This window comes from Microbacterium halophytorum, from assembly GCF_002970975.1.
In the GTDB taxonomy this organism is placed as follows: domain Bacteria; phylum Actinomycetota; class Actinomycetes; order Actinomycetales; family Microbacteriaceae; genus Microbacterium; species Microbacterium halophytorum.
Genome location: NZ_KZ672984.1, coordinates 1 through 55,351, shown reverse-complemented (window position 1 = coordinate 55,351; position 55,351 = coordinate 1). Strand labels below are relative to the sequence as shown.

Here is a 55,351-nt window from a genome sequence, read left to right as displayed (position 1 = left end):
TTCCAGCTCCTTCGCCTCCTGGTTGAGGATGGCCGCGAACTCCCACGCGAGCTCCTCGCGGCTGCCGTAGTGCTTGTCGGCGAGCGTGTCGATCATCGTCATGGGGCCCGGCAGCGCCCACTTGATGGGGGCGTCGGTGTGCGCGCGGAGCGTCTTCGCGTCGTCGGCGAACACCGGTCGCTCGCGGCCGACGGTGCCGACGACCGTCGGGACGCTCGCGTCGTAGCGATCCCGGATGCGCACCGTCTCGCGGTTCTCGAAGTCGACGCCGCTGAGGTGCTCGATGAACGTCGTGACGAAGTGCTGCCGCGTCTGCTCGCCGTCGCTGACGATGTCGAGCCCGGCGGCGCGCTGTTCGCCCGCCGCCAGGAGCAGGGCGTCGCGCTTGCCCTCGGTCAGCTCCGCGCCCTCGAGCTTCCAGGGCGACCAGAGCTTTTCGGGCTCCGAGAGCCAGGCCGGCTTGGGCAGGCTGCCGACGGTCGAGGTGGGCAGGAGCGCGCTCATCGACGGCTCCCCGCTTCCGCGCCGGCCAGGGCGAGCGGGCGGGTCGCGGCCCACTCGTCGAGGACTTCCCGATACGGCGTGATGAAGTGCTCGTCGGTGAACCGGCCCTGCGTCTTGCCCAGCTGGGCGCGCTCCTCGCGGTCGTAGGCGATGTCGAGCACCGTGTAGTCGGCGTTCTCCAGCGTCGGCCGGTACACCTCGCCGGCGGGCTCGTTCGCGTTGTAGATCTCCGGGCGGTAGATCTTCTGAAACGCCTCCATCGTGGCGATCGTGCCGGCGAGAGCCAGGTCGGAGTAGTCGCCCTCCAGGTCGCCTCGGTGGTAGAACGCGAGCGGCGCAACCGATCCATCCGGCATGAAGTACCGCACCTGTAGGCCCATCTTGCCGAAGTACTCGTCCGTCAGCGAGTCGGCGTCGTGCCCGTACTCGACACCGAGAACCGGATGCCGGTTGCCCAGCCGCTGGTAGGTACGGCTCGTCGAGACGCTGATGCAGATCACGGGCGACAGCGCGAAGCGCTCGCGGTAGGCGTCGGACGCGAGGAAGTGCTGGAAGAGCTTGCCGTGCAGCTCGCCGAAGTCGCCGGGCAGCCCCGGCTCTACCGCCTTGTGCTGCGGCAGGCGGACGCTGAAGTCGTAGTCGCGCACGTAGGAGGAGAAGTTGTTGCCCGAGATGCCCTTGATGCGCTCGCCCGTCGCCCGGTCGAGGATCGTGACATCGAGGATCTCGATCAGGGGGAAGCCCGGGGTGGTGCCGCCGCTGGCGCCGTCCGTCAGGTGGAGGTCGACCGACACGATCTCGAGCTCGACGTGATACCTGTCGCGATTCGGGTTCTCGGCCGCTGCCAGCTCGTTGAAGCGGCCGTCGATCATCGCCAGGACGCCCCGCAGGTTCCGCCGGCGATCGTCTCCGCGGGCCAGGTTCGCGAAGTTCGTGGTGGCGCGGGAATCGGCCGCAGGGGAGTAGTCCTCATCGAAGGGGGTCGTGCGGATGCTGAACGTGAACTCGGTCGCCATGGTGGTCTGGTGCCTCATCGTGTCGCGTGCGGAGCGCGGGTGGGTCCCCGCGTCGTGGACGCCAGTGTAGGCACGAGGCGCAGCTATAGCCCCATTGAGATCCTGATGGGGTAGGCATAGGCGCAGGCTATGTGAGCAGTTCGACGCCGAAATCGGTGACGACGTCGCGCATCTCGGCGACGAAGCGCTCCGCCTGCCCCGTCATCCGCACGGAGCTGTGCCCGATCCAGCCGATCTCGATGCGCTCGTCCACGTCGAGCGGCACGGCGACGATGGACGGGTCCAAGTCGTCCGAGACGATGCCGGTCGAGATCGTGTAGCCGTCGAGGCCGATCATGAGGTTGAAGATCGTCGCCCGGTCGCTGACCCGGATGTCCTGCTTCGACGAGCGGGTCGACAGGATCTCCTCGGCGAAGTAGAAGGAGTTGTTCGCGCCCTGGTCGAAGGTGAGCCGCGGCACGTTCTCGAGGTCGTCGAGGGTGACCCGCTCGCGCCCGGCGAGCGGGTTCGTCCGCGCGATGAAGATGTGCGGGGTCGCGAGGAAGAGGGGTGTGAAGACGAGCCCCGACTCGCGCAGGAGCTTGTCGATGACGTTCCGGTTGAAGTCGTTGCGATAGAGCACGCCGATCTCGCTGCGGAGCGTGCGGACGTCTTCGATGATGTCCCACGTGCGGGTCTCGCGGAGCGTGAACGCGTACTCGGCGGCATCCGTCGCCTTCACCATCCGGACGAACGCGTCGACGACGAAGGAGTAGTGCTGGGCCGAGACGGCGAGGAGGCGGCGCGACGGCGGGCGGCCCAGGTAGCGCTGCTCGAGGAGCTCGGCCTGCTCGACGACCTGGCGGGCGTAGCCGAGGAACTCGGTGCCGTCTTCCGTGAGGGTCACGCCGCGCGACGAGCGCATGAAGAGCGCCTGCCCGACCCGGCGCTCGAGATCCTTCATGGCGGCGGACATCGTCGGCTGCGAGACGTAGAGCAGGTCGGCCGCCGCGGAGATGGAACCTTCGGCGGCGACCTCCGCGAAGTACCGCAGCTGCTGCAGGGTGATGCCGTTCGCCGTGCCGATCGCGTCGCGTGCCATAGGCACAAGCTATCGGAGTCGTCCAGCCGGTGGTGTGGTTCGATGGCGAGGCGCGGCGCATCCGGCACGCGGCGGCCGCCGTGCATCCGGCACCGTCCCCGGCTCACGCATCGCCTGTGGTCGCCCGGCGGGTCGCGCCGGCGGCGTGGTCCAGGAAGTCGGCGATGACGCCGACCTCGTCTGCGCTCAAGCGGTCGAGCATCGCCGAGAGCTCTTCGCCGAGCGGCGCGAGATGGCCGAAGAGCTCGGGCAGGCGATCCGGGAGCACCCGGACCGACACCGTGCGGCGGTCGGCGCCGTCGCGGTCGCGGGTGACCCAGCCCTGCGCGGAGAGGCGGTCGACGATGCCCGTCGTCGTCGCCGGTCGCAGTTCGAGCAAGCGGGCGAGCTCGCCGATGGTCACCTGCTCGTGCCGGTGCACCAGGTTGAAGCACTGCAGATCGACCGGGCGCATGCCGATCTTGGCGCTGAGGTGGTGCCCGAAGATCGCCAGCTGCAGTTCCAGCTCGCGGTATCGATCCAGCACCCGCCAGGCGTCGGAGTCGCCATGGTTGATGTCGGGGACGGGTTCGTCGGGCAAATCCACTTCCTCACGGGTGAAACAGATCGTCTCTCGATCAGATGTTTCGGTTTTCGTATCTTTCAGTTACCGTTATAACATGAACGACGAGTTCGACCGCAGTGCGGCGGTCACACGATCGATGTTGGGCTGGGGAGTGGTCGCCGGCCCGTTCTACCTTGTCTTTGCGCTCGCCCTCGCGTTCACCCGCGAGGGCTTCGACCTGTCGCGGCACGCGCTCAGCCTGCTCACCCTCGGTGAGGGCGACTGGCTCCAGATCACCAACTTCGCGCTCACCGGCCTCATGGTCGTCGTTGCGGGGTGGGGGATGCTCAGGGCCGTTCGCGGGCGGGGTCGCGGCGCGGGTGCTGCCGTGATCGTCGCCGGTGCGGCGATCGTTCTGGCGGGCGTGTTCCGCCCGGATCCCGCGGGCGGCTTCCCCGCCGGTGCGGCGGAGGCCGCGACGGCGAGCGGGATCCTCCACCTGGCGGCGGGCGCCGTGGAGTTCGTCGCGCTCGCTGTGGCGGCCTTCCTTGTCGCCGGGTTCTTCGTCGCGCGCGGAGAGCGCAGTCGGGCGATCTGGTGTCGGGTCGCGGGCGCGGTTATCGTCGTGGCGTTCATCGCCGGGGCCGCGCTCTCCTCGGGTCCACTCGGAGTGGCGCTGCTCTGGGTCGCGGTCGTCGCGGGGTTCGCCTGGCTGCTGGCGGCGTCGATCTGGGTCTACCGCGCCGTGCCCCACCCGGACGCCGCGCGCCGCGCGTGACGGTCGCAGCGGTCGGCGCTGATTCTGCCTGCGCCGGTAGCGGGAGCGGCTCGACGTGCCCGGCGCGGTCACCATCACGGTCGCGCCGGTGGCGCTCGTGTTCGGCATCGACAGCGCGGGGGCACCACGGATGGGCGCACCTCGGCACCTGGCTGCCGATCGCGGCCGCGCTCGTCGCCCTCGGCGCGCCCGTGATGTCGGCGCCGGCCACGGGAGTCGTCGCCGCCACGCTGCTGCCAGGGCAGAAGTTCGCCATCGGCGTGAGCGCGGCGATCGCGCTCGCCGCGGCCATCCTGATCGCGGCATTCCTGCGCCTGCCGTCGGCGGCCGCGGAATCGCGCGGAGCAGCGCCGCGGGAGGCCTGCCCCGAAGGACGGGGTCGGCCTCCCGCGGGCGGTCGTTCCTGATTGAACAGGGGCGCGACCCGTGTGGCGAGCGCGCCGGCGCGGTCGAACTGACCGTAGGGTTGCGGAATACCGCGCGCCGGCGCACGATGTATTACATGTCACACACGATGACGCTGCGGCTCCCGGATGAGCTGAGCGACCGCCTGAACCGGCTCGCCGAAGCGACGAGCAGGCCCAAGTCGTTCTATGTGCGCAGCCTCCTCGAGGAGCATCTCGCAGAGTTCGAATACGTCGCCGGTCTTGACGCGCAGGTCGAAGCGATCCGGCGCGGCGCGATCGAGGCTCGCCCGATCGATGAGTTGGTCGACGAACTCGGGTTCGACGCCGATGAGCTTCGCGCCGAAGCGCGAGTCGCCGCGGCCGAGTAGCCGAGGATTCAGACCCACCGATGACCGGCTACGAGCTCGTTCGGACGAGCGCGTTCGACAAGGGCATCCGCAGGCTCGACCGCCGGATGCAGAGGCGAGTGCTGGTCGCGCTGTTCGGGCTCGTCGAACTGCCCGACCCTACGGTCAGGCTCAAGCCACTGCGCCACTCGAAGGCCGGTCTCTGGCGGCTCCGCGTCGGTGACTATCGGGTAATCGTCGGCGTCAGGAGAACGGAACTGGTCGTCGTCGCTCTCGACGTCGGCCATCGCGGCCGCATCTACGACGAGCCCGCCTGAGGCTTGAGGGCTTCAGCCTCCTCAGAGATCGAGGCGGTGGGGGATGGCCCCGTCCGATTCCTCCCGGTACGGCACGAAGCCCATCGCCGCGTAGTACGCGAGGCCGCCGGCGTTGCCGGAGCCGATCGTCGCGTCGATGTGGCGCAGCCCCGCGACCACCGCGGCGGCTCGGGACACCGCGAACAGGCGGCGGCCGATGCCGCTGCGCCCCGCTGTCGGGTCGATGTGCGTGCCGATGATGCCCCATCCGGGCGTCACGTCGTACGGGTTGCCCGGCCACGCGAGCTTGAGTGACTGGAAGCCGACGATCCTGCCGTCCTGCTCCGCGATGGTGCAGGCGATCGTGTGCTCGACGCCGAGGTACCGCTCCTGAATCAGGGCGACGTCGACGGGGCTCGCGCGGAGCCCGGCACGGTGGATCGCGTTCTGCACATCGGCCATGGCCTCGGCGTCCGCGGGGATGGCGTCTCGGAGTTCGATCACGTGGTCATCCTGCCCTTCGACAACCGTGCCGTGCGCGTAGCGACGCGGCTGGTACGGAAGAACCCGGCATCCGTGGATGCCGGGTTCCGGTGGTGGAGCATAGGGGATTCGAACCCCTGACCTTCTCATTGCGAACGAGACGCGCTACCAACTGCGCCAATGCCCCTCGATCAACCTCATACACATTACCAGAACTCGCGCGGGCGCCCGACCGCCCGCGGCACCCGGGCGCGTCGGGCTCAGGCCGCGCCGGCGTAGCCGTTCTGGCGCCAGGCCTCGTAGGCCGCGACAGCCGCCGAGTTAGAGAGATTGAGCGAGCGATTGCCCGGCGCCATCGGGATGCGCACCAGGGCGGTCACGCGCGGGTCGGCGAGCACCTCATCCGGGAGCCCGTCCGGTTCGCGGCCGAAGAGCAGGGCGTCGCCCGGCTCATAGGCGACGTCGCCGAACGAGCGCTCGGCGCGCCCCGTGAAGGCGTACACCCGACCGGTGCCGTGCTCGGCGAGATGAGCGAGTGCGGCGTCGAAGCCCGCGTGCACCCGCACGTGAGTGAGGTCGTGGTAGTCGAGGCCCGCTCGGCGCAGCTTCGCGTGCGAGAGGTCGAAGCCGAGCGGCTCGATCAGGTGCAGCTCGCCGCCGATGTTCGCCGACATCCGGATGGCGTTGCCGGTGTTCGGCGGGATCTGCGGCTCGTAGAAGACGATGTGGAACACGAGCGCAACGCTACGCCCGCGACATGAGCGGGCGCCGCGCCCCATTACCCTGAGCAGGTGGAACACGGGAACCTGCTGGTCGAGAACCTGGCGTCGGTCTGGTGGATCGCCCTCGCGGCGGCGGTCGCGCCGATGCTGGCGATCCTCACGCGCAAGTACGTGCCCGATGTCGTGTGGCTGCTCGTGTTCGGCGTGGTCCTCGGCCCCTACGCTCTCGACATCGCGCACCAGACGGAGGCCGTCGAGTTCCTCCGCGAGCTCGGGCTGGGCTTCCTGTTCCTGCTCGCCGGCTTCGAGGTGCAGACCCGCGACATGCGTGAGAAGCAGGGCAAGCAGGCGGCGATCACGTGGCTGATCTGCGCCGCGCTCGGCATCGGGTCCGCACTGTTCCTCGTGCGCGGCGACTGGCTCGAGGCCGTGACGCTGGGCATCGCGTCGACCTCGACGGCGCTCGGCACGCTCCTGCCCATCCTGAAGGACTCCGGCCGGATGGGCAGCCCCCTCGGCAAGGCCGTCATGGTGCACGGCGCCTACGGCGAGCTGCTGCCGATCGTCGCGATGTCGCTGCTGCTGTCGACGCGGGGCACGTGGGTCTCCGCCGGGCTGCTCGTGCTGTTCGCCGTGCTCGCGGCGCTCTCCGTCGCGCTGCCGGGGCGCTTCTTCCGGCGCGTGCCGCTGCTGACGAAGGCGCTCTCTCTGGCGTCGAACACGACGATGCAGACGATGATGCGATTCACCGTGCTGCTGCTCGTCACGCTGATGCTCATCACGGCGGTGTTCCAGCTCGACGTCGCGCTCGGTGCCTTCGCCGCAGGCATCCTGGCGAGCGCCGTGCTCGAGGCGATCGACCCGAAGCACGCCACCGAGATCGCCCACAAGGTCGAGATCGTCGGTTTCGGCTTCCTGATCCCCGTCTTCTTCGTCACGAGCGGCATGGGCATCGACGTGCGCGCCGTCATCGCCGAGTGGCCGATGCTGTTGGGCTTCGTCGCGGCGATCGCTCTCGTCCGCGGGCTGCCCATCTTCCTCCGCGAGCGCTTCGGCAGCACCGACAGCGGCATCCGGGGCTGGCGGGAGCAGCTCGCGCTCGGGTTCTACGGCGCGGTCGGCCTGCCGATCATCGTCGCCGTGACGCAGGTCGCCGTGAGCAGCGAGATCATCTCGACCACGACGGCCTCGGTCATGGTCACAGGAGGCGCCGTCACGGTGCTCGTGTTCCCCCTGATAGCCCACCTGCTGCTGGCCGCACAGGCGAAGTCAGGCGCCCCGGCACCGCGTCCCTGAGCCCGCGCGCGGCGTCGAGCCCGGCGCGAAGCCCGCCGACGGACCGGGCGGCGCCTCCAGAGCGGGTACGATTTCACAGATCGCGTCCGCACACCTGTCACAAGGAAGTCACATGTCTCTGCACCGCTCCCGCGGCACCGCCGCCCTCGGCCTCGGGGCCGCAGCGCTCCTCGCCCTCACCGCCTGCTCATCCGGTGGCGAAGGTGGATCCGGCGACGGCGGTGACGCCGCCGAGCAGGTGAAGATCGGCGTCTCGCAGTTCGTGCAGCACCCGGCGCTCGACGCGGCCACCGAGGGCTTCAAGCAGGCGATCGCCGACGCCGGCATCGAGGCCGAGTACGACGACCAGAACGCGCAGGGCGACGTCGCCAACACGAACACGATCGCGACGACCTTCGCGGGCGACGCCGACCTCGACCTCGTGCTCGCGAACGCGACGCCGGCGGCGCAGGCCGTCGCGCAGCAGATCGTCGACATCCCCGTGCTGTTCACGTCCGTGACCGACGCCGTCGAGGCCGGGCTCGTCGACTCGAACGATGCGCCTGGTTCGAACATCACGGGCACGAGCGACCTGAACCCGGTGGCCGACCAGCTCGAGCTGCTCACCGAGATCGCCCCCGACGCCGAGACGGTCGGCATCGTGTACAGCTCGGGCGAGGTCAACTCCGAGGTGCAGGTCGAACTCGCGAAGGAGGCCGCCGGCGAGCTCGGCCTCGAGATCGAGGAGGCCACCGTCTCGAACTCGGCCGAGGTGCAGCAGGCCGCCCAGTCGCTCGACGGCGTCGACGCGTTCTACGTTCCGACCGACAACATCGTCGTCTCCGGTATCGCCGCGCTGGTGCAGGTCGCCGAGCAGAACCAGATCCCCGTCGTCGCCGGCGACTCCGGCCCCGTCGAGGGCGGCGCCATCGCGACGCTCGGCATCGACTACTCGAAGCTCGGCTACCAGACCGGCGAGATGGCCGTGCGCATCCTGCAGGACGGCGAAGACCCGGCAGAGATGCCCGTCGAGACGTCGAGCGACGTCGAGCTGATCATCAACCCGGCCGCCGCCGAGCGCATGGGCGTTGACCTGCCCGCGTCGATCACCGACCGCGCCGACCAGGTCATCGAGTAGTCCCATGATCGGAGCTGTCGAGCTCGGCCTCATCTACGGGGTCATGGCGTTGGGCGTCTACCTGACGTTCCGCGTGCTGAACTTTCCCGATCTGACGGTCGACGGCAGCTTCACGACGGGCGCCGCCGTCGCGGCCGCCATGATCACGGCGGGCGTCAACCCGGTGCTGGCGACCCTCGCGGCCGCCGGCGCCGGCATCGTGGCGGGGATCGTCACGGGCCTCCTCCATACGAAGGGCCGCATCGACGGGCTGCTGGCGGGCATCCTGACCATGATCGCCCTGTGGTCGGTGAACCTGCGCATCATGGGCGGTGCCAACGTGCCGCTGCTGCGCGAGGACACCCTGATGACGCCGCTGCGCGAGGCCGGCCTGCTGGGCAAGACGTGGATCGCCGCGCTGATCTTCTTCGTCGGCGTCTTCATCCTGAAGCTGCTGGTCGACTGGTTCCTCTCGACCGACCTCGGCCTCGCCGTGCAGGCGACGGGCAACAACAAGCAGATGATCCGGAGCCTCGGCGTCGACACCGACGGCACGACGATCCTGACGCTCGGCCTGTCGAACGGCTTCGTGGGCCTGTGCGGAGCGCTCGTCGCCCAGTACCAGGGCTTCGCCGACATCAGCATGGGCATCGGCCTCATCCTCGTCGGCCTCGCCTCGGTCATCCTGGGCCAGGCGCTGCTCGGCCAGCGCGTCATCTTCCTCGCGACGCTCGCCGTCATCGTGGGTGCCGTGCTCTACCGGATCATCATCTTCGCGGCGCTGGCGATCGGCCTGAACCCGGATGACATGAAGTTCGTGACGGCCGCGCTCGTGGTGCTCGCGCTGCTCCTGCCGCGCTGGGGCTTCCTGAAGCGCGTGCCATCGTGGCGCGACCTGTCGGCGGGCCGCAGGGCCGCGCCGCGCGAGCCCGAGAAGGCAGGTGTCTGACGTGCTCACCATCAGCGGCATCAGCAAGACGTTCTTCGCCGGCACGGTGAACGAGCGCCGCGCGCTGCGCGACCTCAGCCTGCGCCTCGAGGAGGGCGACTTCGTCACGGTGATCGGGTCGAACGGTGCGGGCAAGTCGACGCTCCTCAACGCGATCGCGGGCCGGATGCCCGTCGACTCCGGGGACATCTCGATCGACGACACCCGCGTGAACCGGATGAAGGAGCACCGGCGGGCGAAATACGTCGGCCGGGTGTTCCAGGACCCGATGGCGGGAACGGCCCCCGACCTGACGATCGAGCAGAACCTCTCCCTCGCGCTCAGGCGAGGGGAGCGGCGCGGCCTCGGCCGCGGCGTCACCCGCGCGCGCAGGGAGCGCTTCGTCGAGGAGCTCGCGACGCTCGAGCTCGGCCTCGAGAGCCGGCTGAAGGCCAAGGTGGGGCTGCTCTCCGGCGGCCAGCGCCAGGCGCTGTCGCTGCTCATGGCCGGGTTCACGCATCCGCGCATCCTGCTGCTCGACGAGCACACGGCAGCGCTCGACCCGCAGCGCGCCGAGCTCGTGACGAACCTCACCGGTCGCATCGTCGAGCAGGGCGGCCTCACGACGCTGATGGTCACGCACAACATGCAGCAGGCGCTCGCGCTCGGCAATCGGCTCATCATGATGCACGAGGGCCGGATCGTGTTCTCCGCCGACGAGAAGCGCAAGAAGACGCTCACGGTCGACGCACTGCTGGCGGAGTTCGGGAAGATCAAGGGCGCATCGTTCGACGACCGCGCCATGCTCGGCTGAGGGCCGCGCGGGCGTCATCTGGTCGTCGCCGCGCCCGGGAAGCTGAGACAATGGCGGGGAGCGCGCGAGCGCGGCACGACACGACCCGAGGAGCAACCCCCGTGAAGTACATCTCGACCCGCGGCGGCATGGAGCCGACCGAGTTCTGCGAGACGCTGCTCGAGGGGCTGGCGCCCGACGGCGGCCTCGCGGTGCCCGAGGAACTCCCGCGCCTCTCGCGCGAGCAGCTCGAGTCGTGGCGGGGCCTGGCGTACGCGGACCTCGCGACCGAGGTGCTGGGGTTGTTCGCCACCGACATCCCGCGCGACGACCTCGCGCGTATGACGGCCGCGGCATACGGCCCGCACAACTTCCCCGACGGCCCCGTGCCGCTGCGCGACATCGACGGCGGCCTGACCCTCGTCGGCCTCAGCGAGGGCCCGACGCTCGCGTTCAAGGACATGGCGATGCAGTTCCTCGGCCAGGTCGTCGAGTATGCGCTCGAGCGACGGGGCTCGACCCTCAACATCGTCGGCGCGACATCCGGTGACACGGGCTCGGCCGCCGAGCACGCGTTCCGCGGCAAGGAGCGCATCACCGTCTTCATGCTCTCGCCGCAGGGCCGGATGAGCGCCTTCCAGCGGGCGCAGATGTACTCGCTGACCGACGACAACATCCACAACATCGCCGTCTCCGGCGTGTTCGACGACGCACAGAACCTCGTCAAGGAGCTCTCGAGCGACCTCGAGTTCAAACGAGCGCACCACCTGGGTGCCGTCAATTCGATCAACCTCGCCCGCATCACGGCGCAGGTCGTGTACTACGTGTGGGCGTGGCTGCGCGCGAGCGACGACGCGGCGCCGGATGCCCGCGGGGCGTTCGAGGTGTCCGTGACGGTCCCTTCGGGCAACTTCGGCAACATCCTCGCCGGCTACTTCGCGAAGGGGATGGGCGTGCCCATCCGGCGCCTCGTGCTCGCGGCGAACGAGAACAACGTGCTCGACGAGTTCTTCCGAACGGGCGTGTACCGCCCGCGCCCCGCCGCCGAGACGCTGAAGACCTCGAGCCCGTCGATGGACATCTCGAAGGCCTCCAACCTCGAGCGCTTCCTCTACGATCTGCTGGGGCGCGACCCGGAGCGCATGAACGCGGCCTGGCGCGAGCTCGACGAGACGGGGGCGCTCGACCTGACGGCCGAGCTGCCGCGCCTGCGGGGCGAGTTCGGCTTCTTCAGCGGCACCTCGACACACACCGACCGCCTCGCGACGATCGCCGCGGTGCGCGAGGCGACCGGCGAGATCATCGACCCGCACACGGCGGACGGCGTGAAGGTCGCGCGCGACTACGTCGAGGAGGGCGTGCCGATGCTCGTGCTCGAGACCGCCAAGCCCGAGAAGTTCCAGGAGACCATCACGGAGGCGATCGGCGTGACGCTGCCGCTCACGGCCGAGCTCCAGGAGATGCTCGAGGCCGAGCAGTACGTCGTCGAGATGCCGGCCGACGCGGCCCAGCTGCGCGCCTACATCGAGGGCAACGCCGCGCTCTGAGCTCGGCGCGGGTACCCGGCGCCGTGCCGCGCTGGGTTCTGAGCCACTGCAGAATCGGCGAGGCGCGGCAATATCGGCGTGATTCTGCCGCGATTCGGAGATTCTGCCGCGGCTCGGAACCCCTCCGCGGCGAGTCGACGCTCGCCGTGTCGGATCGGCGCCGGCGCTCGCTCGCCGCGGTCTGCCTCACCACTCCGTGCGGCGGTCGAATGTCAGCAGCAGGCGCTGCAGGGAGTCGACCCGCGCGACCGGGAGGTCGCCGGCATCGATGGCTTCGTTCAGGCGGCAGTCCGGGGCATCCGGCAGGTGCGAGCACCCCCTCGGGCACTCGGCGGCGACCTCGGCGAGGTCGGGGTAGGCGCGCAGGATGTTCTCCGGATCGACGTGGCCGAGCCCGAATGATCGCACGCCGGGGGTGTCGATCACCCATCCGGTGCCTTCCCCCGAGCGGTAGCGCAACGACTCGGTCGACGACGAGGTGTGCCTGCCGCGCCCCGTGACGGCGTTGACGTGCCCCGTCGCGCGCCCCGCATCCGGCACCAGCGCGTTCACGAGCGTCGACTTGCCGACGCCGGAATGGCCGACGAAGACCGTCGAGTGCCCGACGAGCGACTCGCCGATCTCGGCGACGGGCGGATCGCTCTGAGACGAGCGGAACACGCGCAGGTCGGCGAGCCCCGAGAAATGCTCGAGGAACCCGGCAGGGTCGGCGAGGTCGGTCTTCGTGATGACCATGAGGGGCCGGATGCCGGCGTCGAGCGCCGCGATCAGGTATCGGTCGACGAGGCGCGGGCGCGGTTCGGGGTCGGCCGCCGCGACGACGAGGAGCATCTGGTCGGCGTTGGCGACGATGACGCGCTCGACCTGGTCGGTGTCGTCGGCGCTGCGGCGCAGGAGGGACGTGCGCTCCTCGATGCCGACGATGCGGCCGAGCGTGCCCTCGTCGCCCGAGAGGTCGCCGACCACGCGCGCGGCGTCGCCCGTGACGATCGGCGTCTTGCGCAGTTCGCGCGCCCTGGTCGCCGTGACCTCGCGCTCATCCGGCTCGCCCTCCGCCACGAGCACGCTGTAGCGGCCGCGGTCGACGCCGAGCACGCGCGCCGTCACGGCGTCGCTGTGGGAGGGACGGCGCTTCGTGCGCGGGCGGTTGGCCTTGGGGTTCGGGCGCACCCGCACGTCCGACTCGTCGAACTCGTCGTCGAGGTCGTCGTCATCGGCGTCGTTCCACCAGCTCACGGGCGGGCCCCCTCGACCAGCGCCGCGGAGCGCGCCCCCGGCGTCCGATCGCTGGGCAGGGAGCGCCGCCTCACGCGGCCTCGCCCGCGAGCATGCGGCCCCAGAGGGCGCTGAACTGGGGGAGGGTCTTCGCCGTCGCGCCGATCTCGTCGACGACGACGCCGGGCACGCGCAGGCCGACGAGCGCGCCCGTCGTCGCGATGCGGTGGTCGTGGAACGCACCCCACGTGCCGCCGTGCAGCGGCCGCGGCGTGATCCGGATGCCGTCGGGCATCTCCTCGGCCTCGCCGCCGAGCGCCTCGACGTTGCGGGCGAGCGCCGCGATGCGGTCGGTCTCGTGGCCCCGGATGTGGCCGATGCCGCGGAACGTCGACGGGCCGTCGGCGAACATCGCGAGCCCCACCAGGGTCGGCGTCAGCTCGCTCACCGCCGAGAGATCGAGGTCGACGCCCGTCAGTTCGCGGCCGGCCGAGACCGTCAGCGCGCCGGCGCGCCGCCCCGTGCGGGCTCCGAACTGCTGCAGCAGGTCGGGCAGCTGGCCGCCCGGCTGCGTCGAGTGCGGCGGCCAGTCGGAGATCGTGACGGAGCCGCCCGTCAGCAGGGCCGCCGCGAGGAACGGCGCGGCGTTCGACAGATCGGGCTCGACGTGCACGTTCTTGCCCCGCGGCCGCATCGGCGGCACGATCCACTCGCCGTGCGCCGGCCGCTCGACCTGCACGCCGCGCCGCGCGAGCGCCTCGATCGTCATCTCGATGTGCGGGATGCTCGGCAGGCGCTCGCCCGTGTGACGGAGGTGGAGGCCGACGTCGAAGCGCGGGGCCGCGAGCAGCAGGCCCGACACGAACTGGCTGGACGTGGAGGCGTCGATCTCGATCTCGCCGCCGCGGATGTGCCCGTGCCCGCGCACCCGGAACGGCAGCGACCAGGTGCCCTCGTCGTCGATGTCGACGCCGAGGTCTCTCAGGGCCTGGATCATGACGCTCATCGGGCGGTGCAGCGCCGTCTCGTGCGCCGTGACCAGAACCTCGCCGTTCGCGAGGCCCGCGAGCGGGGCGACGAAGCGCATGACGGTGCCCGCCTGGCCGCAGTCGACCGTTCCGCCCTGCAGGGGAGCCGGCGTGACGATGAGGTCGTCTCCGAACTCGCTGTCGCCATCGGCCTTCTCGATGCCGACGCCGAGCGCCGTGAGCGACTCGATCATCCGGCTCGAATCCTCCGACGGCAGCGGCGCGGCGATGCGGCTGGGGCCGTCGGCGAGGGCGGCGAGGATGAGCTCGCGGTTGGTCAACGACTTCGAACCGGGGACCGTCAGGGCGGCGCGCACCGGCCCCTGGGCGACGGGCGCGGCGAACTCGCCCCGGGTCGGGAGGGCGTCTGCGGGGGAATAGGCGCTCGTAGTCATCGGTTCCACTGTAGTGAAGACCCGTGACATCCCGAGGAAAGACCCGATGCCTGCGGGGGAGAGGAATCGCATGTCGCAGCTGCTGCTGGCGCCCCCACGTGACGCGGAGCGCCTGCACCTAGACTGGGCCGGGATGGACACCCCAGACACCGCGGCACCGCAGAGCGCGGACCCGCGCGCACAGTTCGAGGAGCAGGCGCTGCCCTTCATGGATCAGCTCTATGCGGCGGCGATGCGCATGGCGCGCAATCCCGCTGACGCGGCCGACCTCGTGCAGGAGACCTTCGTCAAGGCGTACGCGTCGTGGTCGTCGTTCGTCCAGGGCACGAACCTGAAGGCGTGGCTGTACCGCATCCTGACGAACACCTACATCAACACGTACCGCAAGAAGCAGCGCGAGCCGTACCAGGGAACGATCGACGAGCTCGAGGACTGGCAGCTGGGCGGTGCCGAGTCGACCACGGCACGGAGCAGCCGATCGGCCGAGGCTGAGGCGATCGACCGGATGCCGGCGTCCGCCGTGAAGGACGCGCTGCAGTCGATTCCCGACGACTTCCGGATGGCGGTGTACCTCGCCGACGTCGAAGGCTTCTCCTATCAGGAGATCGCCGACATCATGAAGACCCCGATCGGCACCGTGATGAGCCGTCTGCATCGGGGCAGGCGGCTCCTGCGGGAGCAGCTGAAGGACTATGCGGCCGAGCGAGGCATCGGAACCGCCACGACAGGAGCGAAGAAATGACCGACTGCGGCTGCGACAAGGCGCGGGCAGACCTCGAGGAGTACCTGCGGAACGAGATCTGCCGAACCGAGCAGGGAGACATCCGGGAGCACCTCGACAACTGCCCCAGCTGTCAGGACGAGGCCCTCGTCGCGCGCACGCTGACCGACGCGGTGCAGCGCGCCTGCAAGGAAGCCGCGCCGGAGGACGTGCGCAGCAAGGTCCTCGCGAGCATCCGGGCCGCCCAGGCGACCCACTGAGCCGGCGCGGCCAGCGGCCCCGCGCGGCGACGCGGTGACCCCCATCTGCGGGGCGGACGGGCAGTGCGCGGTCGATCTGCGGTGACGGCGGCTCGGCCTTGCCCCGGGCGGGAGCCGCACCCAACTCGTGACCCCGCGGGGCCACCGGTTCCGCATAGGCTGTGGGAATGAGCTCGATCGATGCGCGCCAGGTCCCCGTCGACACCACCTCCGCTGAACGGCTCGCCGCGAAGGGGCTGGGCTATCGCTCGGTCGACGCGCAGGGCGACGCGTTCGGTGACTACTACCGGGCCGTCTCGCGCGGCTTCCTCGGCCCCGAGCCGGAGGACAAGGAGATCGCGGCGGCCCGCGACAAGAAGATCGAGAGGCCAGAGCGGCTGATCGGGGTGTACGACGAGGCGGAGCCCGATGGCTTCCCCGTCGGCACCGTCGGGTCGTGGGTCACGCCGATGACGGTCCCGGGCGGCACCGTCGACCTCTGGGCGATCTCCGACGTCACGGTCGCGGGCACGCATCGCCGCCGCGGCATCGCGCGGGCGATGCTCGAGGGCGAGCTGCGCTCGGCCGCGGCCGCCGGAGTCCCCATCGCGGGTCTCACCGTCACGGAGGGCACGATCTACGGCCGCTACGGCTTCGGGCCCGCCGTCCAGACCGCCGAGGTCACGGTCGACGCCGTGCGCGCGGGCTGGCGCAGCTACGAGCCGTCCGCGGCCGTGCGCTACGTGCCGCGGGAAGCGCTCGTCGAGGCGTTCGCCGAGGTCGCCGAGGCGTCGCACCGCGACGGCGGCACCCCCGCCTGGACGGGGAGACGTCAGCAGTTCGCCGGCGTGCATCCGTCTGTGACGTCCGGCGAGAAGGTGCGCGGCGTCGTCGCGCGTGATGCTGACGGCAACGCGGTCGGCGCGATGAGCTTCCGGCTCGTCGAAGAGGGCGACTACACGAAGCACGAGCTGAAGATCGTCCACCTCGAAGCTGCGACGGCCGACGCGTACGCGGCGCTGTGGCGCTTCGCGATCAGCCACGACCTCGTCGCGAAGGTGACGGCGGAGCTCCAGCCGGTCGACGGCGCGCTGCCCTGGCTCGTCGCCGACCCGAAGGCCGTCGCGCAGAAGGCGGGTGACCACGTCTGGCTCCGCATCCTCGACGTGCCGCGGGCGCTCGAGGCCCGCACGTATGCGGGGGAGGGCGCGTCGCACGCCATGAACGCGGCCGGGGTGCTGCGCGTGCACGACCCGTTGGGCTTCACCGACGGCACGTGGCGCGTCGAGATCGAGGCGGGCACGGCGCGCGTGTTCCCCTCGGAGATGGACCCGGATGTCGAGATCGGCATCGCCGAGCTGTCGGCGGCGTACCTCGGCGGCGTGCCACTGCGCACGCTCGCCGACGCGGGCCGCGTCTCGGGCTCCGACAGTGCGCTCGAGCGCATCGACGCGGCGCTGCGCCCCGCGCGTGCCCCGCACCACGGCTTCATCTTCTGACCGGTAGGCCCGCCGCCTGAACAGCAGCGGCGCGCCGCTGACGAGGCGCCGCCGATTCGAGGAGATGGCGCGGTATCGAGGAGCTTTTCGCTGGATTCCTCCTCGATGCTGCTGAATCTCCTCGATACGTCGCTGTGCTCGCGCGTGCGCCGCACCACGCGCTGCGCCTCACCACGGCTCCATCCTCTGAAGCGGCGGGCTCCTCGCCTGAGCAATGGCGCGGCGGTATCCGGGTGGGGGCGCAGTTTCGAGGAGATGGCGCGGTATCGAGGAGCTTTTCGCTGGATTCCTCCTCGATGCTGCTGAATCTCCTCGATACGTCGCTGTGCCCGCGCGTGCGCCGCACCACGCGCTGCGCCTCACCACGGCTCCATCTTCTGAAGCGGTGGGCTCCTCGCCTGAGCAATGGCGGGGCGGTATCCAGGTGGGGGCGCAGTTTCGAGGAGCTGGCGCGGTATCGAGGAGCTTTTCGCTGGAATCCTCCTCGATATCGCTGAATCTCCTCGATCGTGCGGCAGCCTCAGGTGCGACGAAGGGGGCTCCGGATCATCCGGAGCCCCCTGCGTCATGTGCCTCAGCTGAGAGCGCGGGTGATCAGTTCGGCGTGCTCCATGGCGTGCACCTTCGAGGAGCCCGTTGCGGGCGAGGCCGCCGCGGCGCGCGAGACGACTCCCACGCCGGTGGTCGAGCCCAGCTTCTTCGACAGCGCGAGTGCGATGAACGGCCAGGCGCCCTGGTTCTCGGGCTCGTCCTGCACCCACACGAGCTCGGCGTTCGGGTACTGGGCGAGCACGGCCTTGAGCAGCGCGGCCGGGGCCGGGTACAACTGCTCGAGGCGCACGAGGGCGATCGACGGGTTCGGGTTCTTCTCGAGCTCGGCGCGCAGGTCCCAGTGGATCTTGCCCGAGTGCAGGAGCACCTTCTTCACGGCGCCCTTGTCGATGCCGCGGTCGTCGTCGAGCACCGGCTGGAACGCGCTCGTCGTGAACTCGGCGACGTCGCTCGATGCGCCGCGCAGGCGCAGCATCGCCTTCGGCGTGAAGACGACGAGCGGGCGGCGGGGGCGTGCGTATGCCTGACGGCGCAACAGGTGGAAGTACGACGCGGGCGTCGAGGGGCGAGCCACCGTCATGTTGTTCTGCGCGCACAGCTGCAGGAAGCGCTCGATCCGAGCCGACGAGTGGTCGGGCCCCTGGCCCTCGTAGCCGTGGGGGAGTGCGAGCACGACGCTCGACTGCTGGCCCCACTTCTGCTCGGCCGCCGAGACGTACTCGTCGATGACCGACTGCGCGCCGTTCACGAAGTCGCCGAACTGCGCCTCCCACATCACGAGCGCGTTCTCGTTCTCGACCGAGTAGCCGTACTCGTACGCGAGCGCGGCGTACTCGCTGAGCAGTGAGTCGTAGACGAAGAAGCGGCCCTGCTGGTCGGCGAGGTTGCCGAGGGGCAGCCATTCCTTGCCGTTCTCGCGGTCGTGGAAGACCGCGTGGCGCTGTGCGAACGTGCCGCGGCGGGCGTCCTGGCCGGCGAGGCGCACCGGTGTGCCCTCGAGCAGAAGCGAGCCGAAGGCGAGCAGCTCACCGAAGGCCCAGTCGATCCGGCCGCTGCGGCTCATCTCGACGCGCTTGTCGAGCAGCTGCTGCAGCTTCTTGTGGACGGTGAAGCCCTCCGGCTTGTTCGCGTGCGCGTCGCCGATCTTCTCGATGACGGCGGCCGGAACGCCGGTGGTCTCCGGGTCGCCGGCGATCGTCGTGGCCGCCGTCGGCGCCTCCACGACGGGGAGCGAACCGCTCTCGGCGGCGTGCGTCTCGGAGAAGGCGACCTCGAGCCGGCGCTGGAAGTCAGCCTTGGCCTCTTCGTACTCCTCCTCGGTGATGTCGCCGCGGCCGACGAGCGACTCGCTGTAGATGCTGCGCGTCGAGCGCTTCGCCTCGATCAGCTTCGTCATCATCGGCTGCGTCATCGCCGGGTCGTCGCCCTCGTTGTGACCGCGGCGGCGGTAGCAGACGAGGTCTATCACGATGTCGCGGTGGAACTTCTGGCGGTACTCGACCGCCATCTCGGCCGCGCGGACGACGGCCTCGGGGTCGTCGCCGTTCACGTGCAGTACGGGAGCGTGGACCGCCTTCGCGACGTCCGTCGCGTAGGTCGACGAGCGCGAATCGGTCGGGAGCGTCGTGAAGCCGACCTGGTTGTTCACGATGACGTGCACCGTGCCGCCCGTCCGGTAGCCGCGCAGCTGAGACATCTGCAGCGTCTCGAAGACGACGCCCTGGCCGGCGAACGCTGCGTCGCCGTGCACGAGGATCGGCATCCACTTGAAGGATCCGGGGGCGTCGCGATCCTGCTTGGCCCGCACGATGCCCTCGAGCACGCCGTTGACGGTCTCGAGGTGCGACGGGTTCGCGGCCAGGTGGAGCGAGAGCTCCTTGCCGGAGTGCGACGTGAACGTGCCCTCGGTGCCGAGGTGGTATTTCACGTCGCCAGAACCGCGCTTGTTGCCGGGCAGGGCGCCCTCGAACTCGCTGAACACGTCGGCGTAGCTCTTGCCGGCGATGTTGGTGAGCACGTTCAGGCGGCCGCGGTGGGCCATGCCGATGCCCGCGCCCTCGAGGCCGGACTCCGCGGCGCCGTCGAGGATGCGGTCGAGGAGCGGGATGAGCGATTCGCCGCCCTCGAGCGAGAAGCGCTTCTGGCCGACGTACTTCGTCTGCAGGAACGTCTCGAACGCCTCGGCTTCATTCAGCTTGTTCAGGATGCGCAGCTGGTCGTCGTGGTCGGCCTTCTCGTAGCCGCGCTCGACCTTCTCCTGGAACCACTCGCGCTGCTCGTGGTCGGAGATGTGCATGTACTCGTAGCCGATCGTGCGGCAGTACGAGTCGCGCAGCACCCCGAGGATGTCGCGCAGCTTGGCCTGGCGTTTGCCGCCGAAGCCGTTCGTGATGAACTCGCGCTCGAGGTCCCAGAAGCTGAGGCCGTGCGACTCGATCTCGAGGTCGTGGTGCTCGCGCTGCACGTAGGCGAGCGGGTCGATGTCGGCCATCAGGTGGCCGCGCACGCGGTAGGCGTTGATGAGCTCCTGCACGCGCGAGGTCTTGTCGACGCGCTGCGAGAGGTCGACCGAGACGTCGGCGTTCCACCGGATGGGCGCGTACGGGATGCGGAGCGCGGCGAAGATGTCCTCGTAGAAGCCGTTCTTGCCGATCAGCAGCTCGTGCACGATCTTCAGGAACTCGCCCGAGCCCGCGCCCTGGATGACGCGGTGGTCGTACGTGCTCGTGAGGGTGATGGTCTTGCCGATCGCGAGCTCGTTCAGCGTGCGCGCGTTGGCGCCGGCGAACTCCGCCGGGTAGTCGAGCGCACCGGCGCCGATGATGGCGCCCTGGCCCTTCATCAGGCGCGGCACGGAGTGCACCGTGCCGATGCCGCCGGGGTTCGTCAGCGAGATCGTCGTGTTGGCGAAGTCGGCCGCGCCGAGCTTGTTGCCGCGGGCGCGCTTGACGAGGTCTTCGTATGCCTCGAGGTACTCGTTGAACGTGAGCGTCTCGGTGCGCTTGATGCTCGGCACCATGAGGGCGCGCGTGCCGTCCGGCTTCGGGAGATCGATCGCGATCCCGAGGTTGATGTGCGCGGGGGCGACCACGCTCGGCTTGCCGTCGATCTCGGCGTAGAACACGTTCTGGCTCGGGAACACCTTCAGCGCCTGCACGAGGGCCCAGCCGATGATGTGGGTGAAACTGACCTTGCCGCCGCGCGTGCGCGCCATGTGGTTGTTGATGACGATGCGGTTGTCGATCATCAGCTTGGCGGGGATCGTGCGGACGCTCGTCGCGGTCGGGACCGTCAGCGACTCGTCCATGTTGCGCGCCAGGGTCTTGGTCATGCCCTTGAGGGTCGTGACCTTGTCCTCCTCAGGCGGGGTTGCGCTGGCGTCGACCTTCTTGCGCGGAGCCTCGGAGGGGATCGGCGTCGCGGCGGCCGGCTTGTTGGTCGTCTTCGCGACGGGCGTCTGCCCGATGATCGGAATCGGCGCGGTCGGCGGGCTGGAGGTCATCGCGCCCGACTGCTGCGTCTGCGCCTGCGGCGCGGCGGCGGGGGAGGCGCTCTGCTGGGCGTAGGCCTCGAGGATCGGCCACCACTCCTTGTCGACGGCGTTCTTGTCTACCCGATACTGCTGGTAGAGCTCGTCGACGAGCCACTGGTTGGCTCCGAACTCCCCCTCGCCCGTCCCCTGGCTGGTCACGGCTGGATCGCCCTCTTTCATCGCTGATAAGCCTGCGCGGAAGACCCCGCGCATCCGGTCATCCAGCCTAGTCCACTTTCCCGGCGCGCCCTCTCGACGCGGCGGGTCTCGACAGGCCAAGATTCGCACTTCTTTCGGCATCGTTCGATGCCCTGCGCGCATGCCCCATCGCGCGCCAGCGCGCGCGTGCGGCGGTGACGCAGGTTCATTGGCTATTATGGGAAGCACGATGGACGACCCTCCGAGTTCCCAGCCCCGCCCTCTCGATCCGACACCCACCGCCTGGGGCGGTGATGACGCATGAGCGACTGGATCCTGATCGCGGTGGGGCTCCTCCTGACAGTCGGCACGGGCTTGTTCGTCGGCAGCGAGTTCGCGCTCGTCAACCTCGACCGCGCGGAGCTCGAGGCGCGGCAGGCGCGCGGCGAGACGCGGCTGGCCCTGACCATCCGTGCCCTGCGCCGGACGTCGACGCACCTGTCGAGCGCACAGCTCGGCATCACCCTGACGACGCTGCTGACCGGGTACACGCTCGAGCCGGCGTTCTCGCACCTGCTCTCACCGCTGTTCGGCGCTCTGGGCGTTCCGGATGAGGTGGCCGCGCCGATTGCGACGGTGGTCGCGATGGTGATCGCCACGATCCTGTCGATGATCATCGGCGAGCTGGTGCCGAAGAACATGGCGCTCGCCGTGCCGTTGACGACGGCGAAGCTCGTTGCACCCTTCCAGCTCGCGTTCTCCGCGGTGTTCAAGCCGATCGTGGCGCTCCTGAACGGGAGCGCGAACGCCGTGCTGCGCGCCGTCGGCATCGAGCCGCAGGAGGAGCTGTCGGGCGCGCGCTCCGCCGAGGAGCTGTCGAGCCTCGTGCGCAGGTCGGCGCTGGCCGGCATGCTCGAGGAGGACACGGCGAGCCTCCTCGACCGCAGCCTGAACTTCGCGCGCCTGAGCGCGAGCGACGTGATGACGCCCCGACCCCGCATGCACGCGCTCCCGGCCGACGGCTCCGCGCAGGACGTCATCGACCTTGCGATCGGCACGGGCCACAGCCGGTTCCCCGTGTTCGGGGAGTCGTTGGACGACATCACGGGAGTCGTGCACCTGAAGGCCGCGATCGGCGTCCCCCGCGCGAGGCGCGCATCCGTGCCTGCGGGGGCGCTCGCGGGAGACCCGTTGCGCGTGCCCGAGACGGTGCGCCTCGACGGCCTGATCGCCGAGCTCCGCTCGAAGGGGTACCAGATGGCGATCGTCGTCGACGAGTACGGCGGCACCGCGGGAGTCGTCACGCTCGAGGACCTCGTCGAGGAGATCGTCGGCGAGGTCGCCGACGAGCACGACAGGCGCCGCGCAGGCGTCGTGCAGCACCGCGGCTCCGTGACGTTCCCCGCGCAACTGCGCCCGGACGAGCTCCGCGACCGCGCGGACGTCGAGGTGCCGGAGAGCGACGACTACGACACCATCGGCGGCTACATCATGAGCGAGCTCGAGCGGGTTCCGCAGATCGGCGACACCGTCCGGACCGAGCACGGGTCGCTCACGGTGGAGCGGATGGACGGCCGCCGCGTCGACAGGGTGCGGTTCGTTCCCGACCCTGTGCGCGAGACGGTGGAAGGCGGTGATGCACGATGAGCGACTGGGCAGGAATCGTCTGGCTGTTCGTGCTGCTGATCGGCAACGCGTTCTTCGTCGGCGCCGAGTTCGCCGTCATCTCCGCGCGGCGCTCGCAGATCGAGCCGAAGGCCGAGAAGGGCGGGCGCGCGGCGAAGACCGCGCTGTACGCGATGGAGCACGCCACGCTGATGCTGGCGACCTCGCAGCTGGGCATCACGATCTGCTCGCTGCTGATCCTGAACGTGTCGGAGCCCGCCATCCACCACCTCCTCGAGGTGCCGCTCGGGCTGACGGGGCTCCCCGAGGGCGCCGTTGGCACGGTGGCGTTCATCATCGCGCTGCTGCTCGTGACGTACCTGCACGTGGTGTTCGGCGAGATGGTCGCGAAGAATATCGCGTTCTCGGTGCCAGACCGCGCCGTGCTGCTCCTGGCGCCACCGCTCGTCTGGGTGTCGAAGATCTTCCATCCGGTGATCTGGGCGCTCAACGGCATCGCGAACTCCGCGCTGAGGCTGTTCGGGATCGAGCCGAAGTCTGAGGCGACCTCGACGTTCACGCTCGACGAGGTCGCGACGATCGTCGACGAGTCGCGCCGCGAGGGCGTGCTCGACGACAGCGCCGGCACCGTCTCGGCCGTCGTCGAGTTCACCGACAAGGAGGCCGCCGACATCGCGGTTCCCCTCGACAAGCTCGTCACCCTGCCGGAGACGACGACGCCGGCCGCGATCGAGAAGGCCGTGTCGAAGCACGGCTACTCGCGCTACGTCATCGTCGACGCCGATCAGCAGCCGCGCGGCTACGTGCACCTGAAGGACGTGCTGCGCGCGGCCGAGGGCGCACGCGAGGATGAGCAGGCCGATGCGCCCGTCCCCGCCAAGCGCATCCATCACATGGTGCCCGTGCAGGAGACGACCGACCTCGAGGACGTGCTCGCCGTGATGCGGCGCACGGGCCGCCATCTGGCCCGCGTGCGGAACGCGCAGGGGGAGACCACGGGCGTGCTGTTCCTCGAGGACGTCATCGAGGAGCTCGTCGGCGAAGTCCACGACGCGACCCGCCGCTGAGCGGAGAGCGCCGCAGGCGCCGCCGAACGGCGGGCCTGCGGCGCTCTGACGCGCGGCAGATTCGCCGAGCCGCGGCATTCTCGCGTGGATTGTGCCTTGGTCGGGGGATTCTGCAGTGCCTCGGCGACGCGCGGTTGGTGGTGCAGCGGGCCGCGGTGCGCGGCGTGCTCGACGCCCGCGGAAGCGGCGCCCGGATGACCGAGTCAGGCGCGGCGGTAGGCCCGGATGTACTGGGGCGGCCAGAGCGCGTCCGGGGCCTCGCCGAGCTCGGTCGCGGCGGACAGGCCGAAGTGGGGGTTGCGCAGCCACTCGCGGCCGGCGATGATCGCGTCGGCCGCGCCGTCGGCGAGGATCTGCTCGGCGTGCGTGCCCGTCGTGATGATCCCCACGGCACCCGTCGGGCCGCCCGTCACCTCGCGCACGCGCGCCGCCAGCGGCACCTGGTACCCGGGGTGGACGTCGATCTGCTGATGCGCGACGAGCCCGCTCGACGAGATGTCGAGGAAGTCGGCGCCGGCCTCGATCGCCCAGGCGCCGACCCGGGCCACGTCGTCGACCTCGAGGCCGCCGGGCGCCGAATCGGTGCCCGAGAAGCGCACCAGGATCGGGAGCTGGTCGCCGACCTCGGCGCGCACGGCGCGGATGACGCGCAGCACCGCACGCGCGCGGTTCTCGAGCGATCCGCCGTAGTCGTCGGTGCGCTGGTTCGACAGCGGAGACAGGAACTCGTGCAGCAGGTAGCCGTGCGCACCGTGCACCTCGACGGCGTCGAAACCGGCGTCGACCGCGCGGCGGGCGGCGGCCGCGAACGCATCGACGACCTCGTCGATGCGGGCCGTGCTCATCTCATCCGGGGTCGTGAAGCCGTCGTACGCGATCGCCGACGGGGCCTCGGGAACCCAGCCGCCGTCTTCCACCGGCACGCTGCCGGTCCCGCCCGAGAACGGCGAGAACGTCGACGACTTGCGGCCCGCGTGCGCGAGCTGGATCGCGGCGCCGGCGCCCCTGGCGTGGATCGCGTCGACGATGGGCCGCCAGGCCTCGCGCTGGGTGTCGTTCCAGATCCCGGCGTCCTCGGGCGAGATGCGCCCCTCCGCCACGACCGCCGATGCCTCCGCGATCACGAGGCCAGCGCCGCCCGAGGCGAACTGCGCGAGGTGCACGTGGTGCCAGTCGTTCACGACGCCGTCGACGGCGCTGTACTGGCACATGGGGGAGACCCAGAGCCGGTTCCGGAACTCGGCGCCGCGGAGGGTGATCGGGGAGAACAGCTGCGACATGCGTGCCTTTCGCTCTGGCGGCCCCGGACGCCCGTGCGGGCGTAGTCTGGCCGCATGCCAGGGGGATACGGCCAAGGGGACCTCGAATGGGGAGCGGCCGATGCGGCCGCCGTGCTCAGTCTGCCAACGCCGAACGATCACAAGTATTCCCGAGGCACGGTGTCGCTGCGCACCGGGTCCCGCGCCTATCCGGGCGCCGCGGCGCTGACTGTCGAGGGCGCGTGGCGCGCGGGGGTCGGGATGGTGATGTGGCACGGGGACCCCGCCATCGCGCCGCTCGTGATGCATCGGCGTCCGGAGACCGTGATCGGCTCCGCGCGGGAACCGGATGCAGCGGTGCTCGGCTCGGGAGTCGACGGGCGCGACAGGGGCGACAACGTCACGGGCGCGTTCCGCGCGCGCCTGCGCTCGGCGGTTCCGACGGTGATCGACGCTGGCGCACTCGACCTCGTCACGGACGTGCGCGGGCCCGTGATCGCGACGCCGCACGAGGCAGAGCTGGCCGAGCTGCGGATCCCGCTCGGGCTGGGCATCGACGACATCGAGGGCGACCCCCTGCGCGAGCGGCTGCGCGGCGGCTTCCGCGAGCGGCTGCTCGTCGTGCGGGAGACGGCGGTCGCCCTGGGCGGCGTCGTGCTGCTGAAGGGTGCCGAGACGATCGTCGCGACGCCCGGCGGGTGGTGGACGGTCGTGCGTGCGGGCACGCCATGGCTCGCGACGGCCGGCACGGGGGACGTGCTCGCCGGCGCGATGGGCGCGCTCGTCGCCGGTGCCGCGGCCCGGCGCTCCCGCAGGGCAGACGGCGCCCGCCGCGGGGAGAACGATCCGGATGCCGATGCCCCGACCCTCGAGACCGAGGAGCTGGGCCCCATCGCGGCGACCGCCGCCTGGCTGCACGGCACGGCGGGGCGGCTCGCCGCGGGGCAGGAGGTGCTCCGCTCGCAGGACGGCGCGCTGGTCTCTGCGGGCGCGCGCCCGCCGGCGCCAGGTCACCCGATCACCGCGCTCGACGTGGCCGAGCGCCTGCCCGAGTCGTTCGCGCTCGCGCTCGCCGCGGCGCGGGGCTGAGCGGCGCCGTATCGGCCGGCGCCCTCGTCGGGCGGGCGGAACGACGCCGGATAGGGTGGGGGAACCCCCGGACGAACAAGGAGCGCGATGTTCCGCAGCCCCGCCCGCCTGTACCGCATCCTCGCGATCGCCGAGGCGATCACCTGGACGATCCTGATCGCGGCGATCGTCGCCCGTGCCGTCGGAGCCCCGGGCATCGTCGTGACCATCGGCGGCGGCGTCCACGGATTCGTGTTCCTCTCGTACGCGGCCACGGCGATCCTCGTCGCGTTCAACCAGCGGTGGTCGATCGGAGTCGGTGCGCTCGCGGTCGCCAGCGCCGTCGTGCCGTTCGCCACGATCCCGATGGAGATCTGGCTGCACCGGTCGCGCCGGTTGAAGGGCGCCTGGCGCCTGGAGGAGAGCGACCACCCGCAGGACCGCACCTGGTACGACCGCACGATGCGCTGGTTCCTGCGCCGTGCCGGCGTGCTGGTGGCGCTCATCGTGGTGGTCGTGATCGCGCTCTACATCACCCTCCTGGTCCTCGGCCCTCCCGGGGGCAAGTGAGAAGCGTAGGCTCGACGCATGCTCGTCGCATTCTCAGTGGCGCCCTCCGGCGCGCCAGAAGGTCAGGAGCCGAACGCGGCCGGGTCGGTGCACGATGCCGTCGCCGCCGCCGTCAAGGTCGTGCGCGACTCGGGGCTGCCGCATCGCACCTCGAGCATGTTCACGGAGATCGAGGGGCCCGATTGGGACACCGTGATGGGCGTGGTCAAGCGCGCGACCGAGGCCGTCGCGCCGTTCGGCTCGCGCGTCTCCCTGGTGCTGAAGGCCGACATCCGGCCCGGCTACTCGGGTGAGATCGACGCCAAGATCGATCGCCTCGAGCGCGCGATCGACGACGCATAGCGAGCCAGGTCGCGCCTACGCCGCGAGCAGACGGCGCAGGTGCTCGCTGACGGCGGCCGTCTCGATGAGGAAGCCGTCGTGGCCGAAATCGCTCGAGAGCACGACGGCCTCGTCGCCGTCGAGCGTGTTCGGGATGCCCCGCGCGATGCGGTGCTGGCCGCTGATCGGGAAGAGCCGGTCGCTGTCGACTCCCAGCACGAGGGTGGTCGCCGTGACCTGAGCGAGCGCGCTCTCGACGCCGCCGCGGTCGCGGCCGACGTCGTGCGAGTCCATCGCCTCGACGAGGCGCACGTAGCTGTTCGCGTCGAAGCGGCGCGTGAACTTGTTGCCGTGGAAGTCGAGGTAGCTCTCAACGGCGAAGCGCCCGCCGTGCCCGAGCGGGCTCACCCCCGACTGCCACGAGCGCTGGAAGCGCTGGTTCAGCTCGGTGGGGCTGCGGTAGTTCAGCAGGGCCATGCGGCGGGCGAGCGCGAGCCCTCGGTGCGGGCCCTCGCCGTCCGGGGCGTCGTAGTACTCCCCGCCGCGGAAGCGCGGGTCCATCTCGATGGCCTGCAGCTGAACCGAGTTCAGGGCGATCTGATCGGCGGTGTTGAGCGGGGGCGCCGAGATCACGGCGAGGCGCTCGACGCGCTCGGGCAGCGTCGCGCCCCACTCGAGGGCCTGCATGCCGCCCATCGAGCCGCCGATCACGGCGGCCCACACCTCGACGCCGAGGTGATCCGCGAGCCGCTGCTGGGCCTCGACCTGGTCGCGCACCGTGATGTACGGGAACCGCGAAGCCCAGGGGTCGCCGTCGGGGTGCACGCTCGCGGGCCCCGTCGACCCCTGGCAGCCGCCGAGCATGTACGGGGCGACGACGAACCAGCGGTCGGTGTCGATCGCCCTGCCCGGCCCGACGACGTCGTTCCACCAGCCCGCCGTCGGGTGTCCGGGGCCGGCGTCGCCCGCGACGTGGCCGTCGCCCGTGAGGGCGTGCAGGATGAGGACGGCGTTGTCGGCGGCCTCGTTCGGCTCGCCCCAGGTCTCGTAGGCCATCCGGAACGTGGGAAGCGAAGCGCCGCCCTCGAGCCAGAGGGCGTCGAACGACGCGAACTGGCGCTCGCCGACGGGGTCGCCGTCGCGCCACGCGCCCGTCGCGCGCGGTCGCCCCACCATCGAGCGCGCGTCCTGCTCGGTGACGAGCTCGGACGGCACCGTGTCCTCTGAGATCTGCCAGTCCATCCCGCCCCATTCTGCCCTGTTGCCGCGGCCGACGCGGCGGTATTACATCCGGATGCCGCGGCCCGACGCGATGCGCCGAGCGTAGGCAGAATCCCCGAGCTCAGGCGGGAACCGACGGGATCTGCCTATGGCCGGGGAATTCTCCTACTCTCGGCGCCCACAGGCGCCGTCGGAGTGCTGGCAGGCACTGCGGCGTATGGATGCCGCGAGCGTAGGCAGAATCCCCGAGAACAGGCCGGAACCAAGAGCATCTGCCTATTCTCGGGGATTTTTCTTACGCTCGGGGCGACTACGCCCGCGCCGCGGCGAACGCCTGATCCAGGTCGGCCTTCAGGTCGTCGACGTGCTCGAGCCCCACCGAGAGGCGCACGAGGCCCGGCGTGACGCCGGCCGTGAGTCGCTCCTCGGGGGTCAGCTGCGAGTGCGTCGTCGACGCGGGGTGGATGACGAGCGAGCGGACGTCGCCGATATTGGCGAGGTGGCTGAACAGCTCGAGCGAGTCGACGAACGCCCGCCCAGCCTCGACGCCGCCCTTGAGCTCGAACGAGAGCACGGCGCCGGAGCCCTTCGGCGCGTACTTCTCGGCCTTGTCGTGCCACGGCGACGAGGGCAGGCTGCCGTAGTACACCGTCGCGACGTCGTCGCGGGCCTCGAGCCACGACGCGATCGACTTGGCGTTCTCGACGTGGCGCTCGACGCGCAGCGACAGGGTCTCGATGCCCTGCAACAGCTGCCACGCGTTGTTCGGGGCCACGGCCGCGCCGAGGTCGCGGAGCAGCTGGACGCGCGCCTTCGTGATGTACGCGACGGCGTCGCCCAGCACGCCCGTGTAGCTGACGCCGTTGTACGAGGGGTCGGGCTCGGTCAGGCCGGGGAAGCGGTCGGCGTGCTTCGACCACTCGAACGTGCCGCCGTCGACGATCGCGCCGGCGATCACGGTGCCGTGGCCGGAGAGGAACTTGGTCGCGGAATGCACGACGATGTCGGCGCCGTGCTGCAGCGGCTGGATGAGGTACGGCGTGCCGATCGTGTTGTCGACGATCAGCGGCAGGCCCGCGGCGTGCGCGACGTCGGCGACGGCTTCGATGTCGAGCACGTTGATGCGCGGATTGCCGATCGTCTCGCCGAAGAGGAGCTTCGTGTTGGGCCGGATGGCCGAGCGCCACGCGTCGAGGTCGTCCTGGTTCTCGACGAACGTGACCTCGATGCCGAGGCGGGCGAGCGTGTACTTGAACAGGTTGTACGTGCCGCCATAGATCGAGCTCGACGACACGATGTGGTCGCCGGCCTGCGCGATGTTCAGCACCGCGAACGTCTCGGCAGCCTGGCCGCTGGCGACGAGCAGCGCGCCCGTGCCGCCCTCGAGCGCGGCGATGCGCTCCTCGGCGACCTGCTGGGTCGGGTTCATGATCCGCGTGTAGATGTTGCCGGTCTCGGTGAGCGCGAACAGGTTCTCGGCGTGGCTCGCGTCCTTGAACACGTAGGACGTGGTCTGGTACAGCGGCGTAGCCCGCGCACCCGTCGTCGGGTCGGGCTGAGCGCCGGCGTGGATCTGCTGCGTCTCGAACTTCCAGTTCGTGGTCATGTCTCGTGCGCTCCTGGAGTCGTATGGATGGGCCGGATGATCCGACGCTACGCGGCGCGGCCGGGCGGGGCAACGGCTGCGAAATCCTGCGTCACACGCACGTCACGCCGCTCGCCGTAAACTGGCGGCATGGCCGACGACCCCCCTGCGCTGACCGCCGTGGCGGGGGCGATCGATCCCGGATGGGCCTCGGCCCTTCAGCCCGTCGCCGGCGACATCCGGCGCCTGCTCGACGGGCTGGCGGGCGAGGAGTTCCTGCCGCCCGGGCGAGACGTGCTCAGGGCCTTCCACCGCCCGCTCGACGACGTGCGCGTACTGATCGTCGGGCAAGACCCGTACCCGACGCCCGGCCATGCCGTCGGGCTCTCGTTCTCGGTCGCCCGCGACGTGCGGCCGCTGCCGCGCAGCCTCGCCAACGTATACCGCGAGCTCGACGACGACCTCGGCCTGACGCCGGCCGAGCACGGAGACCTGTCGTCGTGGGCAGACCAGGGCGTGCTGCTCCTGAACCGGGTGCTCACGGTCGCACCGGGGGAGGCCGGCTCGCACCGGAAGCGCGGTTGGGAGCGCGTCACGGACCACGCCATCCGGGTGCTCGCGGAGCGCGGCGGGCCGCTCGTCGCGGTGCTCTGGGGGGCGCAGGCCCGCTCGCTCGCACCGCTGCTCGCGGGCGTGCCGCTGATCGAGTCGGCGCACCCATCGCCGCTCTCCGCCCGCAGGGGATTCTTCGGCTCGCGGCCGTTCTCCCGCGCGAACGCGGCGCTGGCGTCGCAGGGGTCCGCGCCGATCGATTGGCGGGTGCGCTGATGCTCGAGTCCGAGTACAACAAGCGGCGCCGGCTGCCGAGGCACCTCCGCCCCGCGCCAGCGCCCGAGCGGCCGTTCTCGTACGAGGTCCGGCCGGCGGTGTTCGCAGACGTGCCGGATGTGCGCGAGATCTACAACTACTACGTTCGGAACTCGGTCGTCACGTTCGACGAGAAGCCGTGGACGCACCGGAAGTGGGCGGACAAGTTCGCCGAGACGGAGAGGCTCGGGCTGCCGTTCCTCGTCGCCGTCTCGCCGACGGGGCAGGTGCTCGGGTACGCGCTCGCCGCCCCGTGGTCGGGCACGACCTCGTTCCGCTACACCGTCGAGACGTCGATCTACCTCGGCCCCGGCGCGACGGGCAAGGGGCTCGGCCGCTCCCTGCTGCAGGCGCTGATCACGGCCTGCGAGGAGGTGGGCCTGCGCGAGATGGTCGCGGTCATCAGCGACCGCGGCGCCGAGGCGTCGATCGCGCTGCACGAGAGCCTCGGCTTCGTCGAATCGGGCCGGATGGGCAGGGTCGGCTACAAGTTCGGCCGCTGGCTCGGCACCGTCTACCTGCAGAAGTCGCTGCGCCCGCGTCGGCGGCGCGGCCTGTTCGGCCGGAACGCCCGCCGCGGCTGACACCCGCGCGCCAGCGCGACCTCGGCAACGGCTGCCGCGGTGGCGGATTCCGCGCCTTGGAGTGCTCGGATGGGGTGTTTTTTGCGACCGCGGCAGTGGGATCGGGTGCTCTCCGGGCCCGACCGGGCGCCGGGCGGGGTCAGCGGCGCGGCTGGACGGCCGTGCGGGGGGCGATCGGTGCGGGCGTCTCGAGCAGCGTCGGCAGGTACGACATCGGCACGGCGGAGGTGATGAGCTGCTCCCAGGGCCACCGCGCCCTGGCCGCGGTCAGGTACTCGACGGCCGCCGCGATATGGTGCGGCTCCGCGCCGCTGACGCCCGAGACGGAGTGCCAGCGCGCCGTCGCCCTGTGGCCGTCGATCGCGATCGTCCCCGTGTCGGCGACCGGCGTCGCGCGGTGCTGCTCGACCATGATGAGCCGCCCGCCGACCGTGAGCGCGCCGAGGCCCGCCGTGATCAGGTCGCCGGAGCGGGTGAAATCGATGACGACGTCGGCGTCGGGCAGGCCGTCGACCGGGTCGACCGATTCCGTCGCCCCGAACATCCGCGCGAGGGTGCGTCGGGCGGCGTCGCGGTCGGCGACGGCGATCGCCGCAGCCCCGGCATCGTTGGCGTACGCCGCGGCCGTGAGCCCGAGCAGGCCGGCGCCCAGGATGAGCACGCGCGTGCCGGGGAGGGCGCCGACGCGCTCGTAGGCGGAGAGCACGCAGGCGGCCGCGCACCCGGCCGACGCCGCGACCGGGTCGCAGAGCTCCGGAGGCGCCTGCGCGACGGCGGCGCCGCGCGGCAGCAGCATGCGCCGCGCGAACGTGCCGGACAGGGGCCAGGGGCCGTCGACGGGCTGCTCGCCGAGGGCCCTCGCTTTGCGGCACGCGGCCGACAGGCCGGCGCGGCACCGGTCGCACCTGCCGCACGAGACGGTCGGGCCCCACACGATTCGGTCCCCGACGGCGGCGGGCGCTCCGCGGCCCGCGTCGAGCACGCGCCCGACGCCCTCGTGCCCGAGCACGCGGGCGTCCCCGCCGCCCGCGGCGACAGCAGCGCGATCGGCGCCGCACACGGTGGCGAGATCGATGTCGACGAGGAGCTCGCCCGGCCCGACCCTCGGGGCATCGATGCGCTCGATCGCCACCGCCCCGTTGCGTAGCACCGCGGCCGAGGTCGTACCGGCCGCGGGGCCGCTCGCATCGGTTCCGGCGCGCGCAGAATCGACGCCCGCTCCCGCCGCAAGAGGACGAACCGAGGACATCGCATCACCCCCCTGAAGTCGACTCCCATCCTGTCGAGGCGCCTGTAACGCGTTCAGGATTGCGGGTGAACGCCGCGTGAACGACAAGGGTGCGTTGATGGACCTGGTGCCGCAGCGAGTCCCTATCGCCCCCTCCACGCGCTGCTTCGCATCGCACGGGAGCCTCTCGGGCGGCGTGCAGCGGCCAGCGCAGTAGGTGTCAGGTTCAGCCGCGCGCCCCAGCGCGGCTTCGTTCATGGCTAGGCGTGAAGCTCGGCGCGGGGTCAGGGGAGCGTCGGGACGGCTTCGAGCAGTCGCTTCGTGTACGGGTGCTCGGGGGAGCGGAGCACCCGGTCGACGGGGCCGCGCTCGACGACGCGGCCCGATTGCATCACGACGGCCGTGTCGCACAGCGCCTGCACGACGCCGATGTCGTGGCTGACCAGGACCAGGGTCAGGTTCTGCCGGACGCGCATCTCGCGCAGCAGCCCGATGATCTGCGCCCTCACCGTCACGTCGAGGGCGGAGAGCGGTTCGTCGCCCACGAGGATGCGGGGGCCGTGCACGACAGCGCGCGCCAGGGCGATGCGCTGCCGCTGACCGCCGGAGAACTCGTGCGGGTGCCGGTCGGCCGCGTCGTCCGGCAGCCCGACTTGTGCGAGGGTCGCGCGGGCCCTCTCGCGCCGCGCCGTCGCATCCGGTTCGATGCCCAGCGCCCACAGCGGCTCGCCGACGATGCGCCCGGCCGTCATCCGCGGGTCGAGCGACGCGTACGGGTCCTGGAACACGATGCCCGTCTCCCGGCGCAGCCAGCGCAGCGATCGGGCGCCCGCCGCGACGTCAACGGGCCGCCCCGCGACCTCGACGGTGCCGGATGTCGGCCGGTCGAGCCCCAGGAGCAGGCGCGCCAGCGTCGATTTGCCCGCGCCGGATTCGCCGATGATGCCGACGGCCTCGCCCGCCGCGACGTCGAGATCGGTCGGGTACAGTGCCGTCGTGGTTCGGGCGGGGCGCGGCGCGCGGTACGCCCTTGTGAGGCCGCGCGCGGAGACGATCGGGCGAGTCACAGCTGGCCCCCTTCCCTGCGCCACAGCGTCGCCTTCGCGTCGCGCAGCAGGCCCTGCGTCACCGGGTGAGCGGGGGCGGAGAGCAGCTCGGCGACCGGCGCCCGCTCGACGACGCGGCCGCGCTCGAGCACGACGCCGCGCTCCGCGACGCGCGAGAGGACCGCGAGGTCGTGGGTGATGAAGAGCATGCCCATCTCGGTGTCGCGTGTCAGGGCCAGGAGCAGATCGAGGATCTCGGCCTGGATCGTGACGTCGAGGGCGGTCGTCGGCTCGTCCGCGATCAGGAGTCGCGGCTCGGCCGCGAGCGCCGCGGCGATCGCGACGCGCTGGCGCTGCCCGCCCGAGAGCGCGTGCGGGTGGCGGCCGACGATCGCGCCCGGATCGGGCAGGCGCACGCGCTCGGCCAGCTCGACGGCGAGGGCGCGGGCGTCGCCGCGCGAGAGGCGACCGTGGATGCGCGCGGCCTCCGCCATCTGCCGGCCGACCGTGCGGATCGGGTTCAGCGCCGTGCGCGGCTCCTGGAAGACCATCCCCATGTCGGCGCCGCGCAGCGCGGCGCGCTCGCGGTCCGGCAGCCCGACGAGCTCGCGCCCGTTCCAGAGGATCGAACCCGTGACCTCCGCGCCGTCCGGTTCGAGACCCATCAGCGCGAGCGCCGTCATCGACTTGCCTGAGCCCGATTCGCCGATCAGGCCGACGCGGGCGCCGTCCGGAACCTCGAACGAGACCCCGTCGACCACCGCGGCGCCGTCGATCTCGACGCGCAGCTCGCGCACCTCCAGGCTCATGCGACCACTCCCGGGGTGTCGTGGGCGATCGCCCTGCGGCCGCGCGAGCGCAGGGTCGGGTCCGTCGCGTCGCGCAGCGCGTCGCCCAGCAGGTTGAACGCCAGCACCGTCAGAGTGATGGTCAGGCCGGGCCACAGCACGCTCAGAGGCTGCACGCCGATGTAGGGCTGCAGCTCCGCCAGCAGCAGGCCCCAGCTGGGGTCGGTGACGGATGCGCCGAAGCCGAGGTACGACAGGCCGGCCTCCGCCAGCACCGCGACGGCCATGCCCCACGACAGCTGCACGATGAACACCGGGGCCACGTTCGGCAGGAGGTGCCGCGTGAGGTTCTGCCACCCGGTGAGCCCCGCGGCGCGGCCGGCGAGCACGTAGTCGCTCGCCATCACGCGGCGCAGCTCCGGCCGCGTGACGCGGGCGATGTTCACGCCGAAGCCGAGGCCGACGGCGGCGACGACGACCCAGAGCGACCCGCCCCAGACCGCCGAGATCATCATCGCGATCAGCAGCACGGGGAAGGCCACGAGGATGTCGATCAGCACCGCGACCGACTCCCGCGCCCAGCGGGGCGTGAGCGCGCCGGCGGCGGCCATCGCCACGCCGAACACCGCCGAGACGACGGCCGATCCGACCGCGACGAAGACCGCCGTGCGCGCCCCGACCATCAGCAGGCTCAGGATGTCCCTGCCCGTGTTGTCGGTGCCGAGCGCGTGCGGCCATCCGGGCCCGGCCCACCGCGCGTCGGTGTCCACCGTGAGCGGGTCGAACGGCGTCCAGAGGAACGACACGATGGCTGTCGCGACGACGACCGAGAGCGCCGCGACGCCGTAAGCGCCGCCCGGCGAGCTGATGAGGCGCCGGAGGGTTCCGCTCATCGCGCCTCCTCCCGCTGTCGGGGGTCGACCGCGCGGTGCACGAGGTCGACGATGAAGCCCGTGACCAGCACGAACCCGGTCAGGGCGAGCAGCTCGCCCTGCACCTTCTCGAGGTCGCGCGCGCCGACATCGGCCACGAGCATCCGGCCGATGCCCGGAAGGTTGAAGACCTGCTCGATCACGACGGCGCCGACGATGATCCCCGCGATCTGCAGGCCGAGCACCGTGACGACCGAGAGCCCCACGCTCGGCAGCCCGTGGCGGAGCAGGGCGCCGGTCTTCGTCAGCCCCTTCGCGGCTGCGGCACGGACGAAGTCGGCGCCGACGGCCTGAAGCGTCGCGCTGCGCACGAAGCGGAGCAGCACGGCACCCTCGACGACTCCGATCGTGACGGCGGGCAGGATGAGCGACTCGAACGCCTGCCACGGCGTCGACCAGCCCGTCCGGGTCGGGAAGCCCTGCGCCGGCAGCCAGCCGAGCGCGACGGCGAACACCGCGACGAGCATCATGCCGGCCCACACGACGGGAACGGCCGCGAGGCCCTGCGCCGCGAATCCGATCGCCTGGCCGCCCCACGAGCGGCGGCGCAGCGCCGAGATCACGCCGAACGGGAGGGCCATCGCGAGCGCGACCGCGAGCGACATCGCCCCGAGGGGAACGGTGACGGCGGCCTTGTCGGCGAGCTCGGCCGACACGGGGGTGCCGGTCAGGTACGACGTGCCGAGGTCGCCCGTGACGATCCCGGATGCCCAGTCCAGGTACTGCGCGGTCAGCGGCCGGTCGAGGCCGAGGCCCTCGCGGATCGCCGCGACCTGCTCCGGTGAGCCGCTCGTTCCCGCGATGACCTGCGCGACGTCGCCCGGCAGCACGCGCAGCGACACGAAGATGATCGCGCTGGCCGCGACGAGGCCGAGCGCGAGCAGAGCGAGCCGCGTGAGCGCGTACCGGAGCATCGCCGGGTTACGGGCCGGTGTACGTCACGCCTGCGAGCGGGAGGCGCGCGTTCAGGGAATCGACGGGGAACCCGGCGACGCCGGGCGCGAGCGCCGTGATCTGCTCGGCCGTGTACAGCCAGTCGGCGGCGTGGTCCTCCGAGACCTGGCGCCCGACCTCGGCGAGGAGCACGTTCGACTCCTCGACGTCGGTCGCGGCCATCGCCTCGGCGTAGAGCTGCTGCACCGTGTCGCTGTCGTAGTGGAAGTAGTAGTCGGGGTCGGCGAAGTTGCCCACGTCGCGGGGCTCGACGTGGTTGACGATGCTCAGCTCGTAGTCGCCGTTGGTGTAGACGTCGTTGAGCCAGGCCGAGAACTCGACGGAATCGACCTCCAGCTCCACGCCGATGTCCTGGAACGCCGAGACGAGGAAGTTCGACAGGGAGGTCGGGTAGACGTTCGGCACCGTCAGGGTGAGGGAGAGACCGCTCGCGCCGGCCTCCGAGAGCAGCTCCTCGGCGCGCTCGGGGTCGAACGGCGCGACGTCGGAGAGGTCCTCGTAGCCGGGGTCGAGCTCCGGGATGGGGCCGTACTGCGTCACGCCCTGGCCGATCGTCTCGACGAGCGCGTCGTGGTCGATCGCGAGGCGCAGCGCCTCGCGCACGCGCACGTCGTCGAGGGGCGCCGCGGTGTTGTTGAACCCGAGCACGTACTTGTCGGTCGTGCGGCCCCTCACGACCTCGAAGTCGCCCGCGCCCTCGACCTGCGGCAGCAGGTCGGCCTGCACGGGGGTGACGGCGTCGAGCTCGCCCGAGAGCAGGCCGTTGACGAGGGCGTTCGCATCGGGGATGTAGCTGACGTCGACCTCGGCGACGCCCGCCGCCTCGCCCCAGTAGCCGTCGAAGCGCGTCAGCGTGATGCCGTCGCCCTGCCGCCACTCGTCGAGCGCGAACGGGCCGGTGCCGTTCGCCGCGGTCTTCAGATCGGTGGCGTCGCCCTCGTCGAACACGAGGCCCGCGGGGCCCGAGAGTGAGAAGAGGAAGTTCTGGTCGGGCTGCGCGAGCGTGATCTCGACGCCGGCGCCGCCCTCGGTCTCGGCGATGCCCTCGATACCGGCGAGTTCGGCGTGCCCCTCGAACGTTTCGTCCTGCGCGACCTCGGTGAGCGAAGCGACGACGTCGCTCGCCGTGAGCTCCCCGCCGCCGTGGAACTCGACCCCTTCGTGCAGCGGGAACGTGTAGGTGAGCCCGTCGTCGGAGATCTGCCACTCCGTCGCGAGAGCCGGCATGATCTCGCCCTCCGGCGTGCGGGTGACGAGGCCCTGATAGACGTTGTCGACGAGGACCTGCTCGAGGGCGGCGCCCGAGGTGTGCCGGATGTCGAGGCTCGTCGGCTCGAGCACCAGGCCGACCCGCACGGCGGCGTCCGGGTCCGCCTCGGCGGCCGGCTCGGACCCGGACGGCGCGGAGGAGCACGACGCGAGGGCGACGGCGACGGCCGTGGCGCCGAGCGCGGCGGCGGAGCGGCGGAGGACGGAGCGGTTCAGGGGCATCAGCCGATGGCCTTTCTGATGATGGCGGCGAGGTCGCGCGGCGCGACCTCCTGAACGTTGTGGGGGGCGTCGAGCGAGATGGTGCGCGATGACGGCAGTCGCGCCGCGAAGCGCGCCGCGGCGTCGTCGTCGACGAAGCCGCGGGTCCCGCGGACGAGCGTGATCGGGGCGGTGGTCGCCTCGAGCGAGCGCCACCCGTCCTCCGGATCGGCCGGGGCGTCGTCGCCGAGGGCCTGCGCGGCGATCCGGGCGAAGTGATGCTTCCACTCGACGACCCCGTCCTGGCGCACGCGCGAATTCAGGTGCACGCCGCGCCGCGCGTTCTCGGGGTCGCCGCCGAGCCCGAAGGACAGTGCATAGGCGACCAGCTCCTCGCGCGAGCCGAACTCGAGGCGTTCGTAGAAGGCGCGCAGCTGCGAGGGCCCGCCGCGGTCGATCTCGGGCGTGATGTCGACGAGCACGAGGTGGGACACGAGCTCGGGCCTGGCCGCGGCGACGGCCGCGGCCGTGAGCCCTCCGAGGGAGTGGCCGACGAGGACGACGGGGTCGTCGGCCGCGGCCTCGATCGCCCGGGCGACGGCGGGTGCGATCGTCGCCGGGGTGTAGTCCGCGTCGTCGCGCCACGCGGAGTCGCCGTGCCCCGGCAGATCGATCGCGACTGCGGGGGCCCCGAGGGCGATCGCCGTGGCGTCCCACGTATGCGCGTTCAGGCCCGCGCCATGCAGCAGGGCCGCGCGGGGAGAGCCGCTGCCGTACGCGATCGCGCTGACCGCGCCGTCGGGCGCGGCGGCATCGACGCGCCGCGCCGCGGGAACGACGGCGCCGAGGCGCTCCGCCTGCGCCGCGAGGAAGGAGAACTCCTCCGGGTCGTGACGCACGGCGGGCGTCGGCGCGGCCGCCGTGCTCGCGGCACCGTGACGGGCGACGCTCCCTGACGTGTGGTCGGTCACGTCCGTTCCTTTCGTGAGGTGCCGGCGTGGGCATCATCCGGATGCGTCCATTCTGGCCGTCGTGGTGGGGTCGCGAGAAACCCGAGATCGGAGTGCGCTGCAGCATCCCCCCGATTCTTCGCATTCTCGGGAGTATCAACGCGAGCGAATGCGCAGATTGTTCCGATGGCGCTCGGGCGCGTCGTGCGCGATAGCGTCGGGGGAGAGCACTGCGCCGACGAGGAGGAACCGACGTGACCGACAAGCGCGTACACCTGAACAAGGGTGCCCCCGAGCTGTACAAGCGGCTGAGCGATTTCGCGGACGAGGCGGCGGAGTTCGCCGCTGCCCGCGGCATCGATCCGCGGCTCAAGGAGCTCGTGCTGCTGCACTGCTCGCAGCTGAACGGCTGCGCCTATTGCGTGCGCGTGCACAGCGAGCGCGGCGAGAAGGCGGGCGTGACCTTCGACGAGATGGCACAGCTGCCGGTCTGGCGCGAGTCGGGCGTCTTCACCGAGCGCGAGAAGGCCGCCATCGAGCTGGCGGAGGAGCTCACCTTCATCCACGACGGCGGTGTGCGCACCGAGGCCTACGCGCGCGTGACGGCCGCGCTCAGCGATGAGGAGTACGTGGCCGTGAGCTGGCTCGCCGTCGAGATCAACTCCTTCAACCGGCTCGTGCGGGCGACGGGTCTGAGCCCGAAGCCCCTCGGCCGGGGCTGACGGCTCCGGCGGAGGATAGGCTGCCCTCAGGCGGTCATTTGGCATGTAGGTAAGGCTGACCTACAATGGTGGGGATATGAACGCCGACACCGCAGCCCACAGCGCCACCGCGTGCCGCGCCTCGCGCCACACGCGGGTGCAGCACCTGATCACCGCCGACGAGTCGTCGCTGGTCGATCTCGAGATGCTGCTCGCGACGCTGCCGCTGTGCTCGACGGGACGGGTGTTCATCGAGGTCCCCGACGCGTCGTGGGTCGGCACCGTGTCGGCCCCGCCGCGCATGGTCGTCTCGTGGCTCGACCGTTCGGCCCGTACGGGTGCGCCGGGCACGAGCAGGGCCTGCGGCACGGGCGAGGCCCTCTCTCGCGCCGCCATCGCCTGGGCGAACGAGATGATGTGCGGTGAGGGAGACGCGACGCGCGTGCACCTGCTCGGCGGCTTCCTCGGCACGGCCGACATCGTCGACCACCTGACGGACCGACTGGGCACCGAGCGCGGTGCGATCGCCGTGCCGGAGTGGTTCCCGCAGCACGCCGCCTGACCGGCTCAGACAGGCTTCGTCAGCGCCGAGACGATGCGCAGGATCGTGCCCATGTCATCGACCGCCGCGGCCGGGTTCCTTGGCGCGAAGCCGGTGATCGCGGCGCCCGCGAGGGCGTAGCGGGAACGCAGCTCTCCGATCGCGGTGACGAGCGTCTGTGCGCTCATGCCGAACGGAACGGCGTCGGCTACGCCGCTGATCTCGGCGGGGTCGAGCACGTCGAGCGACACGTGGACGAAGACGCGCTCCGCGCCGTCCAGCGCCGTCGCGGCCGCCGCGGGGCCGTGCTCCGCGTCGGGGCCGACGTGCGCGACACCCGACTCGGCGAGCACGGCCTCCTCCTCGTCGTCGAACTCGCGCGCCCCCGCGAGCGCGACGTCCGACGCCTCGACGGCGCCGGCGGGGAGGGCGAGGTCGCCGTCGAACCCGCCGAGGACGGCGCGCAGCGCCATCGACTCGTACGCCCGGTCGCGGTCGCCGTTGGGGGAGCGCAGGGCCGCGTGCGCGCCGAACCACGCCACGGCGAGCCGGCCGGAAGAAGCGCCGGGGGCGCCGACGAGCGCGCCGATCGCCGCCACCGCGACGCCCGCGTCCCCGCCGACGACGACGGCGGGTTCGCCGTTGGGGGCGAGGTGCTCGTGCGACTCCCGTCTGATGCGCAGGAGCGAGCTCGCGCGGCTGATGCCCGTGTCGATCGCCTCGCCCGCTTCGAGCGGCACGTCGACGCGCGTGCAGGCGGACGCCGGGAGGTCTCCCGCGATCGCCTCCGCTCCGTCGATGAGGGCCATCGCTCGCGACGAAGCTGAGCCCTGCCACTGCGGGACGACGACGAACCGAGTCATTCCTCCATCTTGCCCCTCCGGCCCCCTCACCGCCAGGAACGCCCCGGATGCGGACATCCGGGGCGTTCCTGAGCGCGGTCGCGCGAGGGCAGTCAGGCGCTGAGCTGGCCCTGTCCGCCGCTCTTCAGGGCGGCGAGCCGGGCCTCGACCTCGGTGAGCTCGCCCATGTCGTCGAGCGACTCGAACTGCGCGTCGAGCGATGACGCGGCGATCTCGGCCTTGCCGGCGGCGAGCGCCTCCTGGCGGCGGACCTTCTCCTCGAAGCGCCCGAGGTCGCTGGTCGGATCCATCACGTTGATCGACTTGACCGCGTCGTGCACCTTGTTCTGCGCCTCGGCCGTCTTCGCCCGCGCGACGAGCTGGTCGCGCTTCGCCTTCAGGTCGACGAGCTTCTGCTTCATGCCGGAGAGGCCGGCCTTGAGCTTCTCGACGGTCTCGGTCTGCGAGGCGATCTGGGGCTCGGCGTCGTGAGCCTCCTTCTCCTCGCTGATCTGGCGCTGCAGCGCGATCTTCGCGAGGTTGTCGAACTTGTCGCCGCCGGCCGTGTCGCCGGCGGCGCGCATCTCGTCGGCCTTGCGGCTCGCGGCGATCGCCTTGTTGCCCCACTCCTTTGCGGTCTCCAGGTCTTCCGCGTGGTCCCGCTCGAGGAGCCGCAGGTTTCCGATCGTCTCGGCGATCGCGGCCTCGGCGTCGGCGATGTTGTTGGTGAAATCCCGGATCAGCTGATCCAGCATCTTCTCCGGATCCTCCGCCTGGTCGATCATCGCGTTGACGTTCGCCTTGATCAGGGTCGAGATCCTGCCGAAGATGGACTGCTTGGTCATGTGATGCCCCTTCCGTGGTGACTAGAAACCTACCGGCCGTGGGTGGCCTGCGCGAGAACTCCGCCTATCCGCGGGCTATGCGTTTCCTCGGAACCGCGCTCAGAAGCGGCCGCCGCCTCCGCCGAAGCCGCCGCCGCCTCCGCCGAAGCCCCCGCCCCCGCCGCCGAAGCCGCCCCCGAAGCCGCCTCCCCCGCGGCGGCCGCCGCCCCCGCTGAGCAGGCCGCCGATCACGCCGCCGAGGATGACGCTGCCGACATCGACGCCGCCGCGGCGCCCGTAGCCGCCTCCTCCGCCGTACCCGCCGAAGCCGGACACATCGCTCTCGGCCCGGCGCAGCGCGTCCTGGGCGAGCTGCAGAGCGCGCTGCGCGTGCTGTTGGGCCCTGGCCGGATCGGCCGTGCGCAGGCTCTCGGCCCGCGAGAGCTCCTGCTGCGCTTCGGCGAGGCGCGTGCGCGCGTCGGCACCGATCGCGCCGCGGCGCTGCGCGACGAAGTCCTCCGCGGCGTCGGTCGACGCGCGCGCCTGCATCAGGGTCTGCTCGAGCACGTGCCTCGTGCGCTGCGCATTTGCGACGACGGTGTCGATCTGCTCGTTCGCACGCTGCAGCTGCTCGAGCATGATGCGGGGCAGGCGGTCGGGTCCGGAGAGGTTCGCCTGCGCCGCACGCACGGCCTGCTCGGTCGCCGCGATCGCGCCGGCGGCCTGCGGCGAACCGAGGGCGCGCGCCTGGGCGAGGTCGCCCTCGAGCTCGGCGATGAGCGACGCCGCGTGGTGCTCCGCTTCCTTCAGGGTCGAGGCGAGCGACGTCGCGGAGCGCTCCAGACGGGTCGCCTGGTCGACCGCACCCTCCGCCGTGTGCACCGCGGCGGCGGCCTCGCCCGTGTCGCCGCTGTCGACCAACTGGCGCGCTTCGGCGAGCTGGGCGTCGGCGACCGCGATCACCTCGGCCGCCTGGTCGGCGCTGTCGATCACGCTCTCGAGCGCCTCGGGTCCGTAGGTCTGGCGCATCCGGGACACCGCGGCGTCGATGCGGTCGTCGGCGCCCCGGACGCCCTCGAGCGCGGCGCGCACGGACTCGATCGCCGCGGGCACGTCCTCCGCGATGGCGCGGAGCTCGTCGAACGCCTCGCCCTTCTCGTCGAGCACGTCCTGCGCCGCCTCGCAGCCCTCGATGACGGCCCCGTGCGCCGCGCGCACGTCCGGCTCGGGCTTGTCGGCCGCGTCGACCGCGCGGTTCGCCTCGAATGCGGTGCCGAGGCGCTCCTTCGCCGTCGCGATCGCCTCGCGGAACTCGCCGACGGCGTCCTCGCCGAACTGCGCGACGGCGAAGCCGAGCTCCTGCTCGGCGGTCCGGATGCGGTCGTCCGTCGCGATCAGCGCGGCCGCCGCGCGCTTCTGCAGCTCTTCTGTCGTGACTCCCTCGTAGGGGTCGGGTGTGCGCTCGACGGCCGGCTCCTGCTTCTTCCTGCGCCGGACGGCCCAGACGATCAGGAAGGCGACGGCCGCGATGATCACGGCGATGAGGAAGAACGTGAAGAATCCGCCACCGGAATCCTCGCGGGCCGCGCCGCTGCCGCCGCCGGCCGAGTCGGTCAGCGACTCCGCCGCCGCGATCGGCGCGCCCGCCCAGTCGTCGTTCCCGAGCGACTGTTCGATGGCGGCGATCGCGTTGTCGCCCTGCTCCTGCGTGAGCGGGTTGCCCTGCTGCACCGTCAGGGCGTAGTTGCGCTGCTCGACGGCGACGGACAGCAGGAGGTTGTTCGCGCCGAAGCCGTTCTGCGATGCGGTCTGCTCGCCCCACGCCACGGCGTCCGACGGGTTGTCGAAAGCGTCGACGTAGACGACCCACAGCGACAGGTCGGTCGTATCGGCGAGCTCGGTGAGCGCCGCCTCGACCTCGGCCTCCTCGTCGGGCGTGAGCGCGTCGATCGACGGATCGTCGTAGACGTGGGCCGAGCCGAGCCCGACCGGTTCGACCGCCTGGGCCGCTGTCGGGGCCGCCAGCAGGGCCAGCGCCGCCGCGGCCGCCCCCAGGATCGTCGCGAGCCGTCTGCGCATGGTGCCTCCCCGTCGCGGATGCCGCCGGCGTGCGCCGGCGGTGGGTCAATCCTATTGAGCGGCAGCTCCCGCGGCACGCCGGATCGGCTGTCGCCCGCGTGAGCGCCGTCATCCGGATGCCCGTGTCGCCCGCGCTGAGCGGCATCCGGATGAATACTCTTGACGGAATGGACGACAGGTACGGCACGGATGTGCTCGCGGCGGGCTGGCGCGAACGCGGCACGAAGAAGTCGGCGCAGGTGCCGGCCGAGATCGACCTCGTGGTCGAGGTCGCGGTCGACGGCTTCTGCGGTGCGATCACGAAGATCGAGGGCCAGAACGTGGAGCTCGAGGACTTCAAGGGGCGCAAGCGGCTGTTCCCGCTGGGCCCGGGCTTCATGATCGACGGCGAGCCCGTCGCGCTCGTGCGGCAGAAGGCGCAGCCCCGGGGGCGCCGGCGCACGGCGTCCGGGTCGTTCGTCGCCGATGACACCAGGGCGAGGGTCGCGCTGCCGAGCCGGATCCTCGTCGAGGGCAAGCACGACGCGCAACTGGTCGAGAAGGTCTGGGGCGCCGACCTGCGCGCCGAGGGCGTCGCGGTCGAGTTCCTCGAGGGCGTCGATCTGCTCGACGAGCTCCTCGCCGCCGAGCCGCCGTCGCGCGAGCGCCGCTACGGGGTGCTGGTCGACCACCTCGTGCCCGGCTCCAAGGAGCAGCGCATCGCCGATGCCGTCGCGCGCGGGCGTCACGGAGCGCACGTGCGGATCGTGGGCCACCCGTTCGTCGACGTCTGGCAGTGCGTCAAGCCGGCATCGCTCGGCATCCGCGCCTGGCCCGTCGTGCCGCGCGGCACCGATTGGAAGACGGGCATCTGCCGCGGCCTCGGCTGGCCCGCGGAGGAACAGGCCGACATCGCCCGCGCGTGGCAGCACATCCTGTCGCGCGTCACGACGTTCCGCGATGTCGAGCCGGAGCTCCTCGGCCGAGTCGAGGAGCTCATCGACTTCGTCACAGAGCCCGCGCAGGCCGGCCCCGCGCTCCCAGGCGGCGCCGAATAGGCTGGGCGAGTGAGTTCCGACGCGCCGCGCTTCCGTGACCAGCCCGTCTCCTTCGTCCGCAGGGGCGGCCGGATGAGCGAGGCGCAGGAGCGCGCCTGGAGCGAGCTGAGCGCGTTCTACCGCTTCGACGTTCCCCGCGACGCCGCGTCGACCTCGGTCCACCCCGACGCCGTGTTCGATCCCGAGGTCGAGTACGGCCGCAGGGCCCCGCTGATCGTCGAGATCGGCTCCGGCCAGGGCCACGCGATCGTGCACGCGGCCTCGACGCGACCCGACGACGACTTCCTCGCCGTCGAGGTCTACGTCGGCGGCCTCGCCCGCACGATGCTCGACGCCGACAAGGCGGGTGCGCGGAACCTGCGCGTGATCGAGGCGAACGCGCCCGAGGTGCTCGAGACGCTGCTGCCGGAGGGCTCTGCCGACGAGGTCTGGATCTTCTTCTCGGACCCGTGGCACAAGAAGCGCCACCACAAGCGCCGGATGATCAAGGGCGGCTTCGGCGCGACGGTCGGGCGCGCCCTGCGCGACGGGGGCATGCTGCGCCTCGCCACCGACTGGGAGGACTACGCGCTGCAGATGCGCGAGGTCATGGACGCCGCCCCCGAGTTCGAGCGCGCCTTCGACGGCGAGTGGGCCGAGAGGTTCGCCGGCCGCACGATGACGGCGTTCGAGCGCAAGGGCATCGAGAAGGGCCGCGAGATCCGCGACCTCAGCTATCGCCGGGTTCCGAGGGACTGACCCGATGACGAAGCGGCAGCTGCTCGCGCTGCGGGGGAGCGCGGCCTCGGCCGTCGCCACTCTCGTCGCGGCGCTGTCGCACTCCTGGGCGGGCGGCGACCTGCCCGCGCCGCTGCTCGTCGGCGGCATGGCCGCGCTGCTCGTGTTCCCCGGCATGGCGCTGATGGGCGCTCGCCCGAAACTCCGGCGCATCGCCCTGACGGTGCCCGCGCTGCAACTGATGTTCCACCTCGCGTTCACGGCGCTCGGTTCGCCGGTCGAAGGCGCCAGCGTCGTCGGCGGCCACCACCACGCCGACGCCTGGCAGCCGCTGACCGGCCATGCATCGGCGGTGACTGTCGACGCCGGAATGCTCGCCGCGCACATCGCCGCGGCGGTCGTCACCGTCGCGATCCTCGCGTACGGCGAGCGCGCGATCCTCACGCTGCTCGGCTGGGCATCCGGTTGGATCCGCTCGCGCGCCGTGGCACCCGCGATCGCGGCGCCGTTCGCGCCTGCTCCCATCGCGGGCGTCGTGCGCACGCTGCGCTCGCGGCTCGGCGCGCTCGCAGCCGCCCCGCGCGGCCCGCCCCTCTTCGTGTGAGGCGAGGCGTGTCTGAGGAGTCGTGCACCGGCTCGCGGCGCCGACGGATCTCAGACACTCCGGAGTGCGCTTCAGAACACCGACCGACGGTATTGGCTTACGCCGACCACGCGATCCGCGCGGTGCGATCGAACGTGCCCGACCGCGGTGGGGTCTTGCCGCGGCAGGATCTCTGAGACGCGCATTCACCCGCGCCCGACGCCACAGGGCACGGGGAGCACCCCAGCCGACGACGGCGCCGCCGAGGCGCGCGCATATCGCGTGCCGGACGACGGTCAGGCCTCGTCGCGCCCCGGGAGTGCGCACCGCCGGTGCCGCCGAGGCACCGGCCGATCACACACGTATGCACCCAGAGGAATATCTGTCATGAAGAAGCGAAGCAACACCAGGAACGTCGTCGGATTCGCCGCGGGGGTCGCCGTCGCGGCCGGCATCCTGCTGGCACCGGCCGCCGCCAGCGCGCACGTCGGCCTCCAGCCCGATGGCGCCCCCACGGCGGGCTCGACGCGCGACCTGACGTTCGCGTTCGGCCACGGCTGCGACGGCTCGGCGACGAAGAGCATCACGATCGACCTGCCGACCGAGGGCATCGCGGGCGCGCAGCCCGTCGTGCAGAGCGGCTGGACGATCGACGTCGCGAAGGACGGCGACGCCGGCCGCCCGTCGGCCGTGACGTTCACCGCCGACGAGGCAGTGCCGGACGAGCTGCGCGCGGAGGTGGCGCTGAACGTCGGGCTGCTCGAGGACGCCTCCGGCACGATCGCGTTCCCCGTGACGCAGGTGTGCGAGGAGGGCGAGCTCGTCTGGGACCAGGTCGCCGAGGAGGGGGAGGACCCGCACGCGCTCGAGTCGCCCGCGCCGACCCTCGAGGTCGAGCCCGCCGCGGACGACGCGTCTGAAGACGCGCACGGCGGACACGGCGCCGGGGCAGCGGGCGAGAGCGAGTCTGCCATGGCGAGCGAGGAGGGCGACGCGCTCCCGGTCGTGCTCGGTGGCGCGGGCCTGCTCGCCGGCGTCGCCGCCCTCGTCGTCAGCGTCGTCGCGCTGCGGCGCCGCTCGGCCTGAGCGACGGCCGAGCCCCGCGACCGTCCGCGAGCCGTCGGCGCGGTGCCGAGAGCTGGGCCCCCCCCGCACCCCCGGGACCGCCTCACCCCCCGCGGCCGCCCCTCCGATCAGGAGGGGCGGCCGCGGGCCTTCTGGTTCCGGCGGGTGTCGTCACCGCCGGGAGGGGTCAGCCGCGGCGGTACTCGGCGACCATCGGGCAGTCGAACGGGTCGCGCGCCGCGAGACCGACGCGGTTGAGGTACTGGATGACGATCGAGTACGACTGCAGAAGCGACGTCTCGGTGTACGGCACGCGGTGGGTCTCGCAGAACTCGCGGACGATCTCGCGGGTCTGGGCGAGGTGCGGGCGCGACATGCTCGGGAACAGGTGGTGCTCGATCTGGTAGTTCAGTCCGCCCATGAGCCAGGTCGCCCACCAACCGCCGCGGATGTTGCGCGAGGTGCGCACCTGCTTCGAGAAGAAGTCGATCCGGGCATCCGGGGCGATCACGGGCATGCCCTTGTGGTTCGGGGCGAACGAGGCGCCCATGTAGACGCCGAAGACGGCGACCATGACGCCGATGAACGCGAACGCCATGCCGAGGGGCAGCAGCAGGAAGATCGGAACGAGCACGAGCGCGAAGCGCGCGGCGATCATGGCGATCTCGCGCCGCCGGTTCTTCACCTTCCCACGGCCGAACAGGTGCTTGAGGCTCAGGAAGTGCAGGTTGAGGCCCTCGAGCGTCAGGAGCGGGAAGAACAGCCAGCCCTGGCGCTTCGTGATCCAGCGCCGCAGCCCCCTCGCCTCGGCGGCATCGACGTCGAGGAACGAGATCGTGTCGACCGCGATGTCCGGGTCCTTGCCCACGCGGTTCGGGTTGCCGTGGTGTCGGGAGTGCTTCACATCCCACCAGGAGTAGCTGACGCCCGCCGTGGCGGCCAGCACCGTGGCGAGGCGGTCGTTCGCGGGGCCCGTCGAGAGGATCGCGCGGTGCCCCGCCTCGTGGGCGAGGAAGGAGACCTGCGTGAAGACGATCCCGAGGGCGCCGGCGATCAGCAGTTGGAACCAGCTGTCGCCGAGCAGGATGAAGCCGGTCACGGCCCCACCGAACGCGAGCGCGATCGCGATGCCGACGAATGCGTAGAACCAGGGCGCCCGTCGCATCAGGCCGCTCTCGCGCACGGCCTGGGAGAGCTGAGTGTACGCACGCGCGACGGGCGGGAAGTCCTCCGCCCGCGCATATGTCTGACGAACCGGGCCGAGGGTTGCCTCTGTGGCGGTGAGCGAAGAAGTGATGGCGATCTCGATTCTGCGGCTGGCGGGCGTGAAAGCCAAAGGCCGTTTGCCGATCGCTTGCGTGCCACGCTACGGCAGTGCGTATGCACGCGCCAGCATGTGCAGGAGGTTCGGAGCGCGCGCATTGCTCGCGCACTGCCGGCGGGTCCGGCGGTGCGCGAGCGGCGCGGCGCTATGCGGCCGGGCCGACCCAGACCTGCTGCCGGTTCACGAACTCCCGGATGCCGTCGGGCCCCAGCTCGCGGCCGAACCCGGAGCGCTTGACGCCGCCGGAGGGGAGGCGGGGGTCCGTCTTGACGATGCCGTTCACGGCGACCTGGCCCGCGACGATCTCGCGCGCCATCCGCTCACCGCGCTCGGCCGAGCCCGTCCACACGCTCGCGGCCAGCCCGTACGGCGTGTCGTTCGCCAGGGCGAGCGCCTCGTCGGCGTCGGCCGCCCGCATCACGGCCGCGACCGGCCCGAACGTCTCCTCCGAGCACGCCGTCATGCCGGGTTCGACGCCCGTGAGGAGGGTCACGGGGTAGTAGAAGCCGGGCCCGTCGGGGAGCTCGCCGCCGACGCGCAGCGTCGCCCCCTGGGCGATGCTCTCGGTCACCTGCCGGTGCAGGTTCTCCCGCAGATCGGCCCGGGCGATCGGGCCGACCTGCGTCGCCTCGTCGCGCGGGTCGCCGACGCGCAGCGCCGCCAGCCGCTCGGCGTAAAGCTCGACGAAGGCGTCGTGCACCGGCTCCTCGACGATCACGCGCTTGGCCGCGATGCACGACTGGCCGGCGTTGATGATCCGCATCGTCGTGATCGCGTCGGCCGCCTTCTCGAGGTCGGCGTCCGCGAGCACGATCGCGGGGTCCGAACCGCCCAGCTCCATCACGGCGGGCTTGATCTCGCGCCCCGCCGCCGCGGCGACGGCGCTGCCCGCCCGATCGGAGCCGGTCAGCGACACGGCCCGGATGCGGTGGTCGCGCACCGCGCGGTCCACGAGCTCGTGCCCGAGCGGCGCATTCTGCAGGATCGCGCCCGGCGCTCCGTGCGCGGCCGCGACGCGCGAGACGACGTCGGCGATCGCCTCGGCGCATCCGGGCACGTGCCTGTCGTGCTTCATGACGCACGTGTTGCCGGCCATCAGCGCGGGGGCGGCGAAGCGGAACGCCAGCCAGAACGGCGCGTTCCACGGCAGCACGCCGAGGACGGGGCCGAGCGGCAGGTGCTGCACGTACGACCGGGCGGCGTCGCTCGCGATCTCCACGGGTGCGAGGTACTCCTCTGCGTGGTCGGCGTAGTGCTCGCACGCCCACGCCGCCTTGCCGACCTCGCCGCGCGCCTCCGTGATCGGCTTGCCCATCTCCTCGGTCATCAGCAGGGCGAGGCGATCGACGTCGCCGCGCATGGCCGAGGCGATGTCGCGCAGCACGGCCGCGCGGTCGGCGATCGGCCAGCGCCGCCAGTGCTCGAAGGCGTCGTCGGCCCTGGCCAGCGCGTCGTCGAGCCCCGCCGCGTCGAGCGTCGGGGCGACGCGGATCGTCGCCCCCGTCGTCGGGTCGGTCGCTTCGAACAGCTCAGTCATCGCTTCCTCCTCCGGTCGCGGCCGCCTCGCGCGGCCGCCCTTCCGCGAGCTCTTCGAGCTCGTCGGCTTCGCCCTGCACGGCCTTCTCGGTCCTCCTGCCCGCCGGGGCCGGGAGCTCCGCAACGCTCACGGGCCCCGCGACCAGGGCGTCCGGGGCACGACCGGCGCCCGCCGCATCCTTCACGGTGAAGCGCGCGTCGAGCGAGAAGAACGACTCGCAGCCGGTCTCGGTGATGCGCAGCGTGTCGCTGATGCCGACCGTGCGGGTGCCCTCGACGCCCCACATCCACGGGATCACGTGGAACGTCATGCCCTCCTCGAGCACGCGGTTGCCGCCGGGCATGAGGCTCAGGATGTAGCCCTCGTCCCACGCCGGCGGGAAGGCGATGCCGATCGAGTAGCCGGCGCGGGTGACGAGCTCGGCGCCCACACCGTTGTCGGAGATGATCGTGCGCACGATCGAGTCGGCGTCCGAGACCGTCATTCCGGGTCGCATCGAGGCCTTCAACTCGGCGAGCGCCGTCATCATGCGCTCCTCGGCGCGCGCCATCGCCGGGGTCATCTCGTGCAGAAGCACGGTCCGCATCATCGCCGTGTGATACCGCCGGTAGCAGCCGCCGACCTCGAGGAAGACGGCGTCGCCGGCCTGCAGCTCGCGCCCCTCCCACGTCGCGTGCCCGATCATGGTGCGGGGGCCGGAGGTGACGTACGGCATCACGGCGGGGTACTCGCCGCCCGCCGTGAACATGCCGCGCGAGATCTCGGCGGCGACGTCGTTCTCACTCGCGCCGACCTCCGCGGCGGCGATCCCGGCCCGCATGCCGGCCTCGGTCGCGACGGCGGCCCGGCGCATCACCTCGATCTCGTGCGCCGACTTGCGCACGCGCCCCTCCTCGACGATGCCGAAGCAGTCGAGCAGCTGCCCCGCGCGGAACGAGGTGTGGATGCGGTCCTGCTGGTAGGCGGGGAAGAAGTAGCTGTTCCGCTCGTATCCGACGTGCTTCGTGTCGAGACCGAACTCCTTCAGCGTCGCGACCAGCTGCTGGATGGCGTCGCCCGTGTCGGGGTACGGCCTGGTCACCTCGACCCAGGTCCGCTCGATCACGTTCGATTCCTCCATCTGGCGCGTGATCATGAACGGTTCGCCTTCGAGGGGAACGACGAGCGCCTGGAAGAACGAGTACCCGGATGTCTGATAGTCGGTCAGGTACATCAGGTTCTCGGGGTCGGTGATGACGACGGCGTCGAGCAGCCGGTCCGCCATCCGCTGCCGGAGGTCGCCGACGCGGCGCTCGTACTCCTCGTGCGGGAACGTCATGTCGTCGCGCACGCGCATGTCACTCGCCTCCCGCCGCGCGGCGCACGGCGCCCGCGAGGATCTCGAGGCCCTCGTCGAGGTCGTCGTCCGGGATCGTCAGGGGCGGGATCAGCTTGATCACGCGCCCGCCCGTGCCGCAGGGGCCGATCAGGAGGCCGGCGGCGAACGCCTCGGCCTGCGCGCGCTTCGCGACGGCGCCGTCACCGACGTCGAGGCCCTGCATCATGCCCTTGCCACGCACGTCCCAGCCGCGGCCGCGGTGCTCGTCGGAGATGGCGCGCAGCCGCCTGGCCATCCACTCGCCCTTCTCGCGGACCCGCGACATGAGCGCGTCGTCGGCGAAGAAATCGAGCGCGACGCCGCCAGCGACGAAGCTCAGGCCCTGCCCGCGGAACGTTCCGGTGTGGGCGCCGGGGCTCCAATGGGCGTCGACCTCCGGCTTGTTGAGATTCATCGCGATGGGGGTGCCGTAGCCGCCGAGCCCCTTTGCGAGGGTGATGATGTCGGGGTCGAGGCCGTAGCCGTCGAAGCTGAAGTACGAACCCGTGCGCCCGACCGCCGCCTGGATGTCGTCGATGATGAACAGCGCTCCGACTTCGCGGGCGAGCGCCTCGACGGCGCGCAGCCACTCGGGGGAGTGCACCCAGACGCCGCCCTCGGCCTGCACGGCCTCGACGAGGAACGCGGCGGGGGGCCGCAGGCCGCTCGACGCGTCGGCGAGGGCCGCGCGGTAGTGCTCGAGAGCGTCGAGCCCGCCGCCGGGCGCGAACTCGTTGGGCAGGCGCACGATGTGGTCGAGCGGAACGCCCGCCCACTGGCGGAAGGCCTCGTTCGCGGTCGCGGCGAGCGAGCCGAGCGTCATGCCGTGGAAGCCGTGCGAGAACGCCACGACGTCGCGCCGCCCCGTCGCCAGCCTCGCCAGCTTGAGCGCCGCCTCCACCGCGTTCGACCCCGTGGGGCCCATGAACTGCATCCGGTGGTCCATGCCGCGCGGCGCGAGGATCGTGTCGTGGAACTTGGTGATGAAGTCGCGCTTCGTGGTCGTGTAGGTGTCGAGGCTGTGCGCGACGCCGTCCGCCTCGAGGAACGCGATCATCGCCCGCTTCATCTCGGGGTTGTTGTGACCGAAGTTGAGGACGCCCGCGCCTGCGAAGAAGTCGATGTAGCTGGTGCCGTCCTCGGACGTCTGCCGCGCGTTCGACGCGTGGGCGAAGACGGTCGGATAGTTGCGGCTGTAGCCGCGGATCTCGGATTCCCACTGCTCGAACGGACTCACGTCCATGATCGGCTCCTCTCAGCGGTGCTGCTCGGTATCACTCATCTCTTCTGGCGGGCCCCGCGGGGTCGCCCGCGGGGAGATCGGGGGCCCCGGCCAGCTGCGCGTATGCGCGCAGCACCGGCTCGATCAGGGCGTCGTTGAAGTCGTAGTGCGGGCTGTGGCACGAGTGCGGGTCGCCGGCGCCCACGAGCGCGAACGCGCCGGGGATCTCGTCGAGGTAGTAGCTGAAGTCCTCCGACGCCATCACGGGGATGGGGATGTCGGGCGAGTGGTCGATCGCGCCGAACGCGCCCTCGAGCGCCGGTTCGAGGGCGGCGCGCAGCTCGGCCGCCTGGTCCGGATGGTTGACGGTCGCGCCGTAGCGGGGGGTCGTGGTGGTCTCGGCCTCCACGCCGTAGGCGCGCGCCGTGGCGCCGGCGACCTCGGCGATGAGCGAGAAGAGCTCGTCGCGCACGGAGGTGTTCGGAACCCGGATGCTGCCGCCGAGCCGTGCGGAAGCCGGCGTCACGGTGTCGTTGCCCGGTGCGTCGATCCACGTGACGGCCACCACGGCGGCCGTCTGGGGCGCCATCCGGCGCGCGACCAACTGCTGCAGCGCGACCGTGATCGCGGCGGCGGCGAGCACGGGGTCGCGGGTGACCTCGGGCTGGCTGCCGTGCCCGCCGATGCCCGTGACGTCGATGGCGAAGGCGCCGTTCGCCGACATGACCGGGCCGTCGGGGCAGGCGAGGCGGCCGCGGCCGAGGGCCGGCCAGTTGTGCCAGCCGAAGATGACGTCGACGCCTTCGAGCGCGCCGTCCTCGATCATCCGGGGCGCCCCGTGGCCGCCCTCCTCGGCCGGCTGGAAGAGCAGGGTGACGGGGCCGGGCAGCGTCGCCTCGTGCGCCGCGAGCCACTTCGCGGTGGCGAGGAGCACGGCCGTGTGGCCGTCGTGCCCGCACGCGTGCATCGCTCCGGGGCTCTGCGAGGACCAGGGCGCACCGGAATCCTCGGTGACCGGCATGGCGTCGATGTCGCCGCGGAGCGCGACGTGGCGACCGGGGGCATCCGGGGCGAGCGCCGCGACCGTGCCGGTCGTGGCACACGCGCGCCAGGCGATGCCGAGGGCGTCGAGCTCCGATCGGATGCGCGCCGCGGTGCCGTGCTCATGCCAGGCCAGCTCGGGGGACCGATGGAGCTCGTGGCGCATCGCGGACGCAGAATCGATGATCTCCTGCAGGGTGCCGGCTGCGCCGGCGCCGCCCGGGTGCGCTGCGATCAACTCGCCTCCGTTCTGCGGGTTGCGGCCCATGGTCTGTGAGGCCGACCCTAGACCCCCGCGCGGGGGTTTGTCACGGGTCCGGTGATGACGTTCCTGTTTCGTCCGGACCGTGGCCCATGCGGCACCGCCGCCGCGGTGATCAGGCCGGTCAGCTGCTCAGACGCGAGCGGCACCCGCGCAGAAGCGCGGGTGCCGCTCTGACGGAGAAGCGTCGTCAGTCGAGCGCGTCCTTGGCCTTGTCCTTGACGTCCTCGACGGTCTCCTTCGCGTCCCCCTTCGCCTGATCGACCTTGCCCTCGACGACCATTTCGTCGTCTCCGGTGATCTTGCCGAGAGCTTCCTTCGCGTTGCCCTTGGCCTTGTCGGCCGCGGCGGAGAGCTTGTCATCCAGTCCCATGGGTCCTCCTCAGATCGAAGTACAGCGGAGCACGAGCATCTCAGAACGGGCCGACGGGGACAAGACCCGCCATCGACGACCGGATGAACGGCGCGTGTACGGGTTGGCGTTCCAGCGACGGGGAGGGGGCGTGCGAGGCCCCGTGGGCGGCTCGGGCGTGGGGAGGTGCCGCGTCGGGCCGCGGCCGGATCGGGAAACGGCCCGTCGGTGCCCGCGCCGCAGCGCCGGGTTGCGTCAAGCATGCTTGACATGTAAAGATCGCTTTACTGTCAAGCGTATTTAACTTCTCACGACATCTGGAGCCTGCATGAGCGACACGACCCGCACCCGCTGGGGAAGGACCAAGTTCTGGAATGGGCGCGTTTCCGCGTTAGCGGTCGGCGTTTCCGGCGGCATCCTGCTCGCCGCCGCGTTCGGATCCGTCACTTGGGCGATCGGCCCCGCTGGCCCGTATCGCTTCATCAGCGGCGCCCTGTTCGCGCTGTGCACGGTCCTGCCGTTCATCGCGCTCGTGTGGGCGCTCGTCGTCGACCGCTCGACGCTGCGCGGGGCGATCGAGAAGCCCGATCATTCGATCGAGGGAGCCTGGTTCAGGAAGGCCAGCGAAGGGGCGTTCCTCGACACGCTCTTCGTCGCCGGCATCGCGACGGCCGTCATCGCCGTGGCGAACCTCGCGTTCCCCGCGCTCTATGCGCTGATGGCCGTGCTCGTCTTCATGATGGCGTCGTGTGCGGTGCGCTACCTCGTCGCCAGGGCGAGGGGCTGACGTGCAGAACTCGCTCGCGGAGCGCCGCAGACATCGCGGCTGGTCGCAGCAGCATCTGGCCGAGGAGCTCGGCGTGTCGCGTCAGACGATCATCTCGATCGAGAAGGGTCGGTTCGACCCGTCTCTGCCGCTCGCTTTCGCGCTCGCCGCGGCGTTCGACTGCGCGATCGAAGAGCTCTTCACGCCGTAGAGCATGCGCCGCGCCGTCGGTCGGTCGAGCTGTGGGGCGGCGTCGCCGTGTCGGCGGGTCGCGTGCAGGTTGAACCGCCCTGGGTTCTGTTCCGATGTCTATGTGAGCGCCAGTGCGGCGTCACGGGTTTGATAGTAGGCGGTCTCGATCTCGGTCGGGGTGGCGTAGTCGAGCGCTTCGTGAAGGCGGCGATTGTT

Annotated in this window: 54 protein-coding genes, 1 tRNA gene and 1 pseudogene (1 of these 56 cut by a window edge); 27 read left to right on the top strand and 29 right to left on the bottom strand. The window is 71.4% G+C overall.

Annotated features, from left to right (window positions below; translation table 11 throughout):
* The 4 genes from C0010_RS05075 to C0010_RS05060 form a co-directional block, all read right to left on the bottom strand.
* Positions 1-504, bottom strand: partial view of a methionine synthase gene (locus C0010_RS05075; protein ID WP_105565990.1) — the 5' end (the start) only. It extends 522 nt beyond the left edge of the window; only the first 504 of its 1,026 coding nucleotides appear in the window; it begins with the start codon at positions 502-504; the stop codon falls past the left edge of the window.
* Entirely contained in the window at positions 501-1,520 is a 1,020-nt protein-coding gene (locus tag C0010_RS05070) for a putative oxygenase MesX (protein WP_105565989.1), read from the bottom strand. The genes C0010_RS05075 and C0010_RS05070 overlap by 4 nt, the downstream gene beginning before the upstream one ends.
* A gap of 127 nt (positions 1,521-1,647) precedes the next feature.
* A complete protein-coding gene (locus C0010_RS05065; protein WP_105565988.1) occupies positions 1,648-2,601 on the bottom strand; it encodes a LysR family transcriptional regulator in 954 nt (317 codons plus the stop codon).
* Positions 2,602-2,704: 103 nt separating this feature from the next.
* Positions 2,705-3,181, bottom strand: coding sequence for a MarR family winged helix-turn-helix transcriptional regulator (locus C0010_RS05060; protein WP_105565987.1), 477 nt, complete (start codon positions 3,179-3,181; stop codon positions 2,705-2,707).
* 79 nt (positions 3,182-3,260) lie between these two features.
* On the opposite strand from C0010_RS05060, the gene C0010_RS05055 reads away from it, so the two are divergent.
* The 4 genes from C0010_RS05055 (at position 3,261) to C0010_RS05040 (ending at position 4,994) form a co-directional block, all read left to right on the top strand.
* Positions 3,261-3,923 carry a DUF998 domain-containing protein gene (locus C0010_RS05055; protein WP_198410846.1) on the top strand — a complete coding sequence of 221 codons (663 nt, stop codon included), beginning with the start codon at positions 3,261-3,263 and terminating at the stop codon, positions 3,921-3,923.
* 194 nt (positions 3,924-4,117) lie between these two features.
* Positions 4,118-4,330, top strand: a complete 213-nt coding sequence (locus C0010_RS15120) for a hypothetical protein (protein ID WP_105565986.1) — start codon at positions 4,118-4,120, stop codon at positions 4,328-4,330.
* 95 nt (positions 4,331-4,425) lie between these two features.
* A complete protein-coding gene (relB, locus tag C0010_RS05045; protein ID WP_198410845.1) occupies positions 4,426-4,698 on the top strand; it encodes a type II toxin-antitoxin system RelB family antitoxin in 273 nt (90 codons plus the stop codon).
* 20 nt (positions 4,699-4,718) lie between these two features.
* On the top strand, positions 4,719-4,994 hold the full coding sequence (locus C0010_RS05040; protein ID WP_105565985.1) for a type II toxin-antitoxin system RelE family toxin: 276 nt from the start codon (positions 4,719-4,721) through the stop codon (positions 4,992-4,994).
* 21 nt (positions 4,995-5,015) lie between these two features.
* Here the strand turns inward: C0010_RS05040 and C0010_RS05035 are convergent, their stop codons facing one another.
* The 3 genes from C0010_RS05035 to C0010_RS05025 all read right to left on the bottom strand — a co-directional run bounded on the left by C0010_RS05035 (position 5,016) and on the right by C0010_RS05025 (position 6,190).
* Entirely contained in the window at positions 5,016-5,477 is a 462-nt protein-coding gene (locus C0010_RS05035) for a GNAT family N-acetyltransferase (protein WP_232531726.1), read from the bottom strand.
* A gap of 90 nt (positions 5,478-5,567) precedes the next feature.
* Positions 5,568-5,643, bottom strand: a tRNA-Ala gene (locus C0010_RS05030).
* 73 nt (positions 5,644-5,716) lie between these two features.
* Positions 5,717-6,190: a tRNA (cytidine(34)-2'-O)-methyltransferase gene (locus tag C0010_RS05025; RefSeq protein ID WP_105565984.1), complete on the bottom strand. Its 474-nt coding sequence runs from the start codon at positions 6,188-6,190 to the stop codon at positions 5,717-5,719.
* 57 nt (positions 6,191-6,247) lie between these two features.
* On the opposite strand from C0010_RS05025, the gene C0010_RS05020 reads away from it, so the two are divergent.
* From C0010_RS05020 to thrC, 5 genes are all read left to right on the top strand, one after another.
* Positions 6,248-7,474, top strand: coding sequence for a cation:proton antiporter (locus C0010_RS05020; protein ID WP_105565983.1), 1,227 nt, complete (start codon positions 6,248-6,250; stop codon positions 7,472-7,474).
* A 112-nt stretch (positions 7,475-7,586) separates the two neighbouring features.
* On the top strand, positions 7,587-8,591 hold the full coding sequence (locus C0010_RS05015; RefSeq protein ID WP_105565982.1) for an ABC transporter substrate-binding protein: 1,005 nt from the start codon (positions 7,587-7,589) through the stop codon (positions 8,589-8,591).
* A 4-nt stretch (positions 8,592-8,595) separates the two neighbouring features.
* Positions 8,596-9,519: an ABC transporter permease gene (locus C0010_RS05010; protein ID WP_105565981.1), complete on the top strand. Its 924-nt coding sequence runs from the start codon at positions 8,596-8,598 to the stop codon at positions 9,517-9,519.
* A gap of 1 nt (position 9,520) precedes the next feature.
* Positions 9,521-10,312: an ABC transporter ATP-binding protein gene (locus C0010_RS05005; protein WP_105565980.1), complete on the top strand. Its 792-nt coding sequence runs from the start codon at positions 9,521-9,523 to the stop codon at positions 10,310-10,312.
* Positions 10,313-10,413: 101 nt separating this feature from the next.
* Complete coding sequence (thrC, locus tag C0010_RS05000; protein WP_105565979.1) at positions 10,414-11,838, top strand: threonine synthase; 1,425 nt, start codon at positions 10,414-10,416, stop codon at positions 11,836-11,838.
* 186 nt (positions 11,839-12,024) lie between these two features.
* Here thrC and rsgA read toward each other — a convergent pair whose 3' ends face one another.
* Both rsgA and aroA read right to left on the bottom strand, forming a co-directional pair.
* Positions 12,025-13,074, bottom strand: a complete 1,050-nt coding sequence (gene rsgA / locus C0010_RS04995; RefSeq protein ID WP_105565978.1) for a ribosome small subunit-dependent GTPase A — start codon at positions 13,072-13,074, stop codon at positions 12,025-12,027.
* A gap of 70 nt (positions 13,075-13,144) precedes the next feature.
* Positions 13,145-14,476 (bottom strand): 3-phosphoshikimate 1-carboxyvinyltransferase, encoded by a 1,332-nt coding sequence (aroA, locus tag C0010_RS04990; protein WP_105565977.1) that lies wholly within the window; start codon positions 14,474-14,476, stop codon positions 13,145-13,147.
* Positions 14,477-14,609: 133 nt separating this feature from the next.
* Between aroA and C0010_RS04985 the strand changes: the two genes are divergently transcribed.
* The 3 genes from C0010_RS04985 to C0010_RS04975 all read left to right on the top strand — a co-directional run bounded on the left by C0010_RS04985 (position 14,610) and on the right by C0010_RS04975 (position 16,935).
* Complete coding sequence (locus C0010_RS04985) at positions 14,610-15,218, top strand: sigma-70 family RNA polymerase sigma factor (protein ID WP_232531725.1); 609 nt, start codon at positions 14,610-14,612, stop codon at positions 15,216-15,218.
* A complete protein-coding gene (locus tag C0010_RS04980) occupies positions 15,215-15,457 on the top strand; it encodes a zf-HC2 domain-containing protein (protein WP_105565975.1) in 243 nt (80 codons plus the stop codon). Before C0010_RS04985 ends, C0010_RS04980 begins: the two co-directional genes overlap by 4 nt.
* A gap of 167 nt (positions 15,458-15,624) precedes the next feature.
* Positions 15,625-16,935: a GNAT family N-acetyltransferase gene (locus C0010_RS04975; protein WP_105565974.1), complete on the top strand. Its 1,311-nt coding sequence runs from the start codon at positions 15,625-15,627 to the stop codon at positions 16,933-16,935.
* A 574-nt stretch (positions 16,936-17,509) separates the two neighbouring features.
* Here C0010_RS04975 and C0010_RS04970 read toward each other — a convergent pair.
* Entirely contained in the window at positions 17,510-21,178 is a 3,669-nt protein-coding gene (locus C0010_RS04970) for a multifunctional oxoglutarate decarboxylase/oxoglutarate dehydrogenase thiamine pyrophosphate-binding subunit/dihydrolipoyllysine-residue succinyltransferase subunit (RefSeq protein WP_174150334.1), read from the bottom strand.
* 300 nt (positions 21,179-21,478) lie between these two features.
* Between C0010_RS04970 and C0010_RS04965 the strand changes: the two genes are divergently transcribed.
* Both C0010_RS04965 and C0010_RS04960 read left to right on the top strand, forming a co-directional pair.
* Entirely contained in the window at positions 21,479-22,804 is a 1,326-nt protein-coding gene (locus C0010_RS04965; RefSeq protein WP_105565972.1) for a hemolysin family protein, read from the top strand.
* Entirely contained in the window at positions 22,801-23,850 is a 1,050-nt protein-coding gene (locus tag C0010_RS04960; RefSeq protein ID WP_105565971.1) for a hemolysin family protein, read from the top strand. Before C0010_RS04965 ends, C0010_RS04960 begins: the two co-directional genes overlap by 4 nt.
* 203 nt (positions 23,851-24,053) lie before the next feature.
* Here C0010_RS04960 and C0010_RS04955 read toward each other — a convergent pair whose 3' ends face one another.
* Positions 24,054-25,130: an NADH:flavin oxidoreductase/NADH oxidase gene (locus C0010_RS04955; RefSeq protein WP_105565970.1), complete on the bottom strand. Its 1,077-nt coding sequence runs from the start codon at positions 25,128-25,130 to the stop codon at positions 24,054-24,056.
* 54 nt (positions 25,131-25,184) lie between these two features.
* Here C0010_RS04955 and C0010_RS04950 point away from each other — a divergent pair, with 54 nt between their 5' ends.
* The 3 genes from C0010_RS04950 to C0010_RS04940 all read left to right on the top strand — a co-directional run bounded on the left by C0010_RS04950 (position 25,185) and on the right by C0010_RS04940 (position 27,089).
* Positions 25,185-26,198, top strand: coding sequence for an ADP-dependent NAD(P)H-hydrate dehydratase (locus C0010_RS04950; protein ID WP_105565969.1), 1,014 nt, complete (start codon positions 25,185-25,187; stop codon positions 26,196-26,198).
* 87 nt (positions 26,199-26,285) lie between these two features.
* Entirely contained in the window at positions 26,286-26,747 is a 462-nt protein-coding gene (locus C0010_RS04945; RefSeq protein ID WP_105565968.1) for a DUF3817 domain-containing protein, read from the top strand.
* Between the two features lie 18 nt (positions 26,748-26,765).
* A complete protein-coding gene (locus C0010_RS04940; RefSeq protein ID WP_105565967.1) occupies positions 26,766-27,089 on the top strand; it encodes a thiamine-binding protein in 324 nt (107 codons plus the stop codon).
* 15 nt (positions 27,090-27,104) lie between these two features.
* On the opposite strand, the gene metX is transcribed toward C0010_RS04940, so the two are convergent.
* Positions 27,105-28,310, bottom strand: a complete 1,206-nt coding sequence (metX, locus tag C0010_RS04935) for a homoserine O-acetyltransferase MetX (protein ID WP_105565966.1) — start codon at positions 28,308-28,310, stop codon at positions 27,105-27,107.
* A 289-nt stretch (positions 28,311-28,599) separates the two neighbouring features.
* Positions 28,600-29,898: pseudogene (locus C0010_RS04930) on the bottom strand (bifunctional o-acetylhomoserine/o-acetylserine sulfhydrylase); the annotation flags it as partial.
* A gap of 126 nt (positions 29,899-30,024) precedes the next feature.
* Here C0010_RS04930 and C0010_RS04925 point away from each other — a divergent pair.
* Both C0010_RS04925 and C0010_RS04920 read left to right on the top strand, forming a co-directional pair.
* Positions 30,025-30,702, top strand: coding sequence for a uracil-DNA glycosylase (locus C0010_RS04925; protein WP_105565964.1), 678 nt, complete (start codon positions 30,025-30,027; stop codon positions 30,700-30,702).
* The gene (locus C0010_RS04920) at positions 30,702-31,325 is read left to right on the top strand and encodes a GNAT family N-acetyltransferase (RefSeq protein ID WP_105565963.1); all 624 of its coding nucleotides are present in this window, start codon (positions 30,702-30,704) and stop codon (positions 31,323-31,325) included. The genes C0010_RS04925 and C0010_RS04920 overlap by 1 nt, the downstream gene beginning before the upstream one ends.
* Positions 31,326-31,464: 139 nt before the next feature.
* On the opposite strand, the gene C0010_RS04915 is transcribed toward C0010_RS04920, so the two are convergent.
* The 7 genes from C0010_RS04915 to C0010_RS04885 all read right to left on the bottom strand — a co-directional run bounded on the left by C0010_RS04915 (position 31,465) and on the right by C0010_RS04885 (position 38,714).
* Positions 31,465-32,457 (bottom strand): alcohol dehydrogenase catalytic domain-containing protein, encoded by a 993-nt coding sequence (locus tag C0010_RS04915; protein ID WP_158685318.1) that lies wholly within the window; start codon positions 32,455-32,457, stop codon positions 31,465-31,467.
* Between the two features lie 380 nt (positions 32,458-32,837).
* Positions 32,838-33,620: an ABC transporter ATP-binding protein gene (locus C0010_RS04910; RefSeq protein ID WP_105565961.1), complete on the bottom strand. Its 783-nt coding sequence runs from the start codon at positions 33,618-33,620 to the stop codon at positions 32,838-32,840.
* Positions 33,617-34,408 carry an ABC transporter ATP-binding protein gene (locus C0010_RS04905; protein WP_105565960.1) on the bottom strand — a complete coding sequence of 264 codons (792 nt, stop codon included), beginning with the start codon at positions 34,406-34,408 and terminating at the stop codon, positions 33,617-33,619. Before C0010_RS04905 ends, C0010_RS04910 begins: the two co-directional genes overlap by 4 nt.
* The gene (locus C0010_RS04900; protein ID WP_105565959.1) at positions 34,405-35,280 is read right to left on the bottom strand and encodes an ABC transporter permease; all 876 of its coding nucleotides are present in this window, start codon (positions 35,278-35,280) and stop codon (positions 34,405-34,407) included. Before C0010_RS04900 ends, C0010_RS04905 begins: the two co-directional genes overlap by 4 nt.
* The gene (locus tag C0010_RS04895; protein WP_105565958.1) at positions 35,277-36,233 is read right to left on the bottom strand and encodes an ABC transporter permease; all 957 of its coding nucleotides are present in this window, start codon (positions 36,231-36,233) and stop codon (positions 35,277-35,279) included. Before C0010_RS04895 ends, C0010_RS04900 begins: the two co-directional genes overlap by 4 nt.
* A 7-nt stretch (positions 36,234-36,240) precedes the next feature.
* Positions 36,241-37,764: an ABC transporter substrate-binding protein gene (locus tag C0010_RS04890; protein ID WP_105565957.1), complete on the bottom strand. Its 1,524-nt coding sequence runs from the start codon at positions 37,762-37,764 to the stop codon at positions 36,241-36,243.
* Positions 37,764-38,714, bottom strand: a complete 951-nt coding sequence (locus C0010_RS04885) for an alpha/beta fold hydrolase (protein WP_324999054.1) — start codon at positions 38,712-38,714, stop codon at positions 37,764-37,766. Before C0010_RS04885 ends, C0010_RS04890 begins: the two co-directional genes overlap by 1 nt.
* A 233-nt stretch (positions 38,715-38,947) precedes the next feature.
* Between C0010_RS04885 and C0010_RS04880 the strand changes: the two genes are divergently transcribed.
* Positions 38,948-39,415, top strand: coding sequence for a carboxymuconolactone decarboxylase family protein (locus tag C0010_RS04880; RefSeq protein ID WP_105565956.1), 468 nt, complete (start codon positions 38,948-38,950; stop codon positions 39,413-39,415).
* Positions 39,416-39,491: 76 nt separating this feature from the next.
* Positions 39,492-39,956, top strand: a complete 465-nt coding sequence (locus tag C0010_RS04875; RefSeq protein WP_105565955.1) for an SIP domain-containing protein — start codon at positions 39,492-39,494, stop codon at positions 39,954-39,956.
* Between the two features lie 5 nt (positions 39,957-39,961).
* On the opposite strand, the gene C0010_RS04870 is transcribed toward C0010_RS04875, so the two are convergent.
* The 3 genes from C0010_RS04870 to C0010_RS15115 all read right to left on the bottom strand — a co-directional run bounded on the left by C0010_RS04870 (position 39,962) and on the right by C0010_RS15115 (position 43,680).
* Positions 39,962-40,798, bottom strand: a complete 837-nt coding sequence (locus C0010_RS04870; protein ID WP_105565954.1) for an arginase family protein — start codon at positions 40,796-40,798, stop codon at positions 39,962-39,964.
* A gap of 92 nt (positions 40,799-40,890) precedes the next feature.
* On the bottom strand, positions 40,891-41,622 hold the full coding sequence (locus tag C0010_RS04865; protein ID WP_105565953.1) for a PspA/IM30 family protein: 732 nt from the start codon (positions 41,620-41,622) through the stop codon (positions 40,891-40,893).
* A gap of 99 nt (positions 41,623-41,721) precedes the next feature.
* Positions 41,722-43,680 carry a TPM domain-containing protein gene (locus C0010_RS15115; protein ID WP_105565952.1) on the bottom strand — a complete coding sequence of 653 codons (1,959 nt, stop codon included), beginning with the start codon at positions 43,678-43,680 and terminating at the stop codon, positions 41,722-41,724.
* A 167-nt stretch (positions 43,681-43,847) separates the two neighbouring features.
* Between C0010_RS15115 and C0010_RS04855 the strand changes: the two genes are divergently transcribed.
* The 4 genes from C0010_RS04855 to C0010_RS04840 all read left to right on the top strand — a co-directional run bounded on the left by C0010_RS04855 (position 43,848) and on the right by C0010_RS04840 (position 47,103).
* On the top strand, positions 43,848-44,717 hold the full coding sequence (locus C0010_RS04855) for a DUF3097 domain-containing protein (protein WP_105565951.1): 870 nt from the start codon (positions 43,848-43,850) through the stop codon (positions 44,715-44,717).
* Positions 44,718-44,789: 72 nt separating this feature from the next.
* Complete coding sequence (gene trmB / locus C0010_RS04850; protein ID WP_105566075.1) at positions 44,790-45,455, top strand: tRNA (guanosine(46)-N7)-methyltransferase TrmB; 666 nt, start codon at positions 44,790-44,792, stop codon at positions 45,453-45,455.
* 4 nt (positions 45,456-45,459) lie between these two features.
* Positions 45,460-46,038 (top strand): hypothetical protein, encoded by a 579-nt coding sequence (locus tag C0010_RS04845; protein WP_105565950.1) that lies wholly within the window; start codon positions 45,460-45,462, stop codon positions 46,036-46,038.
* A gap of 366 nt (positions 46,039-46,404) precedes the next feature.
* Complete coding sequence (locus C0010_RS04840; protein WP_105565949.1) at positions 46,405-47,103, top strand: YcnI family protein; 699 nt, start codon at positions 46,405-46,407, stop codon at positions 47,101-47,103.
* A gap of 166 nt (positions 47,104-47,269) precedes the next feature.
* On the opposite strand, the gene C0010_RS04835 is transcribed toward C0010_RS04840, so the two are convergent.
* From C0010_RS04835 to C0010_RS04810, 6 genes are all read right to left on the bottom strand, one after another.
* The gene (locus tag C0010_RS04835) at positions 47,270-48,247 is read right to left on the bottom strand and encodes a fatty acid desaturase family protein (RefSeq protein WP_408631068.1); all 978 of its coding nucleotides are present in this window, start codon (positions 48,245-48,247) and stop codon (positions 47,270-47,272) included.
* A 304-nt stretch (positions 48,248-48,551) separates the two neighbouring features.
* Positions 48,552-49,943: an NAD-dependent succinate-semialdehyde dehydrogenase gene (locus C0010_RS04830; protein WP_105565947.1), complete on the bottom strand. Its 1,392-nt coding sequence runs from the start codon at positions 49,941-49,943 to the stop codon at positions 48,552-48,554.
* Entirely contained in the window at positions 49,936-51,279 is a 1,344-nt protein-coding gene (doeA, locus tag C0010_RS04825) for an ectoine hydrolase (protein WP_105565946.1), read from the bottom strand. Before doeA ends, C0010_RS04830 begins: the two co-directional genes overlap by 8 nt.
* 1 nt (position 51,280) lies before the next feature.
* On the bottom strand, positions 51,281-52,543 hold the full coding sequence (locus C0010_RS04820) for an aspartate aminotransferase family protein (protein WP_105565945.1): 1,263 nt from the start codon (positions 52,541-52,543) through the stop codon (positions 51,281-51,283).
* A 31-nt stretch (positions 52,544-52,574) separates the two neighbouring features.
* Positions 52,575-53,831, bottom strand: a complete 1,257-nt coding sequence (doeB2, locus tag C0010_RS04815; protein ID WP_105565944.1) for a N(2)-acetyl-L-2,4-diaminobutanoate deacetylase DoeB2 — start codon at positions 53,829-53,831, stop codon at positions 52,575-52,577.
* Positions 53,832-54,015: 184 nt separating this feature from the next.
* Positions 54,016-54,198, bottom strand: a complete 183-nt coding sequence (locus C0010_RS04810; protein ID WP_105565943.1) for a CsbD family protein — start codon at positions 54,196-54,198, stop codon at positions 54,016-54,018.
* A 307-nt stretch (positions 54,199-54,505) separates the two neighbouring features.
* On the opposite strand from C0010_RS04810, the gene C0010_RS04805 reads away from it, so the two are divergent.
* Both C0010_RS04805 and C0010_RS04800 read left to right on the top strand, forming a co-directional pair.
* Positions 54,506-54,964, top strand: a complete 459-nt coding sequence (locus tag C0010_RS04805; protein WP_105565942.1) for a hypothetical protein — start codon at positions 54,506-54,508, stop codon at positions 54,962-54,964.
* A 1-nt stretch (position 54,965) separates the two neighbouring features.
* Positions 54,966-55,154: a helix-turn-helix transcriptional regulator gene (locus tag C0010_RS04800; protein WP_105565941.1), complete on the top strand. Its 189-nt coding sequence runs from the start codon at positions 54,966-54,968 to the stop codon at positions 55,152-55,154.
* Positions 55,155-55,351 lie beyond the last annotated feature (197 nt).

What these genes read in the sequence shown, in the direction of transcription:
- C0010_RS04895 (WP_105565958.1), bottom strand. Translation starts at nt 36,233, where the DNA reads ATGCTCCGGTACGCGCTCACGCGGCTCGCTCTGCTCGCGCTCGGCCTC.
- C0010_RS15115 (WP_105565952.1), bottom strand. Translation starts at nt 43,680, where the DNA reads ATGCGCAGACGGCTCGCGACGATCCTGGGGGCGGCCGCGGCGGCGCTG.
- C0010_RS04975 (WP_105565974.1), top strand. Translation starts at nt 15,625, where the DNA reads ATGAGCTCGATCGATGCGCGCCAGGTCCCCGTCGACACCACCTCCGCT.
- C0010_RS04870 (WP_105565954.1), bottom strand. Translation starts at nt 40,798, where the DNA reads ATGACTCGGTTCGTCGTCGTCCCGCAGTGGCAGGGCTCAGCTTCGTCG.
- aroA (WP_105565977.1), bottom strand. Translation starts at nt 14,476, where the DNA reads ATGACTACGAGCGCCTATTCCCCCGCAGACGCCCTCCCGACCCGGGGC.
- C0010_RS04865 (WP_105565953.1), bottom strand. Translation starts at nt 41,622, where the DNA reads ATGACCAAGCAGTCCATCTTCGGCAGGATCTCGACCCTGATCAAGGCG.
- C0010_RS04835 (WP_408631068.1), bottom strand. Translation starts at nt 48,247, where the DNA reads ATGCGACGGGCGCCCTGGTTCTACGCATTCGTCGGCATCGCGATCGCG.
- C0010_RS05070 (WP_105565989.1), bottom strand. Translation starts at nt 1,520, where the DNA reads ATGGCGACCGAGTTCACGTTCAGCATCCGCACGACCCCCTTCGATGAG.
- C0010_RS04980 (WP_105565975.1), top strand. Translation starts at nt 15,215, where the DNA reads ATGACCGACTGCGGCTGCGACAAGGCGCGGGCAGACCTCGAGGAGTAC.
- C0010_RS04905 (WP_105565960.1), bottom strand. Translation starts at nt 34,408, where the DNA reads ATGAGCCTGGAGGTGCGCGAGCTGCGCGTCGAGATCGACGGCGCCGCG.
- C0010_RS04820 (WP_105565945.1), bottom strand. Translation starts at nt 52,543, where the DNA reads ATGGACGTGAGTCCGTTCGAGCAGTGGGAATCCGAGATCCGCGGCTAC.
- trmB (WP_105566075.1), top strand. Translation starts at nt 44,790, where the DNA reads ATGAGCGAGGCGCAGGAGCGCGCCTGGAGCGAGCTGAGCGCGTTCTAC.
- C0010_RS04965 (WP_105565972.1), top strand. Translation starts at nt 21,479, where the DNA reads ATGAGCGACTGGATCCTGATCGCGGTGGGGCTCCTCCTGACAGTCGGC.
- C0010_RS04890 (WP_105565957.1), bottom strand. Translation starts at nt 37,764, where the DNA reads ATGCCCCTGAACCGCTCCGTCCTCCGCCGCTCCGCCGCCGCGCTCGGC.
- C0010_RS04945 (WP_105565968.1), top strand. Translation starts at nt 26,286, where the DNA reads ATGTTCCGCAGCCCCGCCCGCCTGTACCGCATCCTCGCGATCGCCGAG.
- C0010_RS04920 (WP_105565963.1), top strand. Translation starts at nt 30,702, where the DNA reads ATGCTCGAGTCCGAGTACAACAAGCGGCGCCGGCTGCCGAGGCACCTC.
- C0010_RS04840 (WP_105565949.1), top strand. Translation starts at nt 46,405, where the DNA reads ATGAAGAAGCGAAGCAACACCAGGAACGTCGTCGGATTCGCCGCGGGG.
- relB (WP_198410845.1), top strand. Translation starts at nt 4,426, where the DNA reads ATGTCACACACGATGACGCTGCGGCTCCCGGATGAGCTGAGCGACCGC.
- C0010_RS04830 (WP_105565947.1), bottom strand. Translation starts at nt 49,943, where the DNA reads ATGACTGAGCTGTTCGAAGCGACCGACCCGACGACGGGGGCGACGATC.
- C0010_RS15120 (WP_105565986.1), top strand. Translation starts at nt 4,118, where the DNA reads ATGTCGGCGCCGGCCACGGGAGTCGTCGCCGCCACGCTGCTGCCAGGG.
- C0010_RS04875 (WP_105565955.1), top strand. Translation starts at nt 39,492, where the DNA reads ATGAACGCCGACACCGCAGCCCACAGCGCCACCGCGTGCCGCGCCTCG.
- C0010_RS04805 (WP_105565942.1), top strand. Translation starts at nt 54,506, where the DNA reads ATGAGCGACACGACCCGCACCCGCTGGGGAAGGACCAAGTTCTGGAAT.
- C0010_RS04955 (WP_105565970.1), bottom strand. Translation starts at nt 25,130, where the DNA reads ATGTCGCAGCTGTTCTCCCCGATCACCCTCCGCGGCGCCGAGTTCCGG.
- doeB2 (WP_105565944.1), bottom strand. Translation starts at nt 53,831, where the DNA reads ATGGGCCGCAACCCGCAGAACGGAGGCGAGTTGATCGCAGCGCACCCG.
- C0010_RS04900 (WP_105565959.1), bottom strand. Translation starts at nt 35,280, where the DNA reads ATGAGCGGAACCCTCCGGCGCCTCATCAGCTCGCCGGGCGGCGCTTAC.
- doeA (WP_105565946.1), bottom strand. Translation starts at nt 51,279, where the DNA reads ATGCGCGTGCGCGACGACATGACGTTCCCGCACGAGGAGTACGAGCGC.
- C0010_RS04855 (WP_105565951.1), top strand. Translation starts at nt 43,848, where the DNA reads ATGGACGACAGGTACGGCACGGATGTGCTCGCGGCGGGCTGGCGCGAA.
- C0010_RS04950 (WP_105565969.1), top strand. Translation starts at nt 25,185, where the DNA reads ATGCCAGGGGGATACGGCCAAGGGGACCTCGAATGGGGAGCGGCCGAT.
- metX (WP_105565966.1), bottom strand. Translation starts at nt 28,310, where the DNA reads ATGGACTGGCAGATCTCAGAGGACACGGTGCCGTCCGAGCTCGTCACC.
- C0010_RS05055 (WP_198410846.1), top strand. Translation starts at nt 3,261, where the DNA reads ATGAACGACGAGTTCGACCGCAGTGCGGCGGTCACACGATCGATGTTG.
- C0010_RS05040 (WP_105565985.1), top strand. Translation starts at nt 4,719, where the DNA reads ATGACCGGCTACGAGCTCGTTCGGACGAGCGCGTTCGACAAGGGCATC.
- C0010_RS05010 (WP_105565981.1), top strand. Translation starts at nt 8,596, where the DNA reads ATGATCGGAGCTGTCGAGCTCGGCCTCATCTACGGGGTCATGGCGTTG.
- C0010_RS05065 (WP_105565988.1), bottom strand. Translation starts at nt 2,601, where the DNA reads ATGGCACGCGACGCGATCGGCACGGCGAACGGCATCACCCTGCAGCAG.
- C0010_RS05015 (WP_105565982.1), top strand. Translation starts at nt 7,587, where the DNA reads ATGTCTCTGCACCGCTCCCGCGGCACCGCCGCCCTCGGCCTCGGGGCC.
- C0010_RS04845 (WP_105565950.1), top strand. Translation starts at nt 45,460, where the DNA reads ATGACGAAGCGGCAGCTGCTCGCGCTGCGGGGGAGCGCGGCCTCGGCC.
- C0010_RS04925 (WP_105565964.1), top strand. Translation starts at nt 30,025, where the DNA reads ATGGCCGACGACCCCCCTGCGCTGACCGCCGTGGCGGGGGCGATCGAT.
- C0010_RS04985 (WP_232531725.1), top strand. Translation starts at nt 14,610, where the DNA reads ATGGACACCCCAGACACCGCGGCACCGCAGAGCGCGGACCCGCGCGCA.
- C0010_RS04940 (WP_105565967.1), top strand. Translation starts at nt 26,766, where the DNA reads ATGCTCGTCGCATTCTCAGTGGCGCCCTCCGGCGCGCCAGAAGGTCAG.
- C0010_RS04960 (WP_105565971.1), top strand. Translation starts at nt 22,801, where the DNA reads ATGAGCGACTGGGCAGGAATCGTCTGGCTGTTCGTGCTGCTGATCGGC.
- C0010_RS04810 (WP_105565943.1), bottom strand. Translation starts at nt 54,198, where the DNA reads ATGGGACTGGATGACAAGCTCTCCGCCGCGGCCGACAAGGCCAAGGGC.